General features: G+C 38.6%; 55 protein-coding genes and 1 tRNA gene (2 of these 56 only partly in view). 28 read left to right on the top strand and 28 right to left on the bottom strand.

Annotation, left to right across the window (positions count from 1 at the left end):
- From maoP to thrS, 6 genes are all read right to left on the bottom strand, one after another.
- A protein-coding gene (gene maoP, locus ACRRSQ_RS16185; protein WP_440876805.1) for a DUF413 domain-containing protein crosses the window boundary here: on the bottom strand, positions 1 to 29 show its beginning. It extends 325 nt beyond the left edge of the window; 29 of the gene's 354 nt are visible here — the first part of the coding sequence; its start codon is at positions 27 to 29; its stop codon lies beyond the left edge, outside the window.
- Between the two features lie 342 nt (positions 30 to 371).
- A complete protein-coding gene (locus tag ACRRSQ_RS16190; protein WP_440876806.1) occupies positions 372 to 1,475 on the bottom strand; it encodes a phosphoribosylaminoimidazolesuccinocarboxamide synthase in 1,104 nt (367 codons plus the stop codon).
- 321 nt (positions 1,476 to 1,796) lie between these two features.
- Complete coding sequence (gene rplT / locus ACRRSQ_RS16195; protein ID WP_440876807.1) at positions 1,797 to 2,150, bottom strand: 50S ribosomal protein L20; 354 nt, start codon at positions 2,148 to 2,150, stop codon at positions 1,797 to 1,799.
- Positions 2,151 to 2,165: 15 nt separating this feature from the next.
- A complete protein-coding gene (gene rpmI / locus ACRRSQ_RS16200) occupies positions 2,166 to 2,360 on the bottom strand; it encodes a 50S ribosomal protein L35 (RefSeq protein ID WP_303454659.1) in 195 nt (64 codons plus the stop codon).
- A 179-nt stretch (positions 2,361 to 2,539) separates the two neighbouring features.
- The gene (gene infC / locus ACRRSQ_RS16205; RefSeq protein WP_440876808.1) at positions 2,540 to 3,088 is read right to left on the bottom strand and encodes a translation initiation factor IF-3; all 549 of its coding nucleotides are present in this window, start codon (positions 3,086 to 3,088) and stop codon (positions 2,540 to 2,542) included.
- 105 nt (positions 3,089 to 3,193) lie between these two features.
- Positions 3,194 to 5,104, bottom strand: coding sequence for a threonine--tRNA ligase (gene thrS / locus ACRRSQ_RS16210; protein ID WP_440876809.1), 1,911 nt, complete (start codon positions 5,102 to 5,104; stop codon positions 3,194 to 3,196).
- A gap of 284 nt (positions 5,105 to 5,388) precedes the next feature.
- Between thrS and ACRRSQ_RS16215 the strand changes: the two genes are divergently transcribed.
- Positions 5,389 to 6,042 (top strand): hypothetical protein, encoded by a 654-nt coding sequence (locus tag ACRRSQ_RS16215; protein ID WP_440876810.1) that lies wholly within the window; start codon positions 5,389 to 5,391, stop codon positions 6,040 to 6,042.
- Positions 6,043 to 6,092: 50 nt separating this feature from the next.
- On the opposite strand, the gene ACRRSQ_RS16220 is transcribed toward ACRRSQ_RS16215, so the two are convergent.
- Positions 6,093 to 7,718 (bottom strand): NAD(P)/FAD-dependent oxidoreductase, encoded by a 1,626-nt coding sequence (locus ACRRSQ_RS16220; protein ID WP_440876811.1) that lies wholly within the window; start codon positions 7,716 to 7,718, stop codon positions 6,093 to 6,095.
- A gap of 168 nt (positions 7,719 to 7,886) precedes the next feature.
- Between ACRRSQ_RS16220 and fdxA the strand changes: the two genes are divergently transcribed.
- The 8 genes from fdxA (at position 7,887) to ACRRSQ_RS16260 (ending at position 18,051) form a co-directional block, all read left to right on the top strand.
- Positions 7,887 to 8,222, top strand: coding sequence for a ferredoxin FdxA (gene fdxA / locus ACRRSQ_RS16225; protein WP_440876812.1), 336 nt, complete (start codon positions 7,887 to 7,889; stop codon positions 8,220 to 8,222).
- A gap of 180 nt (positions 8,223 to 8,402) precedes the next feature.
- Positions 8,403 to 8,609 (top strand): CPXCG motif-containing cysteine-rich protein, encoded by a 207-nt coding sequence (locus ACRRSQ_RS16230; protein ID WP_440876813.1) that lies wholly within the window; start codon positions 8,403 to 8,405, stop codon positions 8,607 to 8,609.
- A gap of 177 nt (positions 8,610 to 8,786) precedes the next feature.
- On the top strand, positions 8,787 to 10,184 hold the full coding sequence (locus tag ACRRSQ_RS16235) for an MATE family efflux transporter (RefSeq protein WP_440876814.1): 1,398 nt from the start codon (positions 8,787 to 8,789) through the stop codon (positions 10,182 to 10,184).
- Positions 10,185 to 10,313: 129 nt separating this feature from the next.
- A tRNA-Val gene (locus tag ACRRSQ_RS16240) sits at positions 10,314 to 10,390 on the top strand.
- A 316-nt stretch (positions 10,391 to 10,706) separates the two neighbouring features.
- A complete protein-coding gene (locus ACRRSQ_RS16245; RefSeq protein WP_440876815.1) occupies positions 10,707 to 11,516 on the top strand; it encodes a hypothetical protein in 810 nt (269 codons plus the stop codon).
- Positions 11,517 to 11,643: 127 nt separating this feature from the next.
- On the top strand, positions 11,644 to 12,546 hold the full coding sequence (locus ACRRSQ_RS16250; protein WP_440876816.1) for a mechanosensitive ion channel family protein: 903 nt from the start codon (positions 11,644 to 11,646) through the stop codon (positions 12,544 to 12,546).
- A 212-nt stretch (positions 12,547 to 12,758) separates the two neighbouring features.
- Positions 12,759 to 17,387: a response regulator gene (locus ACRRSQ_RS16255; protein ID WP_440876817.1), complete on the top strand. Its 4,629-nt coding sequence runs from the start codon at positions 12,759 to 12,761 to the stop codon at positions 17,385 to 17,387.
- A 187-nt stretch (positions 17,388 to 17,574) separates the two neighbouring features.
- Positions 17,575 to 18,051: a DUF2947 family protein gene (locus ACRRSQ_RS16260; protein ID WP_440876818.1), complete on the top strand. Its 477-nt coding sequence runs from the start codon at positions 17,575 to 17,577 to the stop codon at positions 18,049 to 18,051.
- Between the two features lie 42 nt (positions 18,052 to 18,093).
- On the opposite strand, the gene ACRRSQ_RS16265 is transcribed toward ACRRSQ_RS16260, so the two are convergent.
- On the bottom strand, positions 18,094 to 18,792 hold the full coding sequence (locus tag ACRRSQ_RS16265) for an esterase/lipase family protein (protein WP_440876819.1): 699 nt from the start codon (positions 18,790 to 18,792) through the stop codon (positions 18,094 to 18,096).
- 8 nt (positions 18,793 to 18,800) lie between these two features.
- Positions 18,801 to 19,502, bottom strand: coding sequence for a hypothetical protein (locus tag ACRRSQ_RS16270; protein WP_440876820.1), 702 nt, complete (start codon positions 19,500 to 19,502; stop codon positions 18,801 to 18,803).
- A gap of 486 nt (positions 19,503 to 19,988) precedes the next feature.
- Between ACRRSQ_RS16270 and ACRRSQ_RS16275 the strand changes: the two genes are divergently transcribed.
- The 3 genes from ACRRSQ_RS16275 (at position 19,989) to ACRRSQ_RS16285 (ending at position 21,826) form a co-directional block, all read left to right on the top strand.
- The gene (locus tag ACRRSQ_RS16275; protein WP_440876821.1) at positions 19,989 to 20,429 is read left to right on the top strand and encodes a hypothetical protein; all 441 of its coding nucleotides are present in this window, start codon (positions 19,989 to 19,991) and stop codon (positions 20,427 to 20,429) included.
- 457 nt (positions 20,430 to 20,886) lie between these two features.
- The gene (locus ACRRSQ_RS16280; protein ID WP_440876822.1) at positions 20,887 to 21,363 is read left to right on the top strand and encodes a YchJ family protein; all 477 of its coding nucleotides are present in this window, start codon (positions 20,887 to 20,889) and stop codon (positions 21,361 to 21,363) included.
- 55 nt (positions 21,364 to 21,418) lie between these two features.
- A complete protein-coding gene (locus ACRRSQ_RS16285) occupies positions 21,419 to 21,826 on the top strand; it encodes a hypothetical protein (RefSeq protein ID WP_440876823.1) in 408 nt (135 codons plus the stop codon).
- Here ACRRSQ_RS16285 and ACRRSQ_RS16290 read toward each other — a convergent pair.
- The 3 genes from ACRRSQ_RS16290 to ACRRSQ_RS16300 form a co-directional block, all read right to left on the bottom strand.
- Positions 21,823 to 22,281: a hypothetical protein gene (locus ACRRSQ_RS16290; RefSeq protein ID WP_440876824.1), complete on the bottom strand. Its 459-nt coding sequence runs from the start codon at positions 22,279 to 22,281 to the stop codon at positions 21,823 to 21,825. The two genes, ACRRSQ_RS16285 and ACRRSQ_RS16290, sit on opposite strands and share 4 nt — an antisense overlap.
- A gap of 59 nt (positions 22,282 to 22,340) precedes the next feature.
- Complete coding sequence (locus ACRRSQ_RS16295; RefSeq protein ID WP_440876825.1) at positions 22,341 to 22,661, bottom strand: hypothetical protein; 321 nt, start codon at positions 22,659 to 22,661, stop codon at positions 22,341 to 22,343.
- 380 nt (positions 22,662 to 23,041) lie between these two features.
- Positions 23,042 to 23,566, bottom strand: a complete 525-nt coding sequence (locus ACRRSQ_RS16300) for a VC2046/SO_2500 family protein (RefSeq protein ID WP_440876826.1) — start codon at positions 23,564 to 23,566, stop codon at positions 23,042 to 23,044.
- Positions 23,567 to 23,800: 234 nt separating this feature from the next.
- Between ACRRSQ_RS16300 and ACRRSQ_RS16305 the strand changes: the two genes are divergently transcribed.
- The 3 genes from ACRRSQ_RS16305 to ACRRSQ_RS16315 are packed head-to-tail and all read left to right on the top strand — an operon-like array spanning position 23,801 to position 25,192.
- Positions 23,801 to 24,406, top strand: a complete 606-nt coding sequence (locus ACRRSQ_RS16305; protein WP_440876827.1) for a septation protein A — start codon at positions 23,801 to 23,803, stop codon at positions 24,404 to 24,406.
- A gap of 40 nt (positions 24,407 to 24,446) precedes the next feature.
- Positions 24,447 to 24,749: a YciI family protein gene (locus tag ACRRSQ_RS16310; RefSeq protein ID WP_440876828.1), complete on the top strand. Its 303-nt coding sequence runs from the start codon at positions 24,447 to 24,449 to the stop codon at positions 24,747 to 24,749.
- A gap of 11 nt (positions 24,750 to 24,760) precedes the next feature.
- Positions 24,761 to 25,192, top strand: coding sequence for a lysozyme inhibitor LprI family protein (locus ACRRSQ_RS16315; RefSeq protein ID WP_440876829.1), 432 nt, complete (start codon positions 24,761 to 24,763; stop codon positions 25,190 to 25,192).
- A 71-nt stretch (positions 25,193 to 25,263) separates the two neighbouring features.
- Here the strand turns inward: ACRRSQ_RS16315 and ACRRSQ_RS16320 are convergent, their stop codons facing one another.
- From ACRRSQ_RS16320 to ACRRSQ_RS16330, 3 genes are all read right to left on the bottom strand, one after another.
- The gene (locus ACRRSQ_RS16320; protein ID WP_440876830.1) at positions 25,264 to 26,346 is read right to left on the bottom strand and encodes an AI-2E family transporter; all 1,083 of its coding nucleotides are present in this window, start codon (positions 26,344 to 26,346) and stop codon (positions 25,264 to 25,266) included.
- A gap of 111 nt (positions 26,347 to 26,457) precedes the next feature.
- Positions 26,458 to 29,013, bottom strand: coding sequence for an ABC transporter permease (locus ACRRSQ_RS16325; protein ID WP_440876831.1), 2,556 nt, complete (start codon positions 29,011 to 29,013; stop codon positions 26,458 to 26,460).
- Complete coding sequence (locus ACRRSQ_RS16330; RefSeq protein ID WP_440876832.1) at positions 29,010 to 29,720, bottom strand: ABC transporter ATP-binding protein; 711 nt, start codon at positions 29,718 to 29,720, stop codon at positions 29,010 to 29,012. Before ACRRSQ_RS16330 ends, ACRRSQ_RS16325 begins: the two co-directional genes overlap by 4 nt.
- Here ACRRSQ_RS16330 and ACRRSQ_RS16335 point away from each other — a divergent pair.
- From ACRRSQ_RS16335 to ttcA, 3 genes are all read left to right on the top strand, one after another.
- Positions 29,719 to 30,339 carry an arylesterase gene (locus ACRRSQ_RS16335; protein ID WP_440876833.1) on the top strand — a complete coding sequence of 207 codons (621 nt, stop codon included), beginning with the start codon at positions 29,719 to 29,721 and terminating at the stop codon, positions 30,337 to 30,339. The two genes, ACRRSQ_RS16330 and ACRRSQ_RS16335, sit on opposite strands and share 2 nt — an antisense overlap.
- Positions 30,340 to 30,362: 23 nt before the next feature.
- Positions 30,363 to 31,928: a cation:proton antiporter domain-containing protein gene (locus ACRRSQ_RS16340; RefSeq protein ID WP_440876834.1), complete on the top strand. Its 1,566-nt coding sequence runs from the start codon at positions 30,363 to 30,365 to the stop codon at positions 31,926 to 31,928.
- A 238-nt stretch (positions 31,929 to 32,166) separates the two neighbouring features.
- Positions 32,167 to 33,048 (top strand): tRNA 2-thiocytidine(32) synthetase TtcA, encoded by an 882-nt coding sequence (gene ttcA / locus ACRRSQ_RS16345; protein WP_440876835.1) that lies wholly within the window; start codon positions 32,167 to 32,169, stop codon positions 33,046 to 33,048.
- Positions 33,049 to 33,156: 108 nt separating this feature from the next.
- On the opposite strand, the gene ACRRSQ_RS16350 is transcribed toward ttcA, so the two are convergent.
- On the bottom strand, positions 33,157 to 33,945 hold the full coding sequence (locus ACRRSQ_RS16350) for an HD-GYP domain-containing protein (RefSeq protein ID WP_440876836.1): 789 nt from the start codon (positions 33,943 to 33,945) through the stop codon (positions 33,157 to 33,159).
- A 385-nt stretch (positions 33,946 to 34,330) separates the two neighbouring features.
- On the opposite strand from ACRRSQ_RS16350, the gene ACRRSQ_RS16355 reads away from it, so the two are divergent.
- From ACRRSQ_RS16355 to ACRRSQ_RS16375, 5 genes are all read left to right on the top strand, one after another.
- The gene (locus ACRRSQ_RS16355) at positions 34,331 to 34,909 is read left to right on the top strand and encodes a YfiR family protein (protein WP_440876837.1); all 579 of its coding nucleotides are present in this window, start codon (positions 34,331 to 34,333) and stop codon (positions 34,907 to 34,909) included.
- Positions 34,896 to 37,211, top strand: coding sequence for a TonB-dependent receptor plug domain-containing protein (locus tag ACRRSQ_RS16360; protein ID WP_440876838.1), 2,316 nt, complete (start codon positions 34,896 to 34,898; stop codon positions 37,209 to 37,211). Before ACRRSQ_RS16355 ends, ACRRSQ_RS16360 begins: the two co-directional genes overlap by 14 nt.
- Before the next feature lie 8 nt (positions 37,212 to 37,219).
- Positions 37,220 to 38,737: a SpoIIE family protein phosphatase gene (locus ACRRSQ_RS16365; protein WP_440876839.1), complete on the top strand. Its 1,518-nt coding sequence runs from the start codon at positions 37,220 to 37,222 to the stop codon at positions 38,735 to 38,737.
- A gap of 33 nt (positions 38,738 to 38,770) precedes the next feature.
- A complete protein-coding gene (locus ACRRSQ_RS16370; protein WP_440876840.1) occupies positions 38,771 to 39,151 on the top strand; it encodes a DUF1987 domain-containing protein in 381 nt (126 codons plus the stop codon).
- A 154-nt stretch (positions 39,152 to 39,305) separates the two neighbouring features.
- Positions 39,306 to 39,860: a SiaB family protein kinase gene (locus ACRRSQ_RS16375; RefSeq protein ID WP_440876841.1), complete on the top strand. Its 555-nt coding sequence runs from the start codon at positions 39,306 to 39,308 to the stop codon at positions 39,858 to 39,860.
- Between the two features lie 83 nt (positions 39,861 to 39,943).
- On the opposite strand, the gene ACRRSQ_RS16380 is transcribed toward ACRRSQ_RS16375, so the two are convergent.
- From ACRRSQ_RS16380 to ACRRSQ_RS16400, 5 genes are all read right to left on the bottom strand, one after another.
- Positions 39,944 to 40,477 (bottom strand): DUF1569 domain-containing protein, encoded by a 534-nt coding sequence (locus tag ACRRSQ_RS16380; protein WP_440876842.1) that lies wholly within the window; start codon positions 40,475 to 40,477, stop codon positions 39,944 to 39,946.
- Positions 40,478 to 40,484: 7 nt separating this feature from the next.
- Positions 40,485 to 41,345 (bottom strand): glucosaminidase domain-containing protein, encoded by an 861-nt coding sequence (locus tag ACRRSQ_RS16385; protein ID WP_440876843.1) that lies wholly within the window; start codon positions 41,343 to 41,345, stop codon positions 40,485 to 40,487.
- Between the two features lie 39 nt (positions 41,346 to 41,384).
- Positions 41,385 to 42,215 (bottom strand): hypothetical protein, encoded by an 831-nt coding sequence (locus ACRRSQ_RS16390; RefSeq protein ID WP_440876844.1) that lies wholly within the window; start codon positions 42,213 to 42,215, stop codon positions 41,385 to 41,387.
- Positions 42,216 to 42,356: 141 nt separating this feature from the next.
- Complete coding sequence (locus ACRRSQ_RS16395; RefSeq protein ID WP_440876845.1) at positions 42,357 to 42,911, bottom strand: DUF1415 domain-containing protein; 555 nt, start codon at positions 42,909 to 42,911, stop codon at positions 42,357 to 42,359.
- A 68-nt stretch (positions 42,912 to 42,979) separates the two neighbouring features.
- On the bottom strand, positions 42,980 to 44,761 hold the full coding sequence (locus tag ACRRSQ_RS16400) for an ABCB family ABC transporter ATP-binding protein/permease (RefSeq protein ID WP_440876846.1): 1,782 nt from the start codon (positions 44,759 to 44,761) through the stop codon (positions 42,980 to 42,982).
- A gap of 559 nt (positions 44,762 to 45,320) precedes the next feature.
- Between ACRRSQ_RS16400 and ACRRSQ_RS16405 the strand changes: the two genes are divergently transcribed.
- The 3 genes from ACRRSQ_RS16405 to ACRRSQ_RS16415 are packed head-to-tail and all read left to right on the top strand — an operon-like array spanning position 45,321 to position 46,756.
- Positions 45,321 to 46,091 carry a hypothetical protein gene (locus ACRRSQ_RS16405; protein WP_440876847.1) on the top strand — a complete coding sequence of 257 codons (771 nt, stop codon included), beginning with the start codon at positions 45,321 to 45,323 and terminating at the stop codon, positions 46,089 to 46,091.
- Between the two features lie 17 nt (positions 46,092 to 46,108).
- On the top strand, positions 46,109 to 46,195 hold the full coding sequence (locus ACRRSQ_RS16410) for a hemopexin repeat-containing protein (protein WP_440876876.1): 87 nt from the start codon (positions 46,109 to 46,111) through the stop codon (positions 46,193 to 46,195).
- A 9-nt stretch (positions 46,196 to 46,204) separates the two neighbouring features.
- The gene (locus ACRRSQ_RS16415; protein ID WP_440876877.1) at positions 46,205 to 46,756 is read left to right on the top strand and encodes a DUF2937 family protein; all 552 of its coding nucleotides are present in this window, start codon (positions 46,205 to 46,207) and stop codon (positions 46,754 to 46,756) included.
- 120 nt (positions 46,757 to 46,876) lie between these two features.
- Here ACRRSQ_RS16415 and ACRRSQ_RS16420 read toward each other — a convergent pair whose 3' ends face one another.
- From ACRRSQ_RS16420 to ACRRSQ_RS16440, 5 genes are all read right to left on the bottom strand, one after another.
- Entirely contained in the window at positions 46,877 to 47,167 is a 291-nt protein-coding gene (locus ACRRSQ_RS16420; protein ID WP_440876848.1) for an integration host factor subunit alpha, read from the bottom strand.
- 3 nt (positions 47,168 to 47,170) lie between these two features.
- Entirely contained in the window at positions 47,171 to 49,567 is a 2,397-nt protein-coding gene (gene pheT, locus ACRRSQ_RS16425) for a phenylalanine--tRNA ligase subunit beta (RefSeq protein ID WP_440876849.1), read from the bottom strand.
- A gap of 12 nt (positions 49,568 to 49,579) precedes the next feature.
- Positions 49,580 to 50,560 carry a phenylalanine--tRNA ligase subunit alpha gene (gene pheS, locus ACRRSQ_RS16430; RefSeq protein ID WP_440876850.1) on the bottom strand — a complete coding sequence of 327 codons (981 nt, stop codon included), beginning with the start codon at positions 50,558 to 50,560 and terminating at the stop codon, positions 49,580 to 49,582.
- 224 nt (positions 50,561 to 50,784) lie between these two features.
- Entirely contained in the window at positions 50,785 to 52,743 is a 1,959-nt protein-coding gene (locus ACRRSQ_RS16435; RefSeq protein WP_440876851.1) for an alkaline phosphatase family protein, read from the bottom strand.
- Between the two features lie 403 nt (positions 52,744 to 53,146).
- On the bottom strand, positions 53,147 to 54,403 hold the full coding sequence (locus ACRRSQ_RS16440; RefSeq protein ID WP_440876852.1) for a sugar MFS transporter: 1,257 nt from the start codon (positions 54,401 to 54,403) through the stop codon (positions 53,147 to 53,149).
- A 506-nt stretch (positions 54,404 to 54,909) separates the two neighbouring features.
- Here ACRRSQ_RS16440 and ACRRSQ_RS16445 point away from each other — a divergent pair.
- Positions 54,910 to 55,122: a DUF1653 domain-containing protein gene (locus ACRRSQ_RS16445; protein ID WP_440876853.1), complete on the top strand. Its 213-nt coding sequence runs from the start codon at positions 54,910 to 54,912 to the stop codon at positions 55,120 to 55,122.
- Positions 55,123 to 55,203: 81 nt separating this feature from the next.
- Here ACRRSQ_RS16445 and ACRRSQ_RS16450 read toward each other — a convergent pair whose 3' ends face one another.
- Positions 55,204 to 55,473, bottom strand: coding sequence for an acylphosphatase (locus ACRRSQ_RS16450; protein WP_440876854.1), 270 nt, complete (start codon positions 55,471 to 55,473; stop codon positions 55,204 to 55,206).
- Between the two features lie 100 nt (positions 55,474 to 55,573).
- Between ACRRSQ_RS16450 and ACRRSQ_RS16455 the strand changes: the two genes are divergently transcribed.
- On the top strand, positions 55,574 to 56,764 hold the full coding sequence (locus ACRRSQ_RS16455) for a class I SAM-dependent methyltransferase (protein WP_440876855.1): 1,191 nt from the start codon (positions 55,574 to 55,576) through the stop codon (positions 56,762 to 56,764).
- A 339-nt stretch (positions 56,765 to 57,103) separates the two neighbouring features.
- On the opposite strand, the gene ACRRSQ_RS16460 is transcribed toward ACRRSQ_RS16455, so the two are convergent.
- A protein-coding gene (locus ACRRSQ_RS16460; protein ID WP_440876856.1) for a GIY-YIG nuclease family protein crosses the window boundary here: on the bottom strand, positions 57,104 to 57,671 show its end. It continues 848 nt past the right edge of the window; the window shows 568 of its 1,416 coding nt (coding positions 849-1,416); its start codon lies off the right edge, out of view — the gene reads right to left on this strand; the stop codon is at positions 57,104 to 57,106.

Here is a 57,671-nt window from a genome sequence, read left to right on the forward strand (position 1 = left end):
TTTTTACCCACTCTAATTGTGGTGTTCATTGATATCACCTCTAAAATTCCAATCATTATTGAATAAATAAATCGTTAAAAAAATAAAGCGTTCGCTTTGTTATACATTCATGTTTTACTGAAAAATAATTAAGCCGAATTTAATTGAATTTCTATCAATAGACAACAAAATGAATTTATCGTATCGATAAGTATTTTTAATCGTTTAACTCGTGCTTTATTTTGATTTGTATCTGTACACGCTGTGGACAATTTTTGTCGATATAGGTAGGAAAAATAAGCAATTAAAGAAAATGAAGACACATTATAATTTTTAGAATAAATAAAAAAAACCCGCTTAAGAGCGGGTTTGAGGAAGTAAGTGAGTAAAGCTTAATCAATCAACTGATATTGCTCTTTTAAAATCGCAATAATTTCAGCTTTAGGGTTGTCACTTAAGACGATTTTTTTACCGGTAATTTTTTCAGCAATATTAGTATAGGTTTCAGATACCGCCATTAAAACTGATGCTGGTAATTCGTTGTCTCTTGCTAGGGCTTCACGTTCATCCATGCGGTCTTTGTTTAACAAAATATCAGCGTCTGGAAAATGGTTTAGCAATAGCTGACGAAAACCTTCTTTCGAGTTTTCAACGACCTTACCTGCGCGGTATTGTTCGCCATCCCAAATACGAGACGAGTCAGGTGTGCCCACTTCATCCATATAAATAAGTTTATCATTGCCGGCACTATCTTTTACGTAGCCAAACTCAAATTTAGTATCAACAAACACTTGGTCAATTTTTGCTAGCGCCTCAGAAATTACATTAAAGCCTTCAGTTAATAGCTTCTCGTATAAGGCAATATCATCAGCTGATTTAAAGTTAAACGCAGCAAAGTTATCTTCGATGTTTTTACGGGTAATGTTAACGTCATCAACAGCAGGTACGCCTGGAATGCCTTCTAAAATACCTTTTGTTGAAGGGGTTTGTAAAAGCTCAGGTAGTTTGCTGTCTTTCGCTAAACCTTCCGGCAACTCAATACCACAAAATTCACGTTCACCTTTGGTGTATGCGCGCCACATAGAGCCAGTAATGTATTGACGACAAATCGCTTCGATCATCACAGGTTTGGCTTTTTGCACGATCCAGACAAATGGATGAGGAATATCTAAGATATGTGAATCAGCTAAACCTTGTTCTTGAAACAACTTAAACCAATGGTTAGAAATGGCATTTAACGCAGCGCCTTTACCCGGCACACCTTTCATGCCACCCTCGCCTTTCCAAATACAATCAAACGCTGAAATACGGTCGCTGATCACCATAATAGCCAATGGTGTATCTGCGGCAACATCATAGCCTTTTTCAGCGATTAAACGCTTGCTATCGGCTGCTGTTAACCAATAAACACTACGTACTTTACCACTGTGCACTGGTGCATCGGTACGAATTGGCAAATCATTATTTACCGCTAAAACTTGATCAGCAAGACTCATATGAGTAACCCTTTTAATGTCACTAAATTTAATTATTATTGATGTAATCTACTGTGTTATCACACGAGAAATTACATTAATAATAACTAAACACTCTTCTACTTGGTTTAATGCTGCTATTTGATAGTAAACTTTTAATTTTATATAAAAATTATTGAGATATATTTTGCAGCTATTTGATATTAGAGCAAGGAAAACACGCGGAGCTTATGAACATAAGTGAGCATGATTGACGCCGCTATAATGAAAATAGCAATAAAATATAATCAATAAAAAGAAAAAGGACGCTAATGCGTCCTTTCTCAAACTTTTACTCAGGTATTATAAAGAAGCTTGCGCTTTTTCAACTAATACAGAGAAAGCTGCTTTATCGTATACTGCGATGTCAGCTAGGATCTTACGATCGATTTCAATAGAAGCCTTTTTAAGACCATTAATGAAACGGCTGTAAGATAAACCATTTTGACGAGCTGCCGCGTTAATACGAGCAATCCAAAGTTGACGGAATTGACGTTTACGTTGACGACGGTCACGGTAAGCGTATTGGCCAGCTTTAGTTACAGCTTGAAAAGCAACGCGATAAACGCGACTACGAGCACCGTAGTAACCTTTAGCTTGCTTTAAAACTTTTTTATGACGGGCTCTTGCTACTACACCACGTTTTACTCTTGCCATTTTCTTTCTCTCCTATTAACCGTGACGTAAAAGTTTTTTAACTGACTTAATGTCAGAAGCCGCAATCATGCATTTCGCACGAAGGTGACGTTTTACTTTAGTACGGCGCTTAGTCAAGATATGACGAAGACCAGCTTGTTTGAACTTGTAGCCATTAGCTGTTGGTTTAAAGCGCTTTGCAGCACCTTTATTGGTTTTCATTTTAGGCATGTGAATAACTCCGCATTGTTATGCCAAATTTACAGTAGCAAAGGCGAAAATCTCATTCATTTAATTTGACGTTTCAAACTAAACACAGGACTTTACTTGCAAGCCTTACTACCAACGTATAAAGATAATGATGGTGAGTTAATTAACCAAAGTTAACCAACTACTTGTCAAACCAAAAATTATCTATTTTTAGGGGCTAAGACCATCACCATTTGACGCCCTTCCGCTCTACGAGGGAAGAACTCAACTACAGTTAGCTCTTCTAAATCTTTTTTAACACGATTTAGTAGATCAAACCCTAGTTCTTGGTGGGCCATTTCACGGCCGCGGAAACGTAATGTAACCTTGACCTTGTCGCCGCCTTCTAAAAAGCGCTTCAGGTTGCGTAGTTTGACCTGATAGTCGCCTTCATCTGTTCCAGGACGGAATTTAATTTCCTTAACCTGTATCTGTTTCTGCTTTTTACGCTGTTCTTTTTGTTCCTTTGATTTTTCATAAAGGAACTTGCCGTAGTCCATAACTCGACAAACTGGAGGCTTGGCCGTAGGGCTGATCTCAACAAGGTCTACACCCGCTTCTTCAGCTTTATCCATTGCTTCATTTAACGTTACGATACCTGCTGGTTCACCATCGTATCCGATCAAACGAACTTCAGTACCTGTAATTAACTCATTTAAACGATGAGCTGGCTCTTTCTGCCCGCCTCGTTGACCACCTTTAATAGCCATGTTCCTCCAAAGAACTTTGTTCCAACTTTGTCGCGCAATTATTGGCGAACTGTTGGTTTATAAAATATTTGTGATATCCGTATGTTACTTTAATTTGCTTAGCGCTTAAAGACGTTCTTTTACTTCGTCTGTTAGCTTAGCAATAAAGTCGTCAACCGACATTTTTCCTAAATCTTCACCACTTCGAGTTCGTATTGCAATTTCGCCGGCTTCCATCTCTTTATCACCAACAACTAATAAATACGGAACACGCTTCAAAGTGTGCTCGCGGATTTTAAAGCCTATCTTCTCATTTCTCAAGTCTAGTTTTGCTCTAAATCCATTTTCTTTTAGTTTTTTAACAACTTTTTCACAATATTCACCCTGTTTGTCGGTAATATTCATCACAGTTGCTTGAATTGGCGATAACCACGTTGGGAATTTGCCGGTGTACTCTTCGATAAGAATACCGATAAATCGCTCTAATGAACCTAAAATTGCGCGGTGAATCATTACCGGTGTGTAACGTTCGTTATCTTCACCAACATAAGTTGCACCTAAACGCTCTGGTAAGGCAAAATCTAATTGCACAGTACCACATTGCCAGTTACGACCTAAACAATCTAATAAGGTAAATTCAATTTTAGGACCGTAGAAAGCACCTTCGCCTGGTAAGTATTCAAACTTAATGCCTAAATCGTTCATGGCATTAGCAAGACCTTGCTCAGCTTTGTCCCAAATTTCATCGCTACCGATGCGTTTTTCAGGACGTGTTGAAAGTTTTACTAGTATGTCTTCAAAACCAAATGATTTATAAACGTCATAAACCATTTCAATACATTTCGTTACTTCAGCTTGTACTTGATCTTCGGTACAGAAGATATGCGCGTCATCTTGGGTAAAGCCACGGACACGCATTAAACCATGTAAAGCACCAGATGGTTCATTACGGTGACAACAGCCAAACTCAGCCATACGCAATGGTAAATCACGGTACGATTTTAAGCCTTGGTTAAATATTTGCACGTGCCCTGGGCAGTTCATTGGCTTAATGGCATATTCACGCTTTTCTGACGTGGTTGTGAACATGTTTTCTGCGTATTTGTCCCAGTGACCTGATTTTTCCCAAAGTACGCGGTCCATCATTAATGGGCCTTTTACTTCGTCGTAATCATATTCGTGTAATTTTTCACGAATGAACTTTTCAAGTTCGGTGTAAATTGTCCAACCGTCGTTATGCCAAAATACCATGCCTGGCGCTTCTTCTTGCCAGTGGAATAGATCTAAGGTTTTGCCAATTTTACGGTGATCACGCTTTTCAGCTTCAGCAAGGCGTTGAATATACGCTTTTAATTGCTTTTTATCAGCCCATGCTGTGCCGTAAATACGTTGCAGCATTTTATTGTCTGAATCGCCACGCCAGTAGGCGCCAGCAACTTTCATTAATTTAAAATGATGACAATGACGCATGCTTGGTACATGTGGACCACGACACATATCAATGTATTCTTGGTGATGATAAAGTGCAGGCGTGTCGGTTTTCTCGATGTTTTGATCAAGAATTTCTAATTTGTAGGTTTCACCACGTTCGCTAAAAGCGTCGTAAGCGTCTTGCCAAGTACCTGTCTTTTTAATTACTTGGTAACCAGTTCTAGCAAGCTCGGTCATACGTTTTTCAAGAATAACTAAATCGTCTTCGGTAATAGAATGCTCTAAATCAACGTCGTAATAAAAGCCGTTATCAATCGTAGGACCAATCGCCATTTTCGTTTCAGGCCAAATTTGCTTAATTGCGTGACCTAATAAATGCGCACAAGAGTGACGAATAATTTCTAAACCTTCAGCGTCTTTACTGGTAATAAGCTGAAGTGCCGCGTCTTTTTCAATTAACTCACACGCATCAACTAATTGTCCGTCTATACGACCAGCGATCGTCGCTTTGGCAAGACCAGGACCAATATCAAGAGCGACATCCATAACCGATACAGCATTGTCGAATGAGCGTTGTGAACCATCAGGGAGAGTAATTACAGGCATGAATTTTCCTTTATACAGTGGCGGCACATACCAAGTGACGCTTGCTTATATTTTTTACGTTAAAAGTTAATACTTTAATAGCGTAGTAAAGTCGTTAACTACGATTATTCTGTCTATCTATATTTATTAGCTATGGTAATATTTACCAATAAGTGTAATAAACTTAAATATTTGGCTCGGGAATATAGGGGAAAATCATCCACAATGCAATGCCCATCGAAATTATGTTAACAAACTTGCGAAATTTATTTTTGTTACGAAAAAGCCTATGGTGTGTTTTGGTCATGATAAGTTTAATTATTCCCCGACAAAGCAGCGCCAATGCGCAAAACAACAACTGGCAATTATGGCGTGAAAAAGGTGATTTAAGCGTCAGTTATCAAGCCATTGAAGATAGCCCACTAATTACGATAAAAGCCAGTACCAAAATCACATCAACACTCGCCAGCGCACTCGCCTTTATTCAAAACACACACAACACAGCCAACTGGTTAGCTAATGCAAAAAACAGCCAAGTACTTAACCAGCTTACGCCACAGCGCCGTATATTCATTACTCGCTTTAAAGGATTATGGCCGGTAAAACCAAGGTTTATGTTGTTAACATCGCACTATTGGCAAAATTACGATTTATCGATTGAAATATCAATCAACAACGCGACAGAAAAAGAGTTGCAGTTAATTACGCCGCTCGATGAAGGCGACGTGATTCAAGTAGATGTGATACAAGCACATTGGTTAATTAAACCCATTGCGCAACACCAGCTTAGTATTGATTACGTTTTTACCGCTGACGCCAAAGGCAATTTGCCACGTTCTTTTACCAATAAATTATCGCTACGCGCTATTTGGCAAACCTTTGACCAGTTAAACCAACAGCTGCCTTTAACGAATAACCAACAACAAACAATAGCGGGTATAAAAGAAGCCACTCATTAAGGTTATCAATAACCATTAGTGGCAACAAAACAATGGCAAATAGTAGTGGACTAGGCTTTTAACATGGCAATAGCCATAGCTTCTGCGATTTTTATACCATCAATACCTGCTGATAAAATACCGCCGGCATAACCTGCACCCTCACCCGCTGGAAATAGCCCTTGTACATTAAGACTTTGCAAGGTTTCTTTATCGCGCGTAATTTGAATAGGCGAAGACGTTCTAGTTTCAACCGCGGTTAAGGTTGCATCTTTTTTTGAAAAGCCTTTAATTTTACGTTCAAAAGCAGGAAGCGCTTCACGAATAGCATCAATGGCGTAGTCAGGCAGTGTTTCGCTTAAGTCGGTATAATGTACGCCCGGTTTATAGGAAGGTTCTACTTCGCCGTGCTCGCCACTTTTTCTACCCGCTAAGAAATCCCCCACTAGCTGACATGGCGCATCATACGTTTCACCGCCTAAGGTAAACGCGATTTCTTCGAGGCGACGCTGAAATTCAATACCGCCTAAAACATCGTTTTCGTCTTTACAGAAATCTTTAGGTTCAATACCAACAACAATCGCACTGTTAGCATTACGTTCGTGACGTGAATATTGACTCATGCCATTGGTAACAACGCGACCTTCCTCAGATGCTGCTGCCACAACAGTACCGCCTGGGCACATACAAAAGCTGTATACTGAACGACCATTATTACAATGATGCACTAATTTATAATCTGCCGCGCCTAATATAGGGTGACCGGCATTTTGTCCAAAACGGGCATCGTCAATAACGGATTGTTCGTGTTCGATACGAAAGCCAACTGAAAACGGTTTTGGTTTAATAAACACCCCTTTTTCATGCAACATTTCAAAGGTATCTCGGGCACTGTGGCCGATAGCTAGTGCAACAAAATTGGTGTCAATTTTTTCACCGCTGGCAAGGGTTATGCCTGTTACTTGTTTACTGTCGCCCTGCTCTTCAAAGTGAAAATCATCAACACGTTGTTCAAAACGTACTTCACCGCCAAGTTCAAATATTTTGTTGCGCATTTGTTCAACCATGGTCACTAATTTAAAAGTACCAATATGCGGTTTACTGACATATAAAATTTCTTCGGGTGCGCCGGCTTCAACAAACTCATTAAGTACTTTACGGCTGTAATGCTTAGGATCTTTTACTTGGCTATAAAGTTTACCGTCAGAAAACGTACCTGCGCCACCTTCACCAAATTGTACATTAGATTCAGTGTTCAATAATTTTTTACGCCAAAAACCAAAGGTGTCTTTAGTGCGTTCTCGTACCTCTTTACCACGTTCCAATACGATAGGTTTAAAGCCCATTTGCGCCAAAACTAAACCAGCAAACAAGCCACATGGGCCCATGCCAATGACCACCGGACGCTGCGAAAGTTGCTCAGGTGCTTGCGCAACAAATTTATACGCCATATCTGGGGTTAATTTAACATTTTGATCTTTTTCAAACTGAGCTAACAATTTGTCATTGATGGTTGTTTCAACATCTAAGGTATACATTAAAATGATGTTGTTTTTACGTCTGGCGTCATAACCCCGTTTGAATACCGTAAAATCAACCAATTGTTGTTCGCTGATATTCAGTTTTTCAAGCACAGCTTGTTGTAATTGTTCGGGTTGATGATTAAGTTCAAGCTTAATATTGGTTAAGCGCAGCATAAATTTTCCAAAGCAGCATATCGATAATTGCCGGCATTTTACCTGATAGCTTGGTTATGTTAAATCAACAATTGTATTTGTTTGCGTTCAAGGTATGATATCGCGAAATTTGTTCCCTCGCGCTAGACTTAATGGGAATCGAGTAGAGATATTAAATGTGAGAACACCGTGGCGTTTGTAGTAACTGATAACTGTATTAAATGTAAATATACTGATTGTGTGGCTGTATGCCCTGCTGATGCATTTTACGAAGGGCCAAACTTTTTAGCCATTAATCCCAACGATTGCATCGATTGCGACCTTTGCCCTATTGAGTGCCCCGCTGAAGCGATTTACCAAGAAGATAAGGTGCCAGAAGATCAAAAAGAGTTTATTAAACTCAATGCTGAACTTTCGCAAATATGGCCAAGAATAACAGATTTAAAAACGCCACCTGCCGATGCAAAAGAATGGGATGGCGTGCCTAATAAAATTCAATATTTGATTGTTGATGCTGACGACTAAATTATCCTGTACTTAACGCCGAAAAGTAGAAAATATAATCACTACCACGCTAGAAAGACTTTTTAGAAAAATTATTTTAGCAAGATCAACACACTAGTTTTACTGGCTAACTTTTAATGGCGAAACAGGTAAAATTGTCCATACTCAACAATAGCTACTGAAGTTAACAGAGTAAGCATTATGGTCGACAATATTAAAGAGGAACGCATAACTTGCCCTCACTGTGGGCACCATTTACGCGTAACATTAGATTTTTCGGGTGGTGATCAAGACTATTATGAAGAATGCCCAGCTTGTTGCAAAGAAATTCACTTAAACATGCATATCGACGAATATCGCCAAAAAGTACAACTGGCAATAGATAGTGACGACGAACAAGTTTTCTAATTGAATCGAAAGATACAAACGTTTACTAAATTTACATTCTGTTTTTCCCAAAATAACTTATGCTTGTGCATTGTGCTCTTCCCTAAAGACGATATGATTGCGGGGCAATCAAGCACCATTCTGACAAAAAGCATCACCACGATTAATAAATTTACGCTTATAAACTAGTAGCCATTAATGAAACCTAATAATTTTCTTCAAAATACCAAAAGCTTACTAAAGCTCGCTTATCCTATTTTAATTGCCCAACTTATCCAAAATTTAATGGGGTTTGCCGATACAGTGATGGCTGGCCGCGTTAGTGCAACAGACATGGCAGCGGTTGCCGTAGCCAGTAGCGTTTGGTTACCGCTAATTCTAACGATTTATGGTTTGATCATGGCATTAGCGACCATAGTGTCGAATCTTAGCGGCGCAAAAAAATTCGATGAAGTGGCTAAAGCTACCCACCAAACCGCATGGATTGCCATCGTATTAGGTATATCACTTATCGGATTGTTTTATCTTGCAAAGCCTTATGTATATCAAACATTCGGCTTAGATCCGCAATTAAAAGAGTTAATGTTTGATTACCTAAGTTTTGTTGTTTGGGGCGCACCGGGTTTTTGTTTATATATCGTGCTTAGAAACTATTCAGAAGGCTTATCGTTTACCAAACCAACCATGATAATTAGCATTATCGGTTTGCTCATTAATATTCCTGCCAATTATATTTTTATTTACGGGGAATTTGGCATGCCGGCGCTCGGCGGTGCCGGTTGTGGATTAGCAACAGGTCTCGTCTATTGGGTTATGTTTATTAGTATGTTGATATACGTACTCTTGGCAAAGCCGTTAAAAAAGGCACCATTGTTTAGCAAAATATATTGGCCAGAATGGCAAGGCATTAAAGAAATATTAACCGTTGGTGTACCTATTGCCTTATCTTTGTTATTTGAAGTGAGCCTATTTTCGGTGATCGCACTTATTATTGCGCCATTTGGTGTAGATATTGTCGCCAGCCACCAAATTACCATTAACTTTACCGGTATGATTTTTATGGTGCCATTAAGTATTGCGATGGCAGTTACCATAAAAGTGGGGTTTGCGTTGGGAGAAAAAGATCATCAACAAGCCAAAGATATCTGTAATAACTCCTATATTTTAGGTTTAGGTATTGCCGTGACCACAGCGTTATTTACCCTTGCTTTTAGAGAGTACATTCCAAGTATTTACACTAACGATGAAAACGTTATCGCCTTAGCCGCTAACTTAATGTTGCTAGGGGCCATGTTTCAATTATCAGATTATATTCAAGTAATTTCTGCCGGCGCGCTACGTGGCTACAAAGATACCAAGTCAATCTTGTATATCACCTTTATTTCATATTGGGTCATTGGTTTGGGTTTAGGTTCGATTTTAGGCTTAACCGATTGGATAGTGCCTTCGATTGGTGCCTATGGTTTTTGGGTTGGCATAATTTTAGGATTGACCAGTGCAGCCATTTTACTAGGCTGGCGATTAAAAGTTGTGCAAAAAAGATTAGCATCAAGCAGTGAATCCTTAAATGAATCATCGCAAGCTGAACAAAATTAACGCAGCCTGCTGCGTTAATAAGCAGTTAGTGAAAAAAGCCCTGATTTTTCATTAAAATTACTTGCAAGTTTTAAAGCTGCCCGATAACATAGCGCTCCGTTGAAACAATCAACGTTTACAAATTATTATACGTCCGTAGCTCAGTTGGTTAGAGCGCATCCTTGACATGGATGAGGTCGGTGATTCAAATTCACTCGGACGTACCAAATTCGATAAAAAGGCTGCCTTATGGCGGCCTTTTTGCTTTTTAACTTTTGCTTTTTAACTTTTGCTTTTTAACTTTTGCTTTTTAACTTTTGCTTGTAGCTTTTTACTTGTAGCTTCAAACTTTCAACTTACTGCTTGTAGCTTTTTACTTTTAGCTTCAAGCTTTCAACTTGCTGCTTGTAGCTTTTTTACTTTTAGCTTCAAGCTTTAAACTTCCACCGTTTAGTAGTAAGTTACATCGGTATATTAGGTACTAACAAGTATTGTTCATTTTTCTATTATCTTTGAAGTTACACTTTCTAAGGGTTCGCATTAATGTTTTCGACTTTATTTAAAACTCAACCTGTAATCGACGAATCTAGTCGTGATTGGATTTTTGATACTTTCGCTTGGTGTATACAGCACCTTGATGGTGATTTTTTCAAAAATAATAGCGAACTCATTTTACCTAACAATAACTTTTACCCTGGAAAAGTCAGCAGCGTTGAAGAAATGGCAGACGCTATTTTTACTAATACGCTCAAATATACGGGACTGTCTAACTGGCCAATTAAATTAGTCCCAGCAGAGCGTTATATTCAAAAACAAATACCTGCGCTTAGTTTTGACAAAAACCTTCGCGGTGAACACTGTAAAGTATCGTCTCAAGCCAGTTATACAATTAATGATGAAGAAATAGCACATACTATCGATATTGCATTTCACCCAAGCCAACTAAATCAACCACAAGACTTAATTGCCTATTTAGTGCAAAAGCAAGCCAGTATTTTAATTAGTCAGCAAAAAATTGCGCCTCCTGGCGGCAAAGAGACCTTAGCGCAAACCATCGATTTAGTTGCCTGTTTTATGGGTTTTGGCGTTATATTTGCCAATACGGCTTATCAATTTAAAGGCGGCTGTGGCTCTTGTAACAATCGTAATTTAAACCGACAAGCCGCCTTGCCTGAACTCGAAACTGTGTATGCATTAGCCTTATTTACCGTATTAAAAAATGGCGATATCAAACAGGTTAAAAAAGCGCTTAAATCTCATTTATACAAGCCATTTCGCCAAGCCCATAAAGAAATATCAACATACTTGCAGCAAGGTGCAGACACTAAACATGGCGCATTATTGCTTAGCTAAATAAACACGATAAAACTTTCACTGGTTTGACCCGAATCGTTTACAACTTTGTTTCATTTGCTCATAATGTGAATAAATAGCTGCTTTTACTAAGCAGCGTAAAATTATTTGTTCACTAGGAGTTTACATGGCCGAGCAAGCCCCTGAAGCAACACAGCCTGTATTAGATAATTTATCACCCACAGCGCTACTCAAAGACGAAATTAACCACGTTACCTCTATCTATAAAATCGCCATCGATTATTTAACCCAATATAGCTTTCAAATTATTGGCGCGATCATCATATTTTTGTTTGGCTTTTATATTTCAGGAAAAATTGCAGCTTTTGTACTGCGCGTATGTGAAAAGCACAAACTCGACATTACCTTAAGCCAATTTTTATCCAACACCACCAAAATGTTCTTAGTCGTGCTTATTACCATTGTTGCGTTAGGTAAGCTCGGTATTAGTATCACCCCGTTTATTGCCACCATTGGTGCTTTATCACTTGGCGTAGGTTTAGCGCTACAAGGCTTATTGTCGAACTATGCCGCCGGCTTTAATATTATATTGCTTCGCCCTTTTGTCGTTGGTGACACCATAGAAGTGCAAAATGTCAAAGGCATCGTCAAAGAAGTACTACTTGCTTATACCATATTGCGCGACGAAGACGGCGTGACAATTACGATTCCAAATAAGCACATTGTTGGTGAAATCCTGCAAAATTCAAAAAATGATTCTTTACTGGAATTAACCGTTGGTATTTCATATCAACATAATCCTATCGAAGTGGTTTCTCTGCTTGAAGGGGTCATTGCTGAGCTCAATATTTCGGGACAGCAAAAAGAGTTACTCATTGGTATTGATGAGTTTGCCGATAGCGCGATTAATATCGGAATCCGCATATGGACACCTACCGCAGAGCTTTACGCCAACAAATATAAAGCGTACCAAGCAATATACTTAGCACTTGAAAAAGAAAATATTACCATTCCATTTCCACAACGCGATGTACACCTTATTCAACCAGCGCAGAAAGTGGCTTCTTAATGTATTTATCGTAACCAACTTTTTTCACACTTTATTATTAAAGGCACGTATTAACGTGCCTTTAAATTATCTAACAAGCTTTATTATTGCTAAGCATAAAAGCTTAGCTTTCCTCCCCATTTAAATAAATTTTTATCCAAGTCAGCAAATTACGCAATTATAAGATATGCTTAATAAAACAAGACATATTTGATACTTGGAAACAATAATAAATGGCAACAGCACCAGATACCTCTCCACGCCAAAAAAAGTTCACTGGTTCTTTAGGAAACGAGCTTAGGATTTGGTTCTTATTATTAGCCTTAGTGCCCATCGCTATCATTTCATTTATCAGCTTTAATCAAACGTCAAAAAGCCTCACCGCAGCAGCTAAAAGTGAACTTGCTCATTCGGCTATGCTCAGCAAGGCCTTTATCAACAACTGGATGTATTACCGCCAAAAAGATACAACAACTCAAGCACAAGCAAAACATAATGTCGATTTAATTAGCGCGTTATCTGCGACGTGGCAAAAAAGTGGTTTGTCTTTACAAGAATTTGTTGTTAGCGACCGCTGGCAAGAAATTTCAAAACCTGCAAGTAACGAACTGACTTCGTTTATGCAGCAATACGATTATATTTACGATATTTTATTCATCGATACCCAAGGTAACGTACTGTTTACTGTCATCAAAGAGAATGATCTAGGTACCAATTTATTTACCAGCAGCGCACAACATCCAAAATTTGCTTACTCATTAGAGCGCACTATCAACCAAGAGCGCATCTCATTTTCAGGGGTTGAACGGTATCAACCGTCAAACAATACCGTATCGGGCTTTATCACTGCGCCACTTATCGACCACAACAATAATATTGCCGGTGTTATTGCCATTCAAATAACCTTAGAGCGCATTGCAAATGTTTTAAACAAAGCCACCTCTCGCTCAAACTCCTTAAGGCATTATTTAGTATCTAGCGATGGTTTACTTAGAACCCCTTATCAGCAAGGAAACTGGGGTGAAGTTTTAGAAAGGGAAATAACAACAGATCAATTTAACTTATGGAAATCTGAGCACATTACCAAGGCAAATCATCAAGATAATACCGAAGAACATGCTTTTGAATATATCGGGCCGAATGATAAGAAAGTCATTGGTATTCATCAATCAATTCCAATTGGCGAAATTGAATGGGCACTATTTAGTGAAATAAACCATGAAGATGCGCTAGCTTCAGCCCTACTGATACGAAACGTGACCTTTTTCTTATTTGCGTTAACCGTGATCATCGTCTTTATCTTAGCTAAAATAATTGCCCTAAAAATCAGTAAACCGCTAACCACGCTCGCCGAGCAAAGTTTAAAAGTCGCTAAAGACGAAGACAGTAGTGCAGTGTCAATCAATTCAAATAATGAAATTGGCCAATTAGCAGACGCCTTGAATTACATGGTTGCAACCAGACAAGCGAATATTGAGCAACTCAAACAAAGCAATAAGGATTCACAACAAATACTTTATGCCCTAAATGAACAAAAGTTTGCACTTGATCAACATGCCATTGTTGCGATAACCGACGTAAAAGGCACCATAACCTTTGCTAATAAAAAGTTTGCTGATCTCAGTGGTTACGAGATTGAAGAACTGATCGGCAAAAACCATCGCCTGCTTAATTCAGGAAAGCAAAGCAAAGAATACTGGTATGAAATGTACAAGGTCATTAAAGCAGGAAAAGTGTGGCATGACGAAGTTTGTAACCGTAAAAAAGATGGCAGCTATTACTGGGTAGATACCACTATAGTGCCATTTATTGGCGAAAATGGTAAACCCAAAAGTTTTATCGCGATACGAACGGATATTACCCGAAATAAAGAAATCGAACTTGCTCTGGCTGAAAACGCCAAGCAACTTGAACTTGTCGTTGCCAGTACCGATGTTGGTATTTGGGATTGGCAATTAGACGACAATGCCATTCGTTGTAATCAACGATTGTTCGAAATTTGCGGTTATGAGCCAACTGAAGATTCAATTATTACACTGGATATTTGGAAAAACATCGTTCATCCAGACGACTTAGCTCAATTTATACAAGTATTCGAGCGTGATTTAGTCAGCAAGAATACGACGTGCTCGGTAGAGCTGCGAATTAAACACAAGAATGGCGATTGGGTCTATGTCGTCGACAGTGGCAAGGTAGTTGAACGTAATTACAAAAATCACCCAACCCGCATGATCGGCACAGTACTCGATATTACGCCACTTAAGCTTGCCCAATTTGAACAAGAAAAAATTAATCAACAAAATAAAGTTAAACTGGCCGTTGCAGAAGAGTTATCTCAACCAACAAAAAAAGTTAAAAAACTTAAAAACTCATTAGCTGCCCTGCTTAATTTTGGCCACGCAGACTTTGAAAGTGAAGCAGGCATTTGCTTATACAACGCAGAATCAAAAGCCCTCAAGTTAACTGCATATCATGGTGAGCTTAGCCAAGCGCAACAAACAAGTATTGAGTCTTATTGCCAAAAAGACAGCCACTACCATCGCGTGATTAATTCAGGCAAGTTTTCGCTAGTAAGAAATGAATACAACGACGGTAGCCAGTATGTTTTTCCATTAGTTACTCATTCAGACAAAGCATCACAAAAACTTGGTGTTTTGTTTATTCATACCACCAGTCAGTCAATGCCTGATGAAGCAATTATGGTGTTACTACAAGAAATCGTCGATATGTTATCTATCGCGATTTTACAAGATAAAACCAGAAGCTTGTTGAAAAAAGCCTCGGTTGCAGCAGAGCAAAGTAGCCAATTAAAGAGTGAATTTCTCGCCAGTATGAGTCATGAAATACGAACGCCAATGAACGGCGTTTTAGGTATGTTAGGTTTGTTATTAGCGACAGATCTAAATGAAGATCAACGCCATAAAGCATCGCTTGCCAATTCCAGTGCGCAATCACTGTTAGTATTAATTAATGACATTTTAGATTTTTCTAAAATAGAGGCAGGCAAACTAGAGCTTGAATATATTGATTTTAACCTACGTGGCATGTTGGGAGAGTTTACTGAAGCGATGGCATTAAAAGCACAAACTAAGGGTTTAGAAATTGTGCTCGATGTGCAAAATGTTCAACAATCGATGGTAAAAGGTGATCAAGGTCGTATTCGACAAGTACTCACCAATTTAGTCGGTAATGCCATTAAGTTCACCCACGAAGGTGAAATAGTCATTCGGGCTCAAACACAAGATAGCGCCAACGAAAGTTTAATATTTCAATGCAGCATAGAAGACACCGGCATTGGCATTCCAGAAGATAAAACAGCAACTTTATTTGATACCTTTTCTCAAGTAGACGCCTCTACCACGCGAGAATACGGCGGTACAGGGTTAGGTTTATCTATTTGCAAAAGTTTATGTGAATTAATGGGCGGCACTGTTGATGTTACAAGTACGATCGGCGAAGGCAGCACATTTTCTATCACTATAGAAATACAACCAAGTGAGCTTTCGCAGCCGGTACTACCCAAGATTGATATCGGCGCCTTGCATTTACTCATTGTTGACGACAATACAACTAACCGACAAGTATTGCGTGGCCAATTAGAACTGTGGGGAGCAACCGTTACTGAGGCGTGCCACGCTAAAGAAGCCATTGAAATATGTAACGAACGTTACAACAGCGATCTCCCCTTTTTTGACGTTGCCTTCTTAGACATGCAAATGCCAGAAATGGATGGCGCCGAACTTGGCCAGTTAATACGTTCAGATGAGCGATATCATCATATGAAATTAGTAATGATGACGTCTATTGCACAAGGTAACGAAGCGGAATATTTCGCTAACCTTGGTTTTAATGCGTACTTTCCAAAACCGGCGACAACCTCAGATTTATTCGACGCACTTGCCGTTGTCGTTGACAATGGTGATACCTTAAAACAAGTTCCTATTGTTACCCATAGCTATTTGCAAACCTTAGCTCGCGACGAAAAAAGCGCCACCTGCCCTCAACCTGACAATAAAATTGCCGACATTGAGTGGACTCACCCACCTAAAATATTATTGGTGGAAGATAATCGAATTAATCAGCAAGTTGCGCTTGGTATTTTAAGTGAATTTGGTTTAGAGGCCGATATTGCAGCCAACGGTAAAGATGCCCTATATTTACTGCAACAGTGTACAAAACACGCACCGTACACCTTAGTATTGATGGACTGTCAAATGCCGGTAATGGACGGATATCAAGCGACCCAAGCGATACGTAACAGCGATGCAGGCGAACATAATAAAAAGGTAGTCATTATTGCAATGACAGCAAATGCAATGGAAGGTGATCGCGAAAAATGCTTGTCTGTCGGCATGGATGACTACTTATCAAAACCTATCGAACCAAACGATCTTTTTGAAAAGCTCACCTACTGGCAAAATAAAAATCATCACCAAAAAGCAAAAGTATCAACTAAAGCAGTAGCGAAACCACAGCCAGAGCAGCAGCCAGAAGTAACTAAAAAGGGGTTAGTCACCTTAGATAAAGAAGCCGTATTAAAACGTGTTAGCTCACGAGCTAAATTACTTACCATGCTTGTGAATAATTTTATCGAAGACGCACCAACGCATATGGACACACTTAACCAAGCCGCCAAACAAAACGATGTTGAACAGTTAAAGTTAACGGCTCACACCTTCAAAGGTATGGCAGGCAATTTAGGTGGGTTACGTTTGCAAGCAAAATCTGCAGAATTAGAACATGCGATAAAAAAAGGCGATATGAAAGAGATCATTTTACTGATTGAGCAATTACACATTGAATACCAAGAATTTAGTCAGCAACTGTCAATTTTTGAACAAGATGTCGCTAACAATGCATAAGGGTGATAAATTGCTGTGTTTATTTTTACCGCGTTATTTCACCCTAGTTACGCCATGCACAAAAAACGTTTACTGTGTACGAAATTCAACTTCAAAAGTTCAAAAGCTGCGAATATAAAAAATTAACTATTTGCTCGAATAAGAACATTGATATAATGCAGTCGCCGTTTATCAAGCAAACAATTTAATGAACTATATTTCAATTGAAGAACTTAAAAATGCATGGATTTTTAGACATAACAGCCTACCTGTTGCTGAAAAAGATCTAACTAAAATCAAGCCGATGACTGCTGCCCGCGCTAATACCCTTTGGGATGTTGCAATTAGCAGACAAGTTGATCACCCTGACTTTTTCAAAAAAGGCGACTGGCCAGTCGCAGATGGCGTGTGGTTTGACAATGGCAAGTGGGAAACCTTATGGGACAGTGACGAGCCCGACCTACCCGAGTTAATACTTTCTCAATTACACTGGGACAATAACACCGTGGTGTATTATTGCTGCAATCGAAACTACGTTATTGAAACGACATGGCAGGTATTTAAGCGCACTTGGAAAAACTTCTTATTTATGGACGATGGTGCATTACTTATAGGTAAAAAGCGCCAAGAAACAGTGCAATTTAATAATAATGGCTATTTCAAAATAGGTAAAAAAGCTAAGTAACCTGAGCTGTACGAGCTCAGGTTAAGTAACAATCGTAGCGATCTATGCGTCAACCTTAAACTGACCATGCTTTATAAAATGAAGGACTTGGTCTATTACCTTTGAATTTTTCATCATAAACGGGTGAGTCACGGGCATACTGATATGATCTGTCATGCCCGCCAATTTAGTGCTCTCAACCGTCACTTTGCCATCATCTTTACCGGGTAAAATAGCAGACAAAACAAGATTAACACTTCGTGTTCCAGCAATGATACCTAACTCAAATTTGGCTGAGCCAATTTTATTAGTAATACTCATATCACCAGTCCCCAATTGTAAACCAGCTGGGCCTGCGATTGCAGAAAACCCAGGGAAGTCTTGATAAGCATCTGCTGCTTCACTACCGTTATTAGGAGGCCCAAGCATGACCACCCGCCCTAAGTTTTCAATCACATGTTCACTTAAATAATAACGTACTAGAATTCCGCCCATGGAATGCGTAACAAAGTGCACTTTATCTGTTTGCTTACATGACTCAAGTGCTAAGCCAATCGCATTATTAGCAAGATTTTCCACACTATCTTTGCGTGAAGGATAATCATAATTAACCGCCAAAAAACCTTCCCGTGTTAATACCTGAGTTAATTTCTTCATATCGCGGTCACTTTTAGCTAAGCCGTGTAATAAAATCACGCAATCTTTGGCGGCAACTGTTTGACTAAAAACAGCTAAAATAATGACAACAATAATGTTAATCATAAAAACCCTTAAGGATTAGCTCCAGTGCCGACATAAAAGTAGTCAGAAAACTCTTCGATACTTTGCTCTGATAACCTTTTCGCCAAACCCGCAGTACCTGAAAATTTCATGGTAATGCGATGATACGCCATATGTTTGCCATGACGAACAAATTCAAGCGCCAAATTAAATACCTCTAACTCTATTGGGCCGGCAGGCGTTAACGGTTCGGTATTACTAATAATGATCTCGCTAATATCACCTGAACTAAGATTAAGCCTAAGTTTTCCAGTAAGTTTATCTTGTTGGTCGAGCATATCTTCAACCACCGGAATAAAAGTAAATACAGCAATATCGTTTTGTTGATGGCTAAACACTAACGACTGTTTTGCTATCATCGAACTTACCGGCTCTCTCACCTCGGCGATATCATCTTCGGCATTCCAAATTTCGTCAAATTCAGTTAATTGCTCAACCGTTGGCACTTTTCGGTCAACAAGTAATAATTTCCACTGTTGAGTTTTAGGGCGCCTTGGATCAAATTCACTTTTGACCACATCATAATTGCTATGTTGCGTATGAATATAAGACCAATGCGTGCTATTAATAGCATCAAGGTTTTTTATGGCAGTATGTGCCTTAACTAACATTGCCTCACTGGCATTTGTTGAGTAACTCAAACAAACTAAAAATATTAGCAACAATGGTTTTAAGGTGACTTTGTTTTTCATTCCTTTCCTTAAATCAACTTATGAACAAAAATTCATTCCATAAGTGTGGTATCAAAATCAGGCAATACCTGATGTTAGATTTTCAATATATTGGCTTAAAGCTAACAGTGAATACTGCAGTAATAGAAAACTAAATATTATATTTAATCTAGTTATTAATAATGGCATCACATCTTAAGGCGCAAATTACATCTGCAGAAAGACTCAGTTGCTTGAAATTTTTTAGCTTTAGCAGACTCCCCAATAAGCAGACATCCATTTTCATTCAATAACCTTAGTTACACTTTTTTATCATTCTACTCATTAATAAATGTAATTCAAACTAAACCCTTCTATGTAGTTCAGTAAAACAGCTCGTTGGCAAACATTACCAATTGCCCTGCAATATAAGTATCAAAATTTATTCAAAAAATGCTTGATCAATCACCCAAACAACTATACTGTATATTCATACAGTATAATTACGTATCACAAAGAGAGCTTGCTATGTACAACGTTAAAAACATTAAAATCAGCAACTTAATTAATGACACCAGTTTTTATATTAATAGAATGTTGGACATAGAAGACAATTGGTTTGACGAAATAACCATATCTAGCCACCAAGAACTGTCTGCACAATATGCAAATATTTGCCATCAATATCATCAAGAACGTAAGTGGATTTTAATGATAAACCCAGAAGAGGATTCATTAGAGCCGTTGTCTGATAATGAACAAATAGACGCAAGAAAAGTATTACGGGTGAACTCTAACAAAGATAAATTATGTATTGCCCCTATCAAAATGGCATTACAAAAAGGAAATTGTTCAGCTGTTATCGTCTCTAATAGCGATTTTACTCAACAACAAATTTCAGAGCTTATTAAAAGTGCGCAACGCGGCAAAACCCAGTGTATTGTGATTAACAAAAAAGCACTACACTAGAGCATGTTGATCTTTGGCGTATATTTTTGCAGCAGTATATTGCGTATTTATACAAGGCAGCGCCTATGCAGTGTGGTTGTTCCACATAAATAGGCGATAAAGACTTTATGCTCCTGCAAAGTCACCTTACCCCACATCCATGTGGGGCAACGTAGTGGAAATGCGCAATAAACGCTGTCATTAAGATTCGATTAACCGTGATTTACTCTGTGTTATAGCTCATTTATATAGAATAACTATACTTCAATCGCTATGCCTTGATTAAATCACGGTTAATTCGAACAAAATCTATACTACAAAGGTCAACACGCTCTAATAAAAACAGCGCACAGTTGTTTTATTTTTTACGGTTAAATAACGATAAGGTAAAAACTTAGGCTAGATACATGCAATAAGGTAAGTCTAAAAAAGCTATGGTAAAATCCCATACAGACTTAATAGCTTTATTGATACTCATATGAAATGCCCTTGTGGAACATCACGGCCCTTTGAACAATGCTGCTTCGCCATTCATAATAAAAGGCGCAGCGCATCATCACCAGAAGCACTAATGCGCTCGCGTTATAGCGCCTATGCAACGAATAACGCTCAATATATTTACGATACGTATGCAAGCAAGAGCCAAGCTCAACAGTCGATTGACGAGATACGTGAATCGGCATCCGACTGTCGCTGGCTAAAGTTAACCATTCATAGCAGTACCGAGGGTAATGATCTAACACAGCAATTGCCTACCGTTGAGTTCTCGGCTTTTTATCTTATCGATGATAAACTTTTTGAAATGCATGAACTTTCTAGGTTTGTGCAAGAACAAGGTGCTTGGCGATATTTAGATGGTGAAATAAAAGCAAACCACCAAGTAGCTCAGCTTAAAAGAAACGATCCCTGCCCGTGTGAAAGCGGCAAAAAATTTAAAAAATGTTGCAGTAAATAACACGCACATCTTCATTTAGATTAAGCGCGCATTTCATTGATGTAAAAGGTTAAGCATGTTTAAAGCAAGGGCAATACAAAGCGATGTTAACTGGCTAGACAATACTGGTGTAAAGATTTATACCATCGCCAGTCACTCAGGTTTAGTTGATCAGGCTAAGTACCAAACAAGGTTAAACTCAGTTAAGTCGTCGATTGATATTGATTGGCACACCACCCCAGCTTTTGCCATTTTTCACGATGGTGAAAGTCTCGATTACTTGGTTCTGGTTTGGTGGGCAAACGACAATGAATTATTTACCTCGGTATCTGTGAACACCGAGCAAGGTTGGCAAGAAAACCCCAAAAAATATTCATTTTGTTTATACGACTTAGAAGTGATGTGGCGTGAACGAAATATATATATCGATACTATCGATTGTAAAACACCTTCATTAGAAAACTATCAAAAAACACGTAATTAACGGTGAAAGACCTCAAGCGCTTTTAAGTATTGCTCTTTATCAAAAACAAAACCGTTAAAATCTTCATAACTCCAATGGCTGCCTTCAGACTTATTTCCCCTCTGTGGTTGCTCAAAATGCGTCCAAGATACTTTATTATTTGTGATACTAATATTACATAACAATGGCCAACAGCCAAAACATCCGCATGCACAATCAAGCAAGGTGCTTTTATCTTCGTTTTCGCCTTCGTCTGCTTCAATCAACCCTAAATAATAATCATGTGGATTAGATGGAAGAGTTAACGTGCCGTAGTTTCCTGCAATATCTGGGTGCCCTTCTTTTTCCGCCATTTTCATTTCAATCTTTTTCATTAATTCAGGTAATGGCCTACCGTCGATAATAATACTTACCGTTGAATATTCAAAACCGCCGTACTCTGTTTCTTGATTTATGTGAAAAGCTACTTTATTCAAATATACGCCCTCTATTTTACTGATTTATAGAAATATTATGGATGTTCAAAATTTCACGCCTAATTTTTGCCATACTTAATTTTGATACCAATAACACCGCACACTGGGATGAATAATATTGGTACGAGTATATTGGGTACAAGGAGGTTTGATATTAGTTGTAGATAAAGCAAAACAGCGGTAGTTAGCAGTAGTGAAGCCGTTAGAAGCAGCGACCATCCTAAATAATTAGCGGCTTTTTCAGGGTTGGTAAACCACTTATCATTCCATAAAGAAATTAAACCACGTTTTTGATTAATCGCCATAAAGTAGCCCGATAAAAAACAAGGTAAAACCCCAAAGGCGATCAAAAAAAGTGAAGCGACTGTAGATTCAGACATATACTTTCCTTGTAATAAATTCCACACTAACAAAATATGATGATGTGTTTGAGATAATATTTCATATTTTCATATTTTCATTTAAATATAAAGTTATGCAGATAATTTTATTGCACTAATGAACTAATTAACTAATGAACTAATTAACTAATTAACTAATTAACTAATTAACTAATTAACTACAGAAAGGAATACCTAAATGGTAAAAATAGTTAAAGAGAATATCGACCCTATATGCCCACATTGTGATAAAAAACGGGATAAACTAATTGAAGTGAATCGCGGTTGGTTTAGTGTGAATAGAGTATTTTGTTGCCCTAAGTGTCACAAAATAGTTGGCATGTCTGCTGGTGCTCAATAATAGCGCAGCTTAACCAATGTTATGCCGTTACTAAGGTCGACTTAACAATTGTTGTTTGCAAACTGTTAAGCCAATTAATGGCATCAAAGGCTAATCGAGAAGGTGTCGAGGTTTGGTTCTTGCTATGCTTTTTTTGGCAATGAATGGAGGTATTTTTCAATACCTGGCTTTCAATGTGTTTAGGATCATCACGAAATGCAATCGGTTTTGGCTTAACGGCATCAGCGAGCTTAATATCCAATAAATGGTTTTCAGCAACTTGCTGCGCTTGGTCAAAGCGCTTAATGTCATTAATTTCAGATAGTGCTAGTTCGGCTTGTTCAGGTAAAGCAAATTGACGCCGTAATAGTGCATCGGTAGATTCTATTTCAGGCGTATCACTTTGTGGTACTAAGAATTGGCTATGCTCTCGAACATCATCAGTTAACATTGCTAGCATCAAAGAAAAATCAGATCTTCTTTTTTGATGCACACATTTATTCAGCTCTTCGCCAAGCTGTAATTCGTGCGTTAAAATGTCTTTCGTTAATGTGTTAACAACCAAAGGTTTTCTACTTTTTTACTTCTGTTATTTTGTTATTTTGTTATCGGCTTTAACAAAATTTTCTAAAGCACTTTTGTGCAAATTTTTAATTTAATTTTCAGTAAACTAAAATACTAAACAACTAACGTTTAAAATTTATACAACACCCAATTTGCAATAATTCATCGTTAATTATTTGGCTATTAGTGTGCATTTAGTTAAAATCAATTAACGTTTAATTTCATCAGGCATAATATGCACGCCCTTTTAGAATATATTCCACTCGTCGTATTTTTCATTTTTTATAAATTTGCTGATATTTACTGGGCCACTGGTTCACTTATCGTCACCTCTGCACTGCAAATCGTTTATTACATGGTAAAGAAACAACCGGTACCTACGCGAAATTGGGTATTTTTTGGCTTAATCGCAGTATTTGGCGGTCTAACAATATTCTTGCATGACGACAGTTTTATCAAATGGAAAGTCACCATCATTAATTTTGTTTTTGCGTTAGCGTTAATCGTTAGCAACTATATGTTTAAGAAAAATTTAATTAAAAGCTTTTTAGGTGAATCATTAACATTACCCGAGCCAGTGTGGTCTAAACTTAACTTCGCATGGGCAGTATTTTTTGTTGTTTGTGGTGTGCTAAATATTTATATCGCCTTTAATTTTGATCAAGAAGTATGGGTCAACTTTAAAGTATTTGGCTTAACCGGCTTAACTTTCGTGTTTGCAATTGGTTCTGTTTTATCCTTGTATAAATATATGCCTAAAGAAGAAGACGAAGAAAAAGTTGAAGAATCACAAAAAGAAGAATCTCAGAACATCGAACCTCAGAACATAGAAAAAAATTAATTAATAACTTATAAAACACATATAAAACAACGGAAAATTTATGTATTACCTCATTTACAGTGAAGACGTTGAAAACAGCTTAGCTTTAAGGCTATCAGTTAGAGACAAGCACTTAGCACGTTTATCAGAGTTACAACAACAAGGCCGATTATTAGTTGCAGGACCATGCCCCGCCATTGATAGTGAAAACCCTGGAGATGCTGGCTTTACCGGTTCATTAGTCATTGCCGAGTTTGAAAGCTTAACACAGGCGCAAGCATGGGCTGATGTCGACCCATATATTGACGCCGGTGTATATAAAAACGTTACGGTAAAACCTTACAAAAAAGTATTACCTGCATAGAGAGTGCTTTGATGAAGCTTAATTCTTATACTTTAAGTTTAATGATTTCAGCCGCATTGTTTACCGGCTTTGCCCATGCAGCTAAAACCGTTGAAGATTGTCAGAAAAAAAAGGCATCTGCAACAGACTACGCTATGTGTTTAGATCGCGTACAAGAGCTCGTTGACCGCGAACTACAAACTTGGGTGAACAATCAGACTTTTGAACTAGAAGATTTATCACTTAGCTCAGGCAGAGGCACACCGCTTGAAATGTTTAAACGTTCTCAGCGAAACTTCCTCACCTACCGTGAAAACAATTGTCGTTGGCAGTACCTGGCAACAACACCCAGTACTGAAGCGGCTAACGTATATAAGATGTGTTATATCTATTTAAGCAAAAATAGGATCAAAGAATTAAGCTTGCAAAAACCCATTGCAATAAACAAAGAAAGCGCTAATTAGCGCTTTCTTTTTATCTGATTATTTTTTAATTAAAGTTCTATGCAATCGCTAATATTATTAGCGAGAACAACTTAGGCTTTCTCATCAGTCATTTCTATAGCAGCATGCTGCTCTACTTGCTCGTCAACATGATCATCACCTGATAATAATACCGCTAACCAATGCCCTTCCGCAGAATTTTCTAAGCCGATTTTAAAAATCATGGTCAAAGGTACAGATAACAACATGCCAGCGGTGCCCAGTAGCCAGCCCCAAAAGATTAACGATAGAAATACGACAAGTGTCGATAAGCCTAAACCTTTTCCTAAAAATCGAGGTTCAACCACATTGCCCATCACGGTATTTATCGATAAATAACCCAGTCCAATAAGACCCGCAGCGCCCGGACCAAGCTGTAACACCGCTAGCGACATTGCTGGTACGGCTGCAATTATCGACCCGATATTGGGGATATAGTTAAGTAAAAACGCTAATACACCCCATAACAAATAAAAGTCGAGACCAAACGCCCATAGCATCAGTGACACACATAAACCTGTAGCAACACTTACGAGTGTTTTTATCGCCAAATAGTTATTAACCGACGATAAGAAGCGATCAATTTGTCCAAGGCGCATTGCCGGATCGTCCATTGCCAAATGAATTTTTCGAGGTAATGACGAGGCTTCAAACAACATGAAAACCGTGGTTAATAGAATAAGGAAAAGGTTTGCCATTACGCCACCAAGGCCACCCAAAATGTCGGTCGCTAAGCCCATTGCGGCGGCGGGGTCAAAATACTCAAGTAAAATTGCAGTAGAAACTTGAATATTATAGGTCGCAAGCTTTGCCGTTAACCATGAAAACTGCTCTTTGAGCTGCTCACGGTATTCTGGCAATAATTGCGAAAGCTCTGTCAGTGATTTGCCGACAAGACCACCTAACGATAAAGCGACAAAAACAAAAATGGCAATCACTAAAAATACCGAAATAATTTTAGGTACCTTGTATTCCGTAGCTTTAGCAACCAAAGGGTTAAAGATTATTGCAATAAAAATTGACAGTAAAAAAGGGACTAATATATTTGCAGCGGTTTTTATTCCTGCAAAAACCACAACAATTGCTGCTAAAATAACCAGCGCTTTTAAGACACCACTTTGGTCTACTTTTGCCATTCATATTTCCTTGAATAGTCACAAGAATACGTAAATCTTGTTTATTTAAAATTGGCTCGATAATACCTGAAACCAACTAAGGTTCATAATTTTTATAGGCAAATAAACTACCTACATGGTTCGTCGAATTAAGGTAACGCTTGATAAATTTAACAATCGCCAGCAACTCAGCATACCAACTAAGCCAACAAAGCTCGCGCCCGCACCAATCCCCACCAGCCAATATTGAAAATGAAAGCTCGCTGGCATATTGAAAACTTGAGTGTGTAAAAAGAACACCGCAATTTCCATCGCAATACTAGCCATAAGACCTGCAATCGCGCCAAGGGCGACAAACTCAAACAAGGTGCTATTTCTTAATAGCGCTCCTTTTGCGCCAAGTGTACGCAAAATAGCGAGTTCGCGTTCGCGCTCTTCCATGCTCGATTGCACTTGCGCAACAAGGACTAAACTGCCTGCTAATACAACCAAAATCAGAATTAATTCTATGGCGATTGATATTTGCTCAATCATTTGTTCGATTTGTTTCATTATCGCGCCAAAATCCATCACCGAAATGGTTGGAAATTGCGATAAAAATTGATAAACCTGTGATTTTTGTTGCTCGGGTACCATCCAAGCTGACACCGAAGTACTGGTAAATTGAGTTAACGCAGCCTCGTTAAAAATCATATAAAAATTAAGTTTTCGACTTTGCCAGTTAACTTCGCGAATGCTGGTCACTGGCACGGAAAAACTAACACCACCTAAATCAAACGTTAGCTTGTCACCCATAACAATATCTAAGCGTTCAGCTATGGTGCTTTCTATTGAAACTTGTGGCTTATTATCAGCTAATTGCCACCAAGTTCCAGCGACTATTTGGTTATCTTCTGGCTTATCGCCGAGCCAAGTTAAACTTAATTCTCGGCCAATACCACGACGACCTTGCGTTTGTTCACTGTTTTGTTCATCGTCTGTTTGTTGTGCATCTTGCTCAGACGGTGATGTCCTGATGGTTTTTTCACCATTAATTGCTGACAACCTACCGCGGTAAATCGGATAAAAACCTTGGTTACTTATGGCATTATCTTGAGCATACTCAGCTAATGGCTGAACTTCATTACTGGCAACATTGATTAAATAATGATTCGGCGTTGATTCTGGAAACTGCTCTTGCCAATCACTTAATATTGAACCTTTGATCACGGTGATCAGTAATAATAATTTTATCGCAATAGTAAAGCTTACTAACTGCACACTATTTTCATTAGCGCGTCTGCGAAGATTTGCCAACGCTAAATGCCACGACTTACCTGCTTTACTGCCAATACTGCGACCTGCATTCATAAAAATACGGCCAACAAGCAGTAAAACCATTGAAACACACAAACCACCCAATAATAGCGAGACACTCATAATTAAATCGCGGCTAAAAATAAACAGTAGTGTAAACAGTGCTAATAAAGGCAGTGTTTGTTTAAGGCTAAACGTTAGTGTATTAGATTTACTAAAGCCACGAATAACAGCAAGCGGTGAAGTATTAACCAATTTTGATAAAGGCTCGACTGCAAAGGCAAGTGAGCACAGTAAACCGGTAAAAATAGCGGTAATAAACGGCGTAAAACCTAATGTAGTTTCATCTAATGACAAATAACTTTCTATCGCAGCTGTGCCCAAAAGCAGTAAAATATAACCGAGCACTAAACCCACGCCAATGCTAATCGCGCTGAGCAAGCTCCAATGTAAACAATAGAGCTTTTGCACATGACTTTGGCTTGCACCAAGGGCTTTAAAAACCGCAACGGTTGATTGGTGGCGCTGACCATATCGCCTGCTTGCTACAGACACAGCAACCGCTGCCAATACAATGCCAAGCATACTAGCTAATGATAAAAACTCTTCGGCGGTAGTCACAATATTAGCGAGTCGATTTTGCGAACGCTTAGCATCGTACCAGCGCTGCGCTTCATTAAGCTGTGGTTTTAACCACGTACCAAATGCATCAATATCTTCACGTTCACCAGTAAATAAATATTTGTAGGTAACACGGCTAGCTGGCTGAATAAGTTCAGTTTTTGCCATATCGTCAATATTTAAAATAATCGTAGGGCCTGAAACCCATACCCGAAATGAACGATCTGGAATATCGGTTACCACGCCAGCGATGACAAATTTTGCGAACCCTAGCTCTATCTCATCACCAATATTTACCTGCATGCGGCCTAAAATACTTGGTTCTACCCAGACCTTACCTGCTGCTGGCGCAGTTGCCTCTTGTGCAACCTGTTGCGATAAAGACGTTTTAACTTTCAGTTTACCGCGCAGTGGATAACCCTTCGAAACCGCGCTTAGTTCGGTCAACAACATCTCTTCACCGGCAAAAGCCATTGAATTAGTTTCAATTTTCTTTGCTAATGTTAAACCTTGCTGCTCACTTTCTTTTATTACATCAATTGGCACTTCCCGGCTACTGCGAAGTACTTGATCTGCTGCAATGGTGTTGGTACTGCTGGTTAAAATGGCTTGTTTTACTTGCCCTGTAAAACCCGACAATGAAAAAACTGTTGCTACCGCTAATACAATCGCCAAAAAGATAATGGTTAATTCGCCGCGACGTAATTCATGGTGCAATAAACGTAATGACTGACGAACCCAGCTATTGGATGAATTGACTATTGTCATCATAAGTCACTCGCTTGCACGTCACCCAAAACTTCGCTTAGAACGCCACTGTCCATCACCACTTGACGCTGACAACGCGCAGCGAGTTTTTCATCATGTGTCACTAAAACCAGTGTCGTACCAAGCTCTTTATTCATTTCAAACAACAAATCAGCAATGTGCAACCCGGTGGCTGTATCTAAGTTTCCGGTTGGTTCATCAGCAAATAAAATATCAGGACTTGCCATAAAAGCACGTGCTATCGCAACTCGCTGTTGTTCACCGCCAGATAATTGCGAAGGATAATGATCCGCTCTTTTGTCCAAACCAACCTGTGCTAATAAGGTTTTTGCTTTTTCTAAGGCATTAGCCTGATTGGCCAATTCCGCCGGCAGCATCACATTCTCAATCGCTGTTAAGCTGTTTATCAATAAAAATTGCTGAAAGATAAAACCAACATGATCGGCACGCACTTTACTACGTTGTTCCTCATTAAACTGGTGTAATGCATGACTTTTAAGATAAACTTCACCTGATGTTGGCAAATCTAATCCGGCTAAGATCGACAACAATGTAGTTTTGCCTGAACCCGATGAACCAACAATAGCGAGCGACTCGCCGCTATTTACGGTTAAATTTATTGGCTGTAATAGCTTTAGGGTTTTATCTTCTAACTGTACTGACTTAGTCAGATTGTGTACTTTTAAAATCGCTTCGGAATTTAACGCCATGAAAAAAAACTCACTATTTTCGTTGTTTTTATTACTTTATTTTTCAGCATTATCACCCAGTTGGGCCGCTAACTCCATTTTATTACTTGGAGATAGTGTTAGCGCAAGTTACAACATGAAGCCGGAACAAGGATGGGTAAGTTTACTCAATAATCAATTAGCTGAGCAAAATGCTAACTACTTTATTCACAATGCTAGCATTAGCGGCGAAACGACAACAGGCGGTTTAGCGCGATTACCTAACATTCTAGCGAATGAAACAATTGATTATTTATTGATTGAACTGGGGGGAAATGACGGTTTGCGAGGCTATTCGCCCAAATTAATTAAAAATAATTTGTTACAAATGATCAAACTTGCACAAGATAAAAATATTCCCGTTGCATTAATGCAAATAAAGATCACACCTAATTATGGTCCTAGGTATAATCAAATGTTTGAACAGGTCTTTGTTGATGTGGCAAACGAGGCGGCTGTACCTTTGTTGCCGTTTTTTGTAGAACAAGTCGCTACAAACAGCACGCTAATGCTACCCGACGGTATTCACCCAAATGCAAAAGCTCAGCCTATAATTGCTGAATTTATGGACAAACAACTACAACAACTTTCCCTACCCTAGTTTTATTTTTTGAGGTTTATTTAATGGAATTTATCTGGATATTATTCGCCTTTGGTTTAGGTTTATCGGCAAAGGTAATAACACTCCCTCCTTCAATTGGTTATTTAGCAGCAGGCTTTATCTTGCATTTCCTCGGTTACGAGGCAAGTGACACCTTACGTAACTTAGCAGATCTGGGCATTACTTTAATGCTATTTATGATCGGCTTAAAACTTAATATTAAAGATTTAGTAAAAACTGAAGTGTGGCTAGGCAGCTTGTCTCATTCTTTTGTCTGGATTGCCGTAACCTTTGCTTTTATCAAACTACTGGTTATTTTTTCCATTCCCTACTTTAGTGAGCTTAGCTATTTTTCAGCGGCCATTATCGCTTTCGCCTTAAGTTTTAGTAGCACAGTGTGTGTGGTAAAACTGATGGAAGAAAATGGTGAAATGAAAACCCGTCACGGCAAACTCGCCATCGGTATTTTAGTTATTCAAGATATTGTCGCGGTATTGTTCTTAGTTGCTGCAACCGGCAAAGCTCCTTCAATATATGCCATCGCCCTAGTTGGCTTTTTCTTTATCAAGCCATGGCTAAATAAATTGGTTGATCAAGTAGGTCACGGCGAGTTAATTCCATTAACGGGCTTTTTTATTGCCCTTGGCAGTTACGAATTATTTGAACTGGTCAATATTAAAGGTGATTTAGGCGCCCTATTAGCAGGCATGTATTTAGCGTCTCACTCTAAAGCCAGTGAAATCACCAAGTCACTATTAAGTTTCAAAGATTTGTTTTTAATTGGCTTTTTCTTGTCGATTGGTTTTGCAGCATTGCCGACATGGTCAATGTTAGGCATGGCTGCGATTATATTCTTACTCGTACCCTTTAAGTTTGTATTATTTTTCACGCTGTTTAATTGGTTAAAAATACGCTCGCGCACTTCCTTTTTAACGTCATTATCGTTAAGTAATTTTAGTGAGTTTGGCTTGATTGTCGCAGCCATTAGTGTGCAGTCAGGCTGGTTATCTAACGAGTGGTTGGTCATATTATCACTTTCGGTCACTATTTCGTTTATTTGCACCAACATCGCGTACAAATATGCGCACACCTTTTTTACCGATAATAAAGAATACCTTAATAAATTTGAGCGAAAAGACCGCCTTGAAGAAGACGTATTTGTTCAACCTTGCGATGCGCCAATTGTCGTTGTGGGTATGGGACGCGTTGGTATGGGTGCTTATCGCGCACTTGAAGCACAAAAGCCAAGCCAAGCATGGGGATTAGACGCAGACAAAGGCAAGATCAACTGGTTAAGCTCGAACGGCATGCAAGCTTACTTTGGCGACGCTGAAGATATTAATTTCTGGGAAAATATACGCCTAGATAAAATTCAATTAGTACTACTTGCAGTGCCAAGTGTTAAAGACTGCTACAACATTACCGCTCAACTGCAAGCTGCTAACTACCAAGGAAAAATAGCCGCAATTGCACGTTTCGACGATGAACGCATCGCCCTAGAAGAATATGGTATTGATAAAGTATTTAACTTCTACAGCGAAGCAGGTGTTGGTTTTGCCGAAGAAAGTGCCGCGTTAATTAAAACGTAATCGATTTATAGGTAAACGCATCGCCGGCTTACCAGAAAAAAAACGCATCAATATCGCACCTTAGCGAATAATTGATGCGTTTTTTTGTTTCTGCCACGTCCTTTACAAAAATCGCTATGCAATAACAAAATTAAAAGATCAATTGAGTTCGAATTACGCTTTCAATCTTTTATTATGGTAGAATCCGCGCATTAATAGAGCAGCAGTTCAAAAAGTAAATTTAGCGGTAGTAGTTTCAATGAACAGTAAACAAGATCCTAGCAACAAACTTGAAAAAAAAATTAGGCACCTAGCAGGTAAAGCCATCTCTGATTACAACATGATTGAAGAAGGTGATAAAATTTTAGCTGCGCTAAGTGGCGGAAAAGATTCATTTTTAATGCTTGATACGCTATTACACCTTAAACGTGTTGCACCAATTAATTTTGACGTTATCGCCGTAAACCTTGACCAAAAACAGCCAGGCTTCCCTGAGCACGTTTTACCTACCTACCTTGAACAAAAAGGCATTGATTACTACATCGTCGATAAAGACACCTACTCAGTTGTAAAACAAAAAATTCCTGAAGGTAAAACCACTTGTTCGTTATGCTCTCGCCTAAGACGAGGCTCTTTATACGGTTTTGCAGAAAAAATTGGTGCTACTAAAATAGCTTTAGGTCACCACATGGACGATATCGTTGAAACATTGTTAATGAACATGTTTAACAACGCCAAGCTCAAAGCGATGCCGCCAAAATTACTCAGTGATGATAAACGTAACGTTATTATCAGACCGCTGGCTTATTGCCGAGAAAAAGATATCGCGGAACTTGCTGAGTTAAATGACTACCCGATTATTCCTTGTAACCTTTGTGGTTCACAAGAAAACTTACAAAGAAAACACATTAAAAAAATGCTGGTTCAGTGGGATCAAGAATCTCCTGGGCGTGTGGAAAGTGTTTTTAAAAGTACGCAAAATATTAGCCCTTCGCAATTATCGGATCATAATCAGTACAATTTTGCTGATCTTGCTATTGATAGAACGCAAGCCCCAAAAGCGCAGGAATTTGGCGGTGTCGATATTTCTTCATCCAACCTAATTGATGTGCAGAATATTGAAATTGTCGATGCGTCGTAGCTTGCTATTGAAATACAAAAAATGCGGGGTGAAAACCTAACAAAGTAATCTCTTCGTTAAAGATGAGGAGCTAACTGCAGCTCCTCAAACATCTCCTTTGGCGCTAAATCAATCTTTAAACGTTTCTCTAATTGCTAAAAATTCATCTAAATGCTCAAAGAATATATCAACAAGTTTTGGGTCAAAATGTTTACCGCGCTCTTCTTTTAATAACGTAAATATTCTTTCATCTGGCCAAGCTTTTTTATAGCACCTATCACTGCCTAGGGCGTCAAAAACATCAGCGATGGCGGTAATTCGTCCATAAATATGGATTTCTTCTTCTTTTAAGCCTCTTGGGTACCCTGTTCCGTCCCATTTTTCATGATGCTCATAAGCGACGGTGGCTGCTGCTTTGAGTAATTTTCTGTTCGACATTCTCAGCATATCAAAGCCAATTTCCGCATGAGTATCCATAATGGCGCGCTCTTCCTCATTAAGTCTGCCCGGCTTATTTAACACGGCATCCGGGATCCCGACTTTACCGATATCATGCATAGGACTTGCTTGCTTTAGCAGCTCTGCCTCACGTTCACCTAAGCCATAATAAAGGGCAAACAACCTGGAATAATCCGCCACTCTTTTTACATGGTTGCCCGTTTCTTTAGAGCGGCTTTCGCCAATAGCGCCCATCGTAAAGACAACTTCTTTTTGTGTTTCTTCTATTTCCCTTTGTAAAGCTTCAACTTCTTCAAGCTTATCTTGTAATTCGTCGTACTCTTGCTTTTGCCGTTTATCACTACGAGCCATGATCTTATTTTGGCGATTAACATCTTTGATAATATTGTCTGTTAGCTTTGTAAAACTCTCTTTAATCGTCTCAATTTCAACAATAAGTTTATTTTCATACTCTTTCATCTTTTAAGTCTTCCATTACTTTTTCAGTGTTTTATAGCGGCGGTTGTTTTTAACTTATCAGCGTTTTATTAAATTTTACAGTGTTCCTATTAACTTTATAGCGTAAGTGATTAAAAAATAAAGTGCTTAATTTTATCTTCTACTGATTAAATAATACTAAGTTAATATTTTGAAAAATCAGTTAAATTCACAATTATATTGCACTTGTACGCTTTAATATCAGCAATGCCTTCCTCAATATTGGTGATTTTCTTAACTTGTTCTAAGTTTAACCTAACACCTCAAGCGATTGTTTATAAATGATACGTTATAGGTGTATTGAAAATTGAATTTTTGGGGAGTAGTATAGTTACTACTAAAGATTTAGTAGACAAGGATAGTTTGATTGATCTTAGATTTTAGGAATAAAGGAATCCTACAACCTCTTCTCCGCCTTGCTCTTAGCACCTTTGCTTTATTAATATTTTCTATTAATGTGCATGCCTACTCGTACCTATCTGAAGATAAAATAAAAGCCTTTATTATTGGCAAAACAGCCAAATATGTCACTTGGAAAACGATAAACGAAAATACCTTTAAAATCACGATTGTAGGTGATGCCGAATTTGGCAATTTAGTAAGTGACACTTACTTAGGAAAACAAATAAAAAACAGAAATGTTGAAGTGATTAATATCGACAACATTGATGAACTACATAACACCCATGTGCTGTTTATTCCTGAGGTGAGTTATTCTGTACTCGAAAAAACCTTACAAAAAGTGGAAGGTATGAATGTACTTACCATTAGTGATAGTCGAGGTTTTGCTGAAAAAAACGGCATTATTCAGATTTATACTTCATCACAAAAAAACAAATTGAAGATCAATTACACGAAGTCAAAAAAAGAAAATTTAAAAATAAGCTCTTCGCTGTTAAAAATAGCAACAATTGTTGAAAGTAAGGTAGAAAATGAAACGGACTAAATTTATCTCCCTATTGCTTAATTTATTATTCATTAGCACTCCCCTCTACGCTGATGATGATTTATTTGACCAAAGCCTTGAGTCTATCTTGGATATGGACTCTGAGCTTAAAGCTGAATTGGGTACTCGAGACGAAGCCAGAAATATTTTAGAAGCACGATCGCCTGTAGATGTTATAACCTTTGATCAAATAGAGCGCACGGGGCTTTCTTCATTAACTAACGTATTGCGCTACTTTATTGCAGGCTTTAATGCCCCAGAAACCTCTGTTGCCGATGGCAGTGACCATGTCAGGTTAACGACGTTAAGAGGAATGAGTCCAGATCAAGTCTTAGTGCTGGTTAATGGCAAACGATTACACACTTCCTCGTTATTGTATGTAAACGGCGTAATCGGCCGAGGCACTAGTGGTGTTGATTTTGATACCATTGCGGTTAAATCAATTGAAAGAATTGAGGTATTACGTGACGGAGCAGCAGCGCAATATGGCTCTGATGCCATTGCCGGTGTCATTAATATTGTGTTAAAAGGCATAGGTCATCAAGACAGTATGACCTTTAGCGCTGGTCAACGAGACGAAGGAGATGGTGAGCAGCTTTATGTAGATGGATTTATTTCCTTCCCATTAAGCTACGAGGGCTTTGTTAATGTGACTGTTTCAGTCATTGACCAACAACAAACGCAACGCGCTGGCACCGATAAAAGATTAACCCCGGCGATCGTAAGTACTCATGTTGGCATACCTGACTCAGAAAGCCTTCAACTAGCACTTAATGCTGAAATTCCTCAAAAAACGGATTTAACCTTTTATACAAATGCCCTATTTAATTATCGCGACAGCAAAGCAAGTGCATTTTTTAGAGTGCCAGACCCAGATAGGGAAATATTTCCAGACGGTTATTTACCTATGATTAATGCAACCATAATGGATTACTCCCTCACAGCAGGTATGAATGGACAGCTTAATGACGGCTACTTTTGGGATTTAAGTAATGTTTATGGTTATAACAGTTTTGAATTTAATGTCACCGACAGTATCAATCAAAGTTTGGGGGCGTTATCTCCCACGTCTTTTGATAATGGTGAGCTAAGTTTTATCCAAAATACCACCAATTTAGACATAAACAAAAATTTTGGCAATTTAGGTTTAGCTGCAGGTCTTGAATACCGCTATGAACAGTATCAAATAAAACAGGGGGAATTCGCCTCATACGTAGGTACCGGCTCACAAGGCTTTGCTGGCTTTAAGCCGGAAAATGCAACTAACCGTCACCGTTCCAATTATGCCCTTTATATAAACGCCTCGCATAAATTTACCCATTTATCTTTAGAAGGCGCAGCTCGATTTGAAGATTATTCAGATTTCGGTTCCACAACCAATGCTAAAGTTGCAATGGGCTATAAAATTATTCCCCAACTTTTACTGCGAGCTTCTGCCAGCACAGGTTTTAGAGCGCCATCGCTTGCACAAACCAGTTATTCACAAACATCGTCATTTGCCGATACCGTTACAAATAAGCTATCAACGCAAGGAACGTTTACTCCAAGCCATGAGGTTTCTCAGGCATTAGGAGCAAAAGAACTCACTCCTGAATCATCAAAACATCTAACCATAGGTGCGGTTTATCAGCCAATACAAAACCTATCATTGATGGTCGATTATTTTTCTACCAAAGTAGATGACAGGATCAGTTTATCAAATGAGCAAGAAGGTACAACAACTGCACAAATCGAACAGCTAAAAGCAAACAACGTCACCAAAGCCAGATTCTTTACTAATGCCCTAAAAACCCAAACCAAAGGCATCGATGTAAAAATAGATTACATGCCTACTCTTGAAGGTGACGCAAAGCTTAAAATGAGTTTTTGGTATAATTATTCTGACAATAAACTTATAGATTTTAATGATGATACCTTAGACAGGGATGGTTCATTTGAACAAATAGTGCGATTAGAAAATGGCCAGCCAAAATCAAACATACGATTTTTAACCCATTATCAACTGTCAAAAGTTGAATTGACCATGAATATCAGCGAATTTGGTGGTTATAACCAAGTGATCAACAATGTCTCTTACCCCTTTGACTCCGCTTGGACCGTCGATTTAGATGCTAAATATAAGCTAAGTAACGCAATAAGCATAAGCTTGGGTGCTAATAATATTTTTGGCGAACAACCTAATAAATGGAAAAACTTATCAGGTGATATATATGCGACAGACGGTATAAAACCTTATTCTCGATACTCCCCTTTTGGCTATAGTGGCGCGTATTACTATTTACAAACAAGTATAGGATTTTAACTGTGCTGATGAAGGTAAAGTCAATCAGAACTAAATTAGTATTACTGCTGAGTATTACAGCATTAATTGCTATTTTACTCTCTTCAATAACAACACTCACAAGTACTATTTATGCGTCAAAGCAGCATGATGTGCGTGAGTTATCACAATTGGCCATTGTTATTGGTCACACACTTGAAGCGTCGGTAGAATTTGATGATGAAGACAGTGCTGTCGCTATTTTGAATACCTTATCGTTTAATGAAAATATTAAGGCAGCATTTTTCTTCACTAAAGAGAATTATGTATTTTCGAAATATATTAAAGAAGGCATTGAAAGTCAGTCGATATTAACACTTTTAACGTCACAGCAGGCTAACCATAAAGCCAAGCAAGAATATGACTATATAGACTTTGATAATATTTTAGTTAACCGGAAAATAGTTACCGACGGAACCTATATCGGCTCCTTTGTGCTGATCACTGACACCAGTATATTGAAAAATAGAATTATCAATGAATTGATCATGCAATTGCTAGCCTCTTTGATTGCCCTATTCATTATCTTAGTACTCGCATTTAAAGTACAAAAGTCATTTACTTCCCCTATTTTTAAACTAAAAAAAGCGATGGAGCAAATTTCAGCAAGTAAAACCTACGATATAAAAATAAACGACAACAGTCAGGATGAGTTTAAAGTATTGTTTGATGGTTTTAATCTTATGATCTCAAAAATCAAAGAGCAAAAACAAGAAGTTGACCTTGTTCATAAGCAAGTTCGCGATTCAATTGATTACGCCGCCATTATACAAAAATCTTTAATTCCAGATAGCGGCAAACTAAAAAGCCAATTTGTTGATCACTTTGTCATTTGGCAGCCTAAAGATGTTGTTAGCGGCGACATCTATTTCTTTGAGCAGTTAAGGGCCGGTGATGAGAGCTTACTGATGCTAATTGATTGCACTGGCCATGGCGTTCCCGGGGGCTTTGTCACTATGTTAGTCAAAGCCATTGAAAAGCAAATAATTGCCGAAATCAACTATAGTGATGAAGAGGTTAGCCCAGCAAAAATTCTGTCAACCTTCAACAGCACCATTAAAGACATGCTACAACAGTACTCTAAAACATCTATGAGCAACGTGGGGTTTGACGGTGGTATTTTGTATTACAATAAAACGAAGCAGTTATTAAAATTTTCGGGTGCCGAAACGCCATTATTCATCGTTAAAAATAAGGCGCTTGAACTTATCAAAGGTAGTCGCCACTCGGTTGGTTACAAGTCTTGTAAAACAGACTACGAGTATCAAGAGCACACCATTGCAATCCAAAAAGATATGGCGATATATTTGAGCACTGACGGGTATTTTGATCAAAGTGGTGGTGACAAAGGTTTTGGTTTTGGCAAAAAACGCTTTAAGGAACTACTGTGTAGTTTTGACGAACAATCAATGTCGACACAAGAAACTATTTTTATTAACGAACTGGCAGAATATCAGGGAAATTTAGATAGAAATGATGATATTACTGTCGCTGGGATAAAGTTTTAATTTTACGTACGCAAAAGACAAAAGTGAGGGACCATGGAACATTTAATTATCGAAGAAACAAAGTTTACACCTAAAGTAGATATGAGTGCTGAAACGGGCATTATCTCTATTGTTGGCAAATCTTATCCTGAGAATAGTTTTGTTTTTTACCACCCTGTTATGAAATGGCTCGAGTCTTACTTCGCAAGTCATGTAAAGTCTAAGACCATCATAAATATGGAAATAATTTATTTTAACTCCAGTAGTTCAAAGCTATTTTTCGACTTTTTTGATGTACTTGATGAAGCGAAAATAAATCACGAAATAGAAGTTAATTGGTTATACCACCCTGAAAATGACGTAGCAGAGGAAGCCGGAGAAGATTTCATTGAAGACTTTGAAGATTTAAACATTAATTTAATCATTAAAGAATAGTTTCTATTGCTCTACATATCGCCCCTAATAGCTTGCTTTACTAAAAGGGTAATAAAACAAAGCTTCGAGTGTTAGTTAATAACCCGTTGTATTTGTTGTGCAATTAATTGTCTACATACCTTTAGATAATTAATCTGAACTAAGGAAAATAACAGTGGAAACTAAGTTTACTAACGAGCTAGAGAGACTGCTTAAAAAAGAAGGCATTATATTTTTAACCTATTGTGGTCTTTTGACCTCAGATTTAATTCATGGAATGACCGGCGCACTTGAAGAAGCCGCAACAGACTCTGATCTGAGTATGGGGGCATCTAATAGCCTTTTTACCATTTTTGTCGAGCTTTCACAGAACATGATGAACTATTCAAATATTGTTGCTGCATCAGATGACGCCTTTGATCTTAGAAGTATCATTATGGTCGGAACCAATCAAAACAATGAATATTATGTGTCGAGTCAAAATATTATGACGATGGATGTTAAAGAAAAAATAGAACCTAGGCTGATTGATGTAACCTGCAACAATAAAGACACCATAAAAAAAATGTATCGCGAACTGCGAAGAAGCGGCAAAGGCAAGCACAGTAAAGGTGCTGGCTTGGGGTTTTATGAAATAGCAAAAAGGTGCGATAAAATTGAGTATGAATTTCAACCAACGTCAAGCGATAAGGTCTGCTTTAAGTTTGTAGCAACAATTGCGACCTTGTAACACATTTTATATCACAGCCTAGTTTTCATAATATCTTTCAAACGGCCTTCGAATTCAATCATAAATCGATTCAAGGCCGTCAACTACGCAAGTATCGAAACTTCCTCTAAATGATTAAAAAAATGCAGTACGTGTGCCAAGGCATATTCAGCTTTTGTTAAGGGCCCGTAAGCAAAATGCGGCGCCAAGGCACCTTGATAGGCTTGAAAGTCTTTAAACGCTTTTACTAGGCGCTCTGTCGCCTTATTTATATTATTATCGGTCGGTAAGCTTGGCGCACCAGGAATTGCTTCGGATAGGTTGTGTACCATAGCCCCTTTGGCAGAAAATACTGAAAATGCCGCTACGCCAACGGTTTGCTTAAATAATGCTGATTTATGCTCAGGGTAGCCAAGCATCGAATATTCAATACTTTGCGCGCAATGGGTGAATATTTTAGCAATCGGCCATTGCCCAGAATGCTGCAAAGGCGTAACCGATAAAGCAGACAACTTCACTAATGCGCTATCAATGGTCAATGGCTCTGAGGTATTGCCAATACTCAACCAAATTGCCCCACCAGAGGCCAAACCTAAAGTGCTAAATCCTGCTAATTTTATAAACTGTCGACGTTGCATTTAATGGCTAATCGCTTTCAACAAAATAATCTTGATTATGGCGGATCATTTCAGTTAACTCTAACACGTAATCGATACCGCGCTCTGAATATGGCAATAAGCCTGTTGCCAATATTTCAGGTGCAAGTTCTTCTTCATTTGAACGCAATTGTGCGCGAATCGTGCGAAAAACTTGATAAGCGTTATTGGTATTAATATTAAACAAATAGCGCTCTACAGCGTGGTCAACACTATCAAACGCGGCAACTTCATGTCGTGCGCCTTCATTTCTACCGCTAGGCACCATACCGCAACCTTTGCGATAACACCAAATACCAAAATAGTTTAAACCAATACGTGCAAACCGTGATGTGCCCCAAGCTGATTCATTCGCCGCTTGTACTAATACCAGCTCAGTAGGAATAATATCAACTTTTAGCAATAGTTGGTGGGCTTGATATAACTGTGAATATTGGCCGCTAACTTTATATTTTTTAGCGTTAGTTTTAAGTAGCGCCGTTTCGTGCTCTGACAAAGGGTCTTCTAAAGAAAGTTTGTCTACGATCGTTAATAATTGCTCACGCAATTCAAGAATTTTATCATTTTCCTGTTCGACTGAAGGACGAATAAAAGCAAAGAACTGGCGTTTTTTTTCTTTCACATCAACAATGCTACGAAAATCGGGCAATACCACCGAATGTAAGGGTTTTTCTTCGACCACAACTTTTTTAGGCGTTGTTTTCACCGTAGCTTTCTTTGCAACTTCTTCTGATTCAATAGGCGTTGAAGTCGAAACATCAGTTATCGGTTTTAAAAAAGTAAAAGGCGCAATTAACATCATTGCACTGGCAACAAGGATAACTAGCTTAATAATTAAAGAATAATTCATGTTCACCTTATGCAAATGCAATAAAAATCCGACCTAACATTAGGCAATAAAAACGTCATTCGCTGACGAGCCATTTGAACCGTTGGCTTGTAATTGTACGCCAAACATTTCACGGTAAATAATACCTTTAACGTTAAAAAACATCGGAGCAAGGTAAGTAAATAAAAATAAGGATACCATTACGCCAATAATTGCAGCGCCTGTATTGGCTAATAACATCAACGGCAACATCGAAGCTGCAAATGCGCCGGCAAGAATTAAGTATAAACCTGCAATTTTAAACCATTGGAAACGTGTAGCTTGCACACAAACAATAATCGCTTTCATTGCCGACAGCTTCTTATCAATCACAAGTGGCATAACAATTGTCAAAGATACCGCTAAGAATAGTCCCGGCAAAACAAACAACTGCAAACCTAATTGAATTAAAATTGACGATAATAACGAACACAAAATTACCCAACTACTGCGTTTAAAAAAGGCAAATATAAGGCTAGTTTTTGTTTTAATACCAACACTATGCATTACCCCCATCATATCTAACGCAGCAAACAATGGGCATTGAACAATAGCCACTACCATAAAAATTAAATTAATTTTTTGAGCAACATCTTCAGGCATTTTAGTCTCGTCGCCTTTAAGCTCAATACTATTAATAAGCTCTGTTAAGCCGCCAAAATATTCGCCCACGGCAAGGGCGGCGATAATGCCAATAAAGTAAGTAAATAATAACCCGACATTTAACGAGAGACGAGATTGCTGCGTACTACGCCAAGCTTCATTAATAATTGCTTTCATATCTAGGTGATATTCACCTTTTACAGCGCGCTCTATGCTACCACCAACTTGTACTACGGAAATTTTATCCACGAAAATTAAACACCTTAATGAAAATTACTTAACGTTGAAGCCCAAATAATATGAGCCGACATTATACCCAAAGTTTTTGCGTTTTGCTTTATTAGGCAAACAAATCTTTAGCGCTATGATTGTAAAGACTTTTCGCCAACACTATTCATGCTTTTGATGAATATTAGCTAACAGTTGCTTGAAAAAGTTGTTCCCTTTGTCTTGCGCAAGCGCAATATTATTATCAGGAATTTGCTCTGGATTTTGATAGACAGCCAGTACACGCGCCAAACTATCTTCGCGAATAATATGCAGGGTCGGTAAAGGAGAGCGATTAGTATAGTTGGCCGCATCTAAAGGGCTTTCCCCTTCAAAACAATACTCAGGATGAAAACTGGCTAATTGAAAAACACCTTCAAAACCCGAGTCTACTAGCAATTGATTGGCATAATCGACTAAGTCTAAATAGTCTTCAAAGTCGCGAAAGCCTAAGCTAAAAATAACTAAACTCGTTTCAATTTCATCATGTTGTTGTAAATAGTGGCAGCGCGCGATAACGGTTTCTAGGGCTTGCTCTAACTTTCGCTGAGCGCAGACATGATAGTCAATGGTATTGTTAACGAATTCTTTTTTGGCAAACGGACAAAAGTTTAAGCCAATAATCACTTGCTCTAACCAGGCTTGGGTTTTTAATATTGCAGGATGGATGCTGCTCATCGCTTTTTACTCAATTTTATACTCACTCTTTTACTCGAAAAATGTTACTAAAAAATTTTAATGAAAAGTTAAAGGGAAGACTGCTGTAATTGCCACATAGTAGAATACAGCCCTTTACGCGCCAACAAAGACTGATGATCGCCCTGCTCAACAATTTCACCTTTGTTCATGACAATAATATTGTCAGCATCGATAATGGTTGATAAACGATGAGCAATGACCAAGCTGGTGCGGTTTTTCGCAACATCACTAATTGCCGATAAAATAGCTTGCTCTGAGTGGCTATCTAACGACGAGGTGGCTTCATCAAATACTAATATTTTCGGGTCTTTTAAAATAGTGCGCGCAATCGCCACTCGCTGTTTTTCACCGCCAGAAAGCTTTAAGCCGCGCTCACCAACCACGGTTTGGTCACCTTGAGGTAGTGAGGCAATAAATTCACTTAAATGCGCCATCTCTATTGCTTTTAATACGTCTTCTTTTGAGGCCGTTGGGCGACCATATTGAATATTGGCAAATAACGTGTCGTTAAACAGTACCGTATCTTGCGGCACAATACCGATATTGCTGCGCAGTGAATGTTGGCTAATGTGACTAATATTTTGCCCGTCAATGGTAATACTGCCTTGGTTAACATCATAAAATCGAAACAGCAGTTTCACTAATGTTGATTTACCTGAGCCGCTTTCCCCGACAATGGCAACTTTCTGCCCTGCTTGTATCTCAAAAGATAAATTTTTAATAATGGCTCGGTCTTGATGATAATGAAAATTAACCCCTTGAAATGAAATTTGAGCATTTTCAAGGTTAAGCTTGGGGGCATTTTCAACATCAACAACTTTTGGCGTTCGTTTTAAAAGCCCAAACATGTGCTCGATGTTAGCTAATGAGCCTTTAATTTCACGATAGACAAAACCTAAAAAGTTAAGTGGAATAAAAAGCTGCATCATAAACGCATTGATCAGCACAAAATCACCTAAGGTCATTTCACCATAAGTGACTTGATAGGCAGCCAACGCTAACATTGCTGTCATCGCCACAGAAATAATAAACGCTTGCCCGCCGTTTAAGGCAAATAATGACAGGCGATTTTTGGTTTTAGCCTGCTCCCATTGCGCTAGTTGCTTATCGTAAGCCTGCGCTTCAAAATCTTCATTGGTAAAGTATTTAACCGTTTCGTAGTTTAATAGGCTGTCAATTGCACGAGTATTGCTCGAAGAGTCAGCTTGATTAGCCTCGCGAATAAAAGCGGTTCGCCACTCTGTGGCATAAATAGAATAAGCAATATAGCTAACAACTGATACTAACGTTGTCAGCGCAAACCATATGCCATAGTTAACAAACAAAATGGTAACCACCATCACAATTTCAAGCAAGGTCGGTACGATGTTAAAGACCATAAAGCGCATTAAAAAACTAACGCCAGAATTGCCTCGGTCAATATCACGAGATAGGCCACCCGTTTGTCTGTTTAAGTGAAAGTCTAAATCTAATTGATGTAAGTGTTGAAACACTTTCAAGCCAATGCGGCGAATCGCACGCTCGGTTACTCGTCCAAACAAGGTATCGCGAATTTCAGCAAAAAGTACAATTGATAAGCGCACTAATCCATACGCTGCAACAAGCGAAAATGGCACTAACAATACTTTATCGGCTTGATTAGCATCTAAGGTGTCAACAATATCTTTTAAAATAAAAGGTAAATAGACACTGGCTATTTTAGTTAGTACTAAACAGCTTAACGCAAAAATAATGCGCGATTTAAACTCAAGCAAATAAGGCCAAAGCATTTTGATGACTTGCCAGTTTATCTCTTTGACTTCAGTTTGAGGGTAATTAGAACGACGCATACTTTCTTCTTATTTTACTTGCGGTTAATTTAAGACCATAAGCTCGAGTTCAAATAAAACACAAGCTAATTTTTGAGAATAACGATTAGACAACATAATAAAGCATTCACACATAATAACCTAGCAACGGCTTACGCTAGTCATACTCACACGGCATAAAACACAATAACGGCTACCGCCGCAGAACTTGTAAATACTTTGAAACAAAATACCTCGCCAAATTGACCACAAATAATGGCAACAATGTAAATGTCAAGCTAGGCTAAAGTAGAGTTTTTATTCTAACAGAAACGTTAGCATAAGCATCAAGATAACGGTTTATATGTTAATTAAACAACCAACATTGCTTGATAGCTAAATACGCATAGAAAACAGAAGATGTAATTAAACGTGTTCGCAAATTAAACAATAACACTAAAAAACTACAATTTTTTACAAGGCTTGGTGCTAAATTATATTCATCGATACAGAGCAAGTAAATTAATAAGCGCTAGCTAAGTATCAACCAAATTTTTTAAGCCTTAATTATAGTATTAAGCTCAACTAAGAGAATTAAAACATGAAAAAATCAATTATCGGCCTTTCACTGTTAGCAGCATTTTCTTTCAACGCAAGCGTTCAAGCTGAAGAAGCTAGCGACTGGTCTTTCCAAGTATCGCCATACGGTTATTTAAACAACATTGCTGGTACTGCAAGTGCTGGTGGTCTTAATGATGTTTCTGCTGACATGGAATTTGAACAAATTTTTGAAAACTTAGATGCTACTTTAATGATCGCTGGTGAAGCGGTTCATAAGTCAGGTTGGGGTTTTGCAGTTGATTACGGCATGATGGAATTAAGCAAGTCTTTTGCAACTCCACGTGACGGCGTATTATTTGCTTCAAACCGTTTAGGCGTTTTAGAAGGTTTAGTTTTCAAACGTACTGAAACTGCCTTTGGTCAAATTGACGTATTTGGTGGTATTCGCTGGTGGGATCACGATCTACAAGCTAGCTTATCTTTCCCAGAAGCACCACAACAACACGAAATCATGCCGATTGACGTTGCTGAAGATTGGGTTGATGCAGTTGTAGGTGTTCGTTTATTCAAAGAAATTAACGAAGATTGGGCAATTAAAGCACGCGCTGATGTAGGTGGTTTTGGTTTAAGCTCTGACTTCACTTCTGCTGTACAGTTAGGCGTTAACTACCGCATTAGCGATTTAATGACGTTAGACGTAAGCTACAAAGCAACATGGGTAGACTACAACAACGGCGAAACTGGTAGAGATTACTACGCATACGATACAGTAACTTACGGTCCAATGATTGGCCTTAACTTTCAATTCTAATACAGAATTTATCTTGTATGATCAAAAAAGCAAACCATAACGGTTTGCTTTTTTTTTGCCAAGGTGATAATTATTGGCGCTATGACCTTACTCTATTAAATTAGGCCACAGTTATTACTCAACTATTACGCCGTTTATTTGCCTTTAGCCATCGCCTTTTTGATCGGGTGTTATTTACGCTGTGTTTTATAGCTGGCGTGCAATTGCCTGAGTTTATTCAACAGTACAGCCAACGACTATCAGGGCATTTAAATGAAGCACAACATCATTTAACGCAGTTTCAAGTTATTGCTGACGTTCAGTTTAACGGCGATTTGTCAGAGCTAATTAATCGCTATCAACAAAACAGCGATCCCGCCATTATTCAAACAGGTCAATTAGTGAATAATTTAACGGTAAGAATTGATGAACTTGCTGTGGCATTTAGTCAGCTTCAGCAAGAAAGCTATTGGCAACGTATCGTTTATTTTGTTCAAGAAATGAATATTGAAATGGCGCAAGCAACAGCACAGCAATTTGTACTTGCCATTCCATTAACCTTTAACGCATTAGTGACAGGCGCATTATTCGCATTTTCCATCTTAACCATAAAAGAGTTGCTTATAATGGCTATAAAAGCGCTATCAACACGAATTTTTTCAACTAAAACAAGCACTACTGCTTAAGCAAGTTTAAACACTTAAGCGAGCAAAATAGCATTTAATGCAACTTAGCAGTATTTAAATACGCATAAAAAAAGCTGCAATACATTGCAGCTTTTTTCATTAACATTTACACAAGGCTAATTAGCCATTGCCGTCTTCAACACGACTTTTAAGCTTCTGACCTGGTCTAAAGGTCACCACTTTGCGTGCTGAAATTGGAATGTCTTCACCGGTTTTTGGATTTCGGCCAGGACGTTCACTTTTTTGGCGAAGGTCAAAATTACCAAAACCTGAAAGTTTTACTTGTTCACCACTTTCTAAGGTTTCTCGTATTTCTTCAAAAAATATTTCGACCATTTCTTTTGCGTCGCGCTTACTTAGCCCAACTTTTTCGTATAAATGCTCTGCTACTTCTGCTTTGGTTAGCGCCATGGCTTAATCCCTCAGTGTTGCATCTAGTTCTGTTCTTAATGTATCCACTACACGATTCACAACATCCGTGATATCTTTTTCTTCGAGAGTTTTTTCAATATCTTGCAGCGTTAACGCAATTGCAAGACTCTTAAAACCATCGTCTATACCTGTACCTTGGTATACATCGAACAAGTTTAGATCAATTAAATAATTTCCGCCAACCTTTTCAATAAGTTGTAAAACTTTATTTGTATCAATTTGTTCTTTAACAACCACTGCAATGTCACGACGGTTTGCCGGGAAGCGAGAGATTTCAATAGCTAGCGGCAATTTACGAGTACTCAGTTGAGACAGTAAAAGTTCGAAAACTAATGTGCGACCATTTAGTCCTAATTTCCTTTCTAATTCAGGATGTAAGGTACCAATGTAACCAACTAGCTCACCATTTTTACGAATTTGTGCAGTTTGACCTGGGTGTAACGCGTCAATTTCAGCGGCGCTGTATTCGTAATCAGCTGCTTGGCAAGTTAATGCAAGTAATGCGTCAACATCACCTTTTAAGTCGTAAAAGTCACTGGCCGCTTTTTCTTTGCTCCAATGCTCTTCACTACGTTGACCACTAATCAAACCTGCGATCATTTGCTCTTGGCGAACACCATTTTCAGCACTTTCATCTGGAATAAAGCGAAGGCCTGTTTCAAATAAGCGAATACGGTTTTGTTGACGGTTTTGGTTGTAAGCCGCTGATTGAATTAATCCCGTCCAAAGGCTAACACGCATTACCGACATTTCTGACGAAATTGGGTGTGGTAAGGTCATCACCTCTTGCTCTGGGAACAATAAGCTTTGTACTTTAGGATCAACGAAGCTATAAGTGATCGCTTCTTGATAATCACGATTAACCAGCGCTTGACGTAATTTACTTACCGCTAAACCTTTTTCTTGTTGGCTTCGCATCGCTAAAGTTGCTTTTGGCGATACATTAGGAATGTTGTTGTAACCAAAAATACGCGCGACTTCTTCAATTAAATCCACTTCAATTGAAATATCAAAACGATATGCCGGCACATTCACTTGCCAAACATTGTTATTAAATTCAACAGTGAAACCTAAACGAGTTAAAATCTCAGTCACTTTGTCGTCATTAATATGATGACCAATACGACCGTCTAATTTTTCGCGGCGTAAGGAAACTGTTTTTGCTTGTGGTAAATGCTCGTTAGCAACCGCTTCTGTAATTGGACCTGCTTCACCACCAACAATCGCTAATAAAAGCTCAGTTGCACGCTCCATGGCGTCACGTTGAAGCACAGGGTCAACACCGCGCTCATAACGATGAGAAGCGTCTGTGTGTAATCCGTATTGGCGTGCTTTACCTAAAATCGCTAACGGTGAAAAGAACGCGCTTTCTAGGAAAATATCGGTTGTTTCACTGGTAACACCTGAATGTAAACCACCAAAAATACCTGCCATCGCTAACGCTTTATTGTCATCAGCGATCACTAAGGTTTCACTTGAAAGTTTAACTTCATTTTCATCAAGTAATACTAAGGTTTCACCTTCGTTGGCATAACGTACGTTAATTGCACCGTCAATTTTTGCTAAATCAAAGGCATGCATCGGATGACCTTGCTCAAGCAATACGTAGTTGGTTACATCAACAACAGGGTCAATTGAACGCGTACCACAACGGCGCAGCTTTTCTACCATCCATAATGGCGTTTGCACGTTTAAGTTAACGTTTTTAATGACACGACCTAAATAACGTGGACACGCATCAGCAGCCGTAAGTGTGATCTCTCGGCTATCATCTATGCTTGGGCTAGCGGCGTTAATGACCGGCTCTGTTACGCTTAAGCTATTTAATACGCCTACTTCACGAGCTAAGCCTTTAAGGCCTAAACAGTCGCCACGGTTTGCTGTTAAGTCAACATCAATGGTTACGTCATTTAAATCTAAATATTCACGTACACAACTGCCGATTGGCGCATCTTGTGGTAATTCAATAATGCCGTCTGAACTGTCGGCTAAACCTAATTCTGACTCAGAGCACAACATGCCATGCGAAGGCACACCGCGTAATTTGGCTTTTTTAATTTTAAAGTTGCCTGGTAAAACTGCACCAACGGTGGCAACCGCAACTTTTAAACCTAAACGACAGTTTTTGGCACCACAAACTATGTCAACTAACTCACCGTCGTTAAAATCACCTAAGCTGATTTTAGTCACTTGTAATTTGTCTGCATCTGGATGCTGACCACATTCGACAACTTCACCAACGATAACACCGGTAAATTCGCCAGCAACGGGCTCTACACCGTCAACTTCAAGACCAGCCATTGTAATTTGATGCGATAATTCTTCTGAAGAAATGGCAGGATTAACCCACTCGCGTAACCATGATTCACTAAATTTCATTGTGGCTTTTTCCTACTTGAACTGTTTTAAGAAGCGAAGATCGTTTTCAAAGAATGCACGTAAATCATTTACGCCATAACGCAGCATAGTTAAGCGTTCTACGCCCATGCCAAAGGCAAAGCCAGTATAAACTTCTGGATCAATTCCTACTGATTTAAGTACGTTAGGGTGAACCATGCCACAACCTAACACCTCTAACCATTTACCATTTTTACCCATTACATCAACTTCAGCTGAAGGTTCAGTAAATGGAAAGTACGACGGACGGAATCGAATTTCTAAATCTTCTTCAAAAAAGTGATGCAAGAAGTCATGCAAAATACCCTTTAAATGAGTAAAGCTGACATCTTTATCAACCATTAACCCTTCAACCTGATGAAACATCGGTGTATGCGTTTGGTCGTAATCATTACGGTAGACTTTGCCCGGAGAGATAATTCTAAGTGGCGGCTTTTCAACTTCCATGGTACGAATTTGCACACCCGAAGTTTGTGTTCTTAACACCAACTTAGGATTGAAATAGAAAGTATCGTGATCTTGACGTGCTGGGTGGTGCTCAGGGATATTCAAGGCATCGAAGTTATGAAAGTCATCTTCCACTTCAGGACCTGCTTTTACTTCAAAGCCAAGATCACCAAAAAAGCTTTCAATACGTTCAATCGTGCGTGTTACTGGGTGTAAACCGCCCATTTCTGTACCACGACCGGGTAAGGTTACATCTATTGCCTCGGCAGCTAGTTTTTGCTTGATCACTTCAGCGCGTAGTAATTCACCACGTTCATTTAGTAATTTTTGCACGTGTTGTTTAGCCTGATTGATCACTTGGCCGGCTTTAGGTTTTTCTTCTTTAGGTAATTTACTTAAGCCTTTCATTTGCTCTGTAAATAAACCTTTTTTACCTAAAAAGTTAACACGCACTTGATCGAGTGCTGCGGGATCTGTCGCAGCAGAAATAGCTTGCTCTGCTTGCAATATAATGTCGTCTAAATTCATGAGTTCCTCTAAAGCGCCTCTATCATTATTGTTAACTTCAATAAAGTTAGGGCTTTGGGTAGACAAATTTGTTTAATAAAATGGTGAGTGATTCTACACAAGTTAGCGTGGAATATGTAGGGGCAATAGCGGTTTTTTTAAGGATTTTCGGGATGAAATAATATTTAACCCCGACCAAACTTACTATTTACTTTAAATGACAATAATTTTAATGAAAACATCAACTAGTCAATGGCTTGATCAGTAGGTTTTTTAGGGGGTTGAAATTCAATAATGTCGCCAGTTACACAAAGCAGTTCTGCCTTCACATTTTTGTTGTTATCAGAGAGAATTAATCGGCCAATGCCACTGCCGTTATACAAGTGCCCTGCTTGATCATTATTTGGCTTTCGAACTTTAATTTTCATCCGTCGACGTTTGGTAAACCAATTTAGTGGCGAATAACTGCCGTATAAATAACGGTTAAAAAAGTCGAGGCACTGCAATAACTTATCCGGAAATTGATTTTTAATGCCACTACAGGTTATTTGTATTATGCGTGACTGGGTGCGAATAAAGCGATGATGGACTTCATAAACAAAGGAATAATGGACATCGCCAGATAATATAATGAAGTTTGGCGGCGTTTTATGATGACGAAAGATATTTAAAATAACATTGGCGGTGCCTGAATGCGCCATCCAGTTTTCAGCATCTACTGCTAACGGCTTGCCAAAAAAGGTCGCAACACGCTGCACTGCTTCGATAAACTTCACGCCGTAGATTGGCGCAGCAGACACCATGATCACGCTCTCTTCATTCATCAATTCTTGCTGCAATTCACAAAGCGATTCCCAGTCCATTAAACCCGAGGGTTTATTGGCGTTACTTTCAGAGCGCCAGCGCTGCGTTCGGGTGTCTAATACCACGATTTTAGGCGAGGTATTAAGATGATAATGCCATTGGTCAAAATCAAGCAATTGCTCAACTAAGCGGCCGTGCTCGTTAATTTCATTATTGCCAAAGTGCTGATTTATTTCATCAGCGACATCAGCAAAGTTTTGTGGTGCATTGCCCCACCCTTGGCAATAATAATAGCCAATAAGTGCATTACCGATAATACGTTTAGAAAGTTCATGGCCATAGGCGGCCTCTTCCCAACCGCGGGTTAGGTTCCAATCGTCGGTAACGTCATGATCATCAAAAATCATGTAAGTAGGAATGTGGGCCAGTGCTCGGCGAATATTTGGCAGTTCAAGGGCAAAAGCGTCAATAGTCTTGAGCTCTTGTTGATAATGCGCAAGATTGGCCGCAGCAATTGCCGAAGTATTTTTTAGATCCACCAAACGCCATAAACTGGGTGACCACACCAATAAATACATGGCAAACACTTCAGCAGCGGTGATCAAATGATTCTTCGCATTAACTGAGGTAAAAATTTCCTGTTTCTTAACAGAAAAACGCTTACCGAAAAAACCTTGGTTGATATAACGGTGTGGCAATATGTTATGGCGCTGGTAAAAACAGCTTTCACTTTGGTATAGCTGTTGCCCGTTAGCCATCGTATTTTCGTTTGTTTGTGTGTGCGGTAAGTTTTCGTCATGCAACGCTAACAGTTTAATGACTTGATGAATGGCATTTAGCGTAGGGCCGGCAACATCATCAACGTATATTTGATCCCCCGACATCATTAATAACGCAGGATAATCGTTTAACGATTGATGGTTGCGCTGCACAGACGCCAATTGCTGGTCAACTTGGCTTAAGCCATCACCACCTGAAAAATGAGGCTTGCGACAAGAGCCATGTAATAGATGATCGGCTTTTGATTTAATGACAAAATTTGGCAGTGGCTGCTCAGGGTACGTTAATCCGTCAACACACTCGGTTAAACCGATGCTTTCATTCCCATGCGAAAATGACAAATCATAACTGATACGCTCATTTTCAGGTAACGGCTGAGCAAATGTTAACTGAATTAAATTGATATAGGCATGTTTTCCGATGCAAATTTGTTGAAGCTGCGAGCCAGAAAGTGTGTCATCAAACAAGCTAGTGTTAGTGGTTATGTGACGTAATTGGCAAGAAATAGCGTAAGGTTTATCAGTAACCAGCCAAACGTTAATTTCGCTTTGACAACAATGTCGAAGCATGGGGCCTGCAATAACCGTGGGTAATGTCGCTTGTTTGATAAAATTTACCAAGAGGTATTTGATACGTTTGGTTAATTTAGCGAAAACATTCAGTTGTTGTCTAGGTATAGCGCCAAAATTATGCAGCTAAATTGTAAAAATTCACGTTGCAAGCTACGAGGTAGGAGTTACAAGTTACAAGCAAGAAGTAAGAAGTAAGAAGTAAGAAGTAAGAAGTAAGAAGTAAGAAGTAAGAAGTAAGAAGTAAGAAGTAAGAAGTAAGAAGCTTAAAGTGGAAAGTGGAAAGTGGAAAGTGGAAAGTGGAAAGTGGAAAAATTAAACGAACAGCATTTAAAGTAAAACGCCTAACACAAACGGCTAGGCGCTAATACTTATTAATAACTATCTAATCGTTAATTGCTAATCATTAATTGCTCATCATTAATTGCTCATCGTCAATTCTAAAACCAGCAAATTAAGCAGCAACTTGCTTAGGCTTGCTACCAATAATGCCATAATAAACAATGAAGGCATAACAAACTACAGGGAACAAGAACGCCAGTTGAACGCCAATGCTATCGGCCAGAGCGCCTTGAATTAATGGAATAAAAGCACCACCAACAATGGCTAAACATAAAATGCCAGCACCTTGACTTGTATGCTTACCTAAGCCATTTATCGCAAGAGTGAAAATGGTTGGAAACATAATTGAATTACAAAGACCAACTAGCAAAATTGCCGCCATAGCAACTTGCCCTGAGGCAAATGCAGTAACGAGCAATAGAATAATGGCAACGAATGCATTAAATGCTAACGCTTTACCCGCAGCAATTTTTTGCATAACAGCTGCGCCGATAAAACGGCCAACCATAGCACCGCCCCAAAAATAGGTAATGTACTTAGCCGCTTCAGCTTCTTCAATACCAGCAATTGTCGGCTCGGCAAAAAAGCTCACTAAGAAACTACCGATTGACACTTCAGCGCCGACATAAACAAATATACCAACCGCACCAAGTACCAAATGGGAATACTGCCAAGCACTTCCAGACACATCACCACTGTCTTCTTCTGATTCTTGAGCAGCGGACATATCAGGTAATTTTAACCATGCAAAAATAGCCGCAAGAATCAGTAACATTGCCGCAAGTAATAAATAAGGCATTTGCACTGACTCAGCAGAGGCTGCGGCATCAGTTGCTTCACTTAAAATTAATAAAGCACCAAAATACGGCGCAACTGTTGTTCCGAGTGAATTAAACGCCTGTGTCAACGTTAAACGAGACGACGCCGTTTTTGCTTCACCTAGTGCACTAACGTAAGGGTTAGCCGATACTTGCAATAAAGTTATGCCACAAGCAAGCACAAATAACGCCATTAAAAACACAGGATAGCTATGCATTGAAGCGGCTGGATAAAACGCCATGCAACCAACAGCCGCAATAATCAACCCGACAACAATGCCTTTTTGGTAACCAATACGCTTAACAATCGCCCCCGAAGGTAGTGAGACAATAAAATACGCACCAAAAAAACAAAACTGAACAAGCATAGCTTGCATGTAAGTAAGATCAAAAATCCCTTTTAGATGAGGGATCAAAATATCATTTAAGCAGGTAATAAACCCCCACATAAAAAATAATGATGTTAAAGATGTCAGCGCAAAACCATAGTTATTCGCTTGACCTGAATTGGGTGCTACCCCAGATGAATTTAAACTTGAAACCGTTTCCATAAATCCCCGCATTAGAAAATCGTTTTTATTGTTTTTCAAATAACATTAGCCACTAGAAAACGAGCGCTAACATTTTTGAAAGTAGTATTTATAATATTTATAATAATCTATGCACACCAGTAAAATAGCGGCATGCGGCGTATTTAAAAGCAAAAAATATCCTTTTACAAGTCACTAACAAAGCAGTTTTGCTAGCATCTTTGATCAGGCTAAAATACATAAATCCAATCAAATAATAACAATATGATTGCTTTTGAAAATCTGTAAAAACTAAATTTACAAATAAAATCAAGGTGTGTAATTACTCATGAAAAACTACATAACGAAGCCGAAAAATGACTTTTTTTGTTGTAAAACAACACTTTTTTAGCACTGAAAATAAATTAAAAAATATTAATTTATTTTCAAAAATGCTTTTCTCGCTATACTAGAGCCAGTTTTAGGCGCTGCCATGGTTAAACGGGTGCGCCACTTTTTAAACGAATATGCATTAAGGTAGGTAAGTTTTGTTCAAGTTAGGTCGGTATCAACATTTTAAAGGTAACTATTATCAAGCACTGCATATCGCAAAGCACAGTGAAACAGATGAATTAATGGTGGTTTATCAGCCGGAATATGGCGACAGAGAAATATTTGTTAGGCCACTAGCAATGTTTGACGAAATTATCGAACGTGATGGCAAAACGGTGAAACGCTTTTGTTGGGTTGAGTCTGTTTAGTGAAAGACCGCAAAACATAGCTAAATGGGCAATATACGCACGCTTTTAGCTATGCTTTGCATTGTTAATTTGTTCGCACAATTAACTAATTGAGAAAAAGTGATGTTCTTGCCACTTAACCTGTTTTTTATCAACATGCTCTACTTCTGCCTGCTCGGGGCCCTTTTCTAGCCAAGAAAGCATTTTTTCGACATTTTCTTCATCCCCACACATCAACACTTCGACTTCACCACCATCTAAGTTTTTGGCATAGCCACTTAGGTGATTATCTATTGCCACTTGTTGTGATGATGCACGAAAATAAACACCCTGTACCTTTCCGCTAACATGTGCAATGTAACTAACTCGCATAAACTCTGTCCTCTTTTATGTCCGCTGATGATAAAATCGTTGCGCCAATTAAGCCCATTGTCTACACTGCGCGCAATCGATTATTACTAAGTATAGGCATATGTCAGCAAGAATTTATTTAAATATTGGCCGAGAAAAGTCGTTATTGCGAAAACACCCGTGGATTTTTTCTAAAGGAGTCAACAAAATCAAGGGTAAGCCGATGTTGGGCGATACTGTTGACGTTTTTGATAATAAAGGAAACTGGCTGGCAAAAGGTGCTTATTCGCCTGAATCGCAAATTCGGATCAGAGTATGGACGTTTGATGAAAATGAACAAATTGATCGCGACTTTTTCATGCGAAAACTCACCAGTGCCCAGCTACGCAGGAACTGGTTTATCGAACAAGGTAAGTTAACCGGCTTTAGGTTGATCGCTGCCGAATCTGACGGTTTGCCCGGCATAACCATTGATAAATACGACAATATCATTGTGTGTCAGTTACTCAGTGCTGGCGCAGAATTTCATCGTTATACCTTAGTGTCTTGTTTACAAGAGCTTTATCCAGACTGTGCTATTTATGAGCGTTCTGACGTTGATGTGCGCAAGAAAGAAGGTTTAGAGCCTGTTACCGGCTGGTTAACTGAACCACTTGCGTCGACCGAATGTATCATTGAAGAGCATGGCATTAAAATTCATGTTGACGTTGAACAAGGCCATAAAACGGGTTTTTATCTTGATCAGCGCGACTCGCGTTTAGCGGCAGGCAAATATGCTAAAGGCAAAACCGTATTAAACTGTTTTTCATACACAGGTACATTTTCTCTGCATTGCGCTGCCAATGATGCTAAAGAAGTGACCAATGTTGATGTTTCACAAACTGCGCTTGATCTGGCGAAAAGAAATTTAGAACTAAATGGCTTAGCGGATAAGAACGTTAATTTTGTAAAAGAAGATGTATTTAAGCTACTAAGACAATACCGAGCAGAACAAAAAACCTTTGATATGATCATTTTAGATCCACCAAAGTTTGTTGACTCTAAAGCACAATTAACCCGTGCCTGCCGTGGTTATAAAGACATTAACATGCTCGCCATGCAACTGTTAAAGCCAAATGGCATATTATTAACCTTTTCTTGCTCTGGCTTATTAGACGCCGGATTATTTCAAAAAGTTGTCGCTGATGGCGCACTTGATGCGGGTAAAAAAGCCTATATTGTTGAGCGTTTACATCAGGCAGCAGACCACCCTGTTTCAGCAAACTACCCTGAAGGTTATTACCTAAAAGGCCTTGTTTGCCAAGTTGAATAATACACAGTTACTTTTAACTTGTAGCGTCAATTTTCAAAAATCTGGTAAGCAATTATCAGATTTTTGTATTTTAGCCTTTTATACATTTATCAATGATAAAAGAGTAAACCGCCGCGCCTAGCAAGCACTAATTGATTAATAAAATAACGTCTAACGTTAGTATTATTTAATTTCTTATAATCAATAATGGAAAAATTGGGGGATAGTCAATGTATGTTATTATTACAATTAAAAGAACCTCAATCATTGAGTATTATCAAACGAATTGTTTGTACAATGGACAAGCTTTGTAACTATTTTGTTGATCGCTCTGAATTGATTATTTATGCGTAATTGAATTTACACGTACTTCTCTATCTTTGATAATAAACATTTTAATTCTTTCGTATCTAAGCGGCTTTCAAACCTTCTACGCTCTATTTCAGCTGAATAATTTAATGCATTTAGCTGTTTAATAATGATATCGCTTCGTTTACTGAATAACGAAGTGTGTTTATTTGCAAAAAGTACCATGCGGTCTAAAAGACTTAATTTAAAACGGTCAGTCAAAATAAGTACAACTTTTTCAAACTCAGTATTTTCATTATCCTGTAGGTCTGTGTCTATTCGACGGCCTACATTAATACAGGTAGTAGAGATAATTGGTGGGGTATTTATCACCCTGGCACAGTCTATTTTATGATCGTACCTAGCTTCAGAGCTATCTTTCCCGCCATTATTAATATCTACATAATCATCGTAATGCTCTACAGTTACTTGTTGTTCAGCTTCATCGTAATCGTCAAAAAAATTATCAATTATTGTTGTTCCACTTTGACGAAAAGATGCGTTGTCGTGGGGTAAGAGTTCACCATGTTTTGTCTTTGTCTCAATATCGGCAATTTCAACTTCAGGTACCTCATCACTC

Source organism: Thalassotalea sp. PLHSN55, from assembly GCF_052030545.1.
Taxonomy (GTDB): Bacteria; Pseudomonadota; Gammaproteobacteria; order Enterobacterales; family Alteromonadaceae; genus CANMXU01.

What these genes read in the sequence shown, in the direction of transcription:
- ACRRSQ_RS16235 (WP_440876814.1), top strand. Translation starts at nt 8,787, where the DNA reads ATGAAACCTAATAATTTTCTTCAAAATACCAAAAGCTTACTAAAGCTC.
- ACRRSQ_RS16305 (WP_440876827.1), top strand. Translation starts at nt 23,801, where the DNA reads ATGCACGCCCTTTTAGAATATATTCCACTCGTCGTATTTTTCATTTTT.
- ttcA (WP_440876835.1), top strand. Translation starts at nt 32,167, where the DNA reads ATGAACAGTAAACAAGATCCTAGCAACAAACTTGAAAAAAAAATTAGG.
- infC (WP_440876808.1), bottom strand. Translation starts at nt 3,088, where the DNA reads ATGGCTATTAAAGGTGGTCAACGAGGCGGGCAGAAAGAGCCAGCTCAT.
- ACRRSQ_RS16270 (WP_440876820.1), bottom strand. Translation starts at nt 19,502, where the DNA reads ATGAAAAACAAAGTCACCTTAAAACCATTGTTGCTAATATTTTTAGTT.
- ACRRSQ_RS16260 (WP_440876818.1), top strand. Translation starts at nt 17,575, where the DNA reads ATGAACTATATTTCAATTGAAGAACTTAAAAATGCATGGATTTTTAGA.
- ACRRSQ_RS16340 (WP_440876834.1), top strand. Translation starts at nt 30,363, where the DNA reads ATGGAATTTATCTGGATATTATTCGCCTTTGGTTTAGGTTTATCGGCA.
- ACRRSQ_RS16315 (WP_440876829.1), top strand. Translation starts at nt 24,761, where the DNA reads ATGAAGCTTAATTCTTATACTTTAAGTTTAATGATTTCAGCCGCATTG.
- ACRRSQ_RS16230 (WP_440876813.1), top strand. Translation starts at nt 8,403, where the DNA reads ATGGTCGACAATATTAAAGAGGAACGCATAACTTGCCCTCACTGTGGG.
- ACRRSQ_RS16450 (WP_440876854.1), bottom strand. Translation starts at nt 55,473, where the DNA reads ATGCGAGTTAGTTACATTGCACATGTTAGCGGAAAGGTACAGGGTGTT.
- ACRRSQ_RS16360 (WP_440876838.1), top strand. Translation starts at nt 34,896, where the DNA reads ATGAAACGGACTAAATTTATCTCCCTATTGCTTAATTTATTATTCATT.
- ACRRSQ_RS16250 (WP_440876816.1), top strand. Translation starts at nt 11,644, where the DNA reads ATGGCCGAGCAAGCCCCTGAAGCAACACAGCCTGTATTAGATAATTTA.
- ACRRSQ_RS16325 (WP_440876831.1), bottom strand. Translation starts at nt 29,013, where the DNA reads ATGATGACAATAGTCAATTCATCCAATAGCTGGGTTCGTCAGTCATTA.
- pheT (WP_440876849.1), bottom strand. Translation starts at nt 49,567, where the DNA reads ATGAAATTTAGTGAATCATGGTTACGCGAGTGGGTTAATCCTGCCATT.
- ACRRSQ_RS16385 (WP_440876843.1), bottom strand. Translation starts at nt 41,345, where the DNA reads ATGAATTATTCTTTAATTATTAAGCTAGTTATCCTTGTTGCCAGTGCA.
- ACRRSQ_RS16265 (WP_440876819.1), bottom strand. Translation starts at nt 18,792, where the DNA reads ATGATTAACATTATTGTTGTCATTATTTTAGCTGTTTTTAGTCAAACA.
- ACRRSQ_RS16310 (WP_440876828.1), top strand. Translation starts at nt 24,447, where the DNA reads ATGTATTACCTCATTTACAGTGAAGACGTTGAAAACAGCTTAGCTTTA.
- ACRRSQ_RS16330 (WP_440876832.1), bottom strand. Translation starts at nt 29,720, where the DNA reads ATGGCGTTAAATTCCGAAGCGATTTTAAAAGTACACAATCTGACTAAG.
- ACRRSQ_RS16400 (WP_440876846.1), bottom strand. Translation starts at nt 44,761, where the DNA reads ATGCGTCGTTCTAATTACCCTCAAACTGAAGTCAAAGAGATAAACTGG.
- rpmI (WP_303454659.1), bottom strand. Translation starts at nt 2,360, where the DNA reads ATGCCTAAAATGAAAACCAATAAAGGTGCTGCAAAGCGCTTTAAACCA.
- ACRRSQ_RS16455 (WP_440876855.1), top strand. Translation starts at nt 55,574, where the DNA reads ATGTCAGCAAGAATTTATTTAAATATTGGCCGAGAAAAGTCGTTATTG.
- ACRRSQ_RS16220 (WP_440876811.1), bottom strand. Translation starts at nt 7,718, where the DNA reads ATGCTGCGCTTAACCAATATTAAGCTTGAACTTAATCATCAACCCGAA.
- ACRRSQ_RS16365 (WP_440876839.1), top strand. Translation starts at nt 37,220, where the DNA reads ATGAAGGTAAAGTCAATCAGAACTAAATTAGTATTACTGCTGAGTATT.
- ACRRSQ_RS16285 (WP_440876823.1), top strand. Translation starts at nt 21,419, where the DNA reads ATGTTTAAAGCAAGGGCAATACAAAGCGATGTTAACTGGCTAGACAAT.
- ACRRSQ_RS16410 (WP_440876876.1), top strand. Translation starts at nt 46,109, where the DNA reads ATGATCAAAAAAGCAAACCATAACGGTTTGCTTTTTTTTTGCCAAGGT.
- ACRRSQ_RS16280 (WP_440876822.1), top strand. Translation starts at nt 20,887, where the DNA reads ATGAAATGCCCTTGTGGAACATCACGGCCCTTTGAACAATGCTGCTTC.
- thrS (WP_440876809.1), bottom strand. Translation starts at nt 5,104, where the DNA reads ATGCCTGTAATTACTCTCCCTGATGGTTCACAACGCTCATTCGACAAT.
- ACRRSQ_RS16405 (WP_440876847.1), top strand. Translation starts at nt 45,321, where the DNA reads ATGAAAAAATCAATTATCGGCCTTTCACTGTTAGCAGCATTTTCTTTC.
- ACRRSQ_RS16190 (WP_440876806.1), bottom strand. Translation starts at nt 1,475, where the DNA reads ATGAGTCTTGCTGATCAAGTTTTAGCGGTAAATAATGATTTGCCAATT.
- ACRRSQ_RS16350 (WP_440876836.1), bottom strand. Translation starts at nt 33,945, where the DNA reads ATGAAAGAGTATGAAAATAAACTTATTGTTGAAATTGAGACGATTAAA.
- pheS (WP_440876850.1), bottom strand. Translation starts at nt 50,560, where the DNA reads ATGAATTTAGACGACATTATATTGCAAGCAGAGCAAGCTATTTCTGCT.
- ACRRSQ_RS16295 (WP_440876825.1), bottom strand. Translation starts at nt 22,661, where the DNA reads ATGTCTGAATCTACAGTCGCTTCACTTTTTTTGATCGCCTTTGGGGTT.
- ACRRSQ_RS16380 (WP_440876842.1), bottom strand. Translation starts at nt 40,477, where the DNA reads ATGCAACGTCGACAGTTTATAAAATTAGCAGGATTTAGCACTTTAGGT.
- ACRRSQ_RS16245 (WP_440876815.1), top strand. Translation starts at nt 10,707, where the DNA reads ATGTTTTCGACTTTATTTAAAACTCAACCTGTAATCGACGAATCTAGT.
- ACRRSQ_RS16395 (WP_440876845.1), bottom strand. Translation starts at nt 42,911, where the DNA reads ATGAGCAGCATCCATCCTGCAATATTAAAAACCCAAGCCTGGTTAGAG.
- ACRRSQ_RS16420 (WP_440876848.1), bottom strand. Translation starts at nt 47,167, where the DNA reads ATGGCGCTAACCAAAGCAGAAGTAGCAGAGCATTTATACGAAAAAGTT.
- ACRRSQ_RS16335 (WP_440876833.1), top strand. Translation starts at nt 29,719, where the DNA reads ATGAAAAAAAACTCACTATTTTCGTTGTTTTTATTACTTTATTTTTCA.
- ACRRSQ_RS16440 (WP_440876852.1), bottom strand. Translation starts at nt 54,403, where the DNA reads ATGGAAACGGTTTCAAGTTTAAATTCATCTGGGGTAGCACCCAATTCA.
- ACRRSQ_RS16275 (WP_440876821.1), top strand. Translation starts at nt 19,989, where the DNA reads ATGTACAACGTTAAAAACATTAAAATCAGCAACTTAATTAATGACACC.
- ACRRSQ_RS16370 (WP_440876840.1), top strand. Translation starts at nt 38,771, where the DNA reads ATGGAACATTTAATTATCGAAGAAACAAAGTTTACACCTAAAGTAGAT.
- ACRRSQ_RS16320 (WP_440876830.1), bottom strand. Translation starts at nt 26,346, where the DNA reads ATGGCAAAAGTAGACCAAAGTGGTGTCTTAAAAGCGCTGGTTATTTTA.
- rplT (WP_440876807.1), bottom strand. Translation starts at nt 2,150, where the DNA reads ATGGCAAGAGTAAAACGTGGTGTAGTAGCAAGAGCCCGTCATAAAAAA.
- ACRRSQ_RS16255 (WP_440876817.1), top strand. Translation starts at nt 12,759, where the DNA reads ATGGCAACAGCACCAGATACCTCTCCACGCCAAAAAAAGTTCACTGGT.
- ACRRSQ_RS16215 (WP_440876810.1), top strand. Translation starts at nt 5,389, where the DNA reads ATGATAAGTTTAATTATTCCCCGACAAAGCAGCGCCAATGCGCAAAAC.